At 63.9% G+C, this 57,133-nt stretch carries 49 protein-coding genes (1 of these 49 running past the window's edge); 34 read left to right on the forward strand and 15 right to left on the reverse strand.

The annotated features are described in order from the left end of the window. The 7 genes from E5221_RS05925 to E5221_RS05955 form a co-directional block, all read left to right on the forward strand. Nucleotides 1-351: the 3' portion of an acyl-CoA thioesterase gene (locus E5221_RS05925; RefSeq protein WP_023660491.1), read on the forward strand. Its footprint begins 57 nt before the window's first position; 351 of the gene's 408 nt are visible here — the last part of the coding sequence; its start codon lies off the left edge, out of view; it ends in the stop codon at nt 349-351. 170 nt (nt 352-521) lie between these two features. After that, complete coding sequence (gene xerD / locus E5221_RS05930) at nt 522-1,418, forward strand: site-specific tyrosine recombinase XerD (protein WP_013971192.1); 897 nt, start codon at nt 522-524, stop codon at nt 1,416-1,418. 153 nt (nt 1,419-1,571) lie between these two features. After that, nucleotides 1,572-2,315 carry a DsbC family protein gene (locus tag E5221_RS05935; RefSeq protein ID WP_003259432.1) on the forward strand — a complete coding sequence of 248 codons (744 nt, stop codon included), beginning with the start codon at nt 1,572-1,574 and terminating at the stop codon, nt 2,313-2,315. Nucleotides 2,316-2,398: 83 nt separating this feature from the next. Continuing rightward, the gene (locus tag E5221_RS05940) at nt 2,399-3,703 is read left to right on the forward strand and encodes a homoserine dehydrogenase (protein ID WP_003259434.1); all 1,305 of its coding nucleotides are present in this window, start codon (nt 2,399-2,401) and stop codon (nt 3,701-3,703) included. A 58-nt stretch (nt 3,704-3,761) separates the two neighbouring features. Beyond that, complete coding sequence (thrC, locus tag E5221_RS05945; protein ID WP_010952565.1) at nt 3,762-5,171, forward strand: threonine synthase; 1,410 nt, start codon at nt 3,762-3,764, stop codon at nt 5,169-5,171. 221 nt (nt 5,172-5,392) lie between these two features. Continuing rightward, a complete protein-coding gene (locus tag E5221_RS05950) occupies nt 5,393-5,812 on the forward strand; it encodes a response regulator (protein WP_039612791.1) in 420 nt (139 codons plus the stop codon). Nucleotides 5,813-5,891: 79 nt separating this feature from the next. Next, nucleotides 5,892-6,173 carry a DUF3509 domain-containing protein gene (locus E5221_RS05955; RefSeq protein WP_182329118.1) on the forward strand — a complete coding sequence of 94 codons (282 nt, stop codon included), beginning with the start codon at nt 5,892-5,894 and terminating at the stop codon, nt 6,171-6,173. A gap of 287 nt (nt 6,174-6,460) precedes the next feature. Here E5221_RS05955 and E5221_RS05960 read toward each other — a convergent pair whose 3' ends face one another. Further along, on the reverse strand, nt 6,461-7,336 hold the full coding sequence (locus E5221_RS05960) for a TIGR02285 family protein (protein WP_247846998.1): 876 nt from the start codon (nt 7,334-7,336) through the stop codon (nt 6,461-6,463). Nucleotides 7,337-7,356: 20 nt separating this feature from the next. After that, nucleotides 7,357-8,556: a CaiB/BaiF CoA-transferase family protein gene (locus tag E5221_RS05965; protein ID WP_039612793.1), complete on the reverse strand. Its 1,200-nt coding sequence runs from the start codon at nt 8,554-8,556 to the stop codon at nt 7,357-7,359. Nucleotides 8,557-8,689: 133 nt separating this feature from the next. Here E5221_RS05965 and E5221_RS05970 point away from each other — a divergent pair, with 133 nt between their 5' ends. Together E5221_RS05970 and recJ are read left to right on the forward strand one after the other, a co-directional pair. Further along, nucleotides 8,690-9,232: a YaeQ family protein gene (locus E5221_RS05970; RefSeq protein ID WP_013971198.1), complete on the forward strand. Its 543-nt coding sequence runs from the start codon at nt 8,690-8,692 to the stop codon at nt 9,230-9,232. A gap of 8 nt (nt 9,233-9,240) precedes the next feature. Beyond that, nucleotides 9,241-10,950 (forward strand): single-stranded-DNA-specific exonuclease RecJ, encoded by a 1,710-nt coding sequence (recJ, locus tag E5221_RS05975; protein WP_013971199.1) that lies wholly within the window; start codon nt 9,241-9,243, stop codon nt 10,948-10,950. 1,012 nt (nt 10,951-11,962) lie between these two features. Here the strand turns inward: recJ and E5221_RS05980 are convergent. After that, complete coding sequence (locus tag E5221_RS05980; RefSeq protein ID WP_247846999.1) at nt 11,963-12,226, reverse strand: DUF3077 domain-containing protein; 264 nt, start codon at nt 12,224-12,226, stop codon at nt 11,963-11,965. A gap of 547 nt (nt 12,227-12,773) precedes the next feature. On the opposite strand from E5221_RS05980, the gene E5221_RS05985 reads away from it, so the two are divergent. Next, nucleotides 12,774-13,880 carry an NADH:flavin oxidoreductase/NADH oxidase gene (locus E5221_RS05985; RefSeq protein WP_247847000.1) on the forward strand — a complete coding sequence of 369 codons (1,107 nt, stop codon included), beginning with the start codon at nt 12,774-12,776 and terminating at the stop codon, nt 13,878-13,880. 126 nt (nt 13,881-14,006) lie between these two features. Here E5221_RS05985 and E5221_RS05990 read toward each other — a convergent pair whose 3' ends face one another. The 5 genes from E5221_RS05990 to ydcS form a co-directional block, all read right to left on the reverse strand. Beyond that, a complete protein-coding gene (locus E5221_RS05990) occupies nt 14,007-15,431 on the reverse strand; it encodes a gamma-aminobutyraldehyde dehydrogenase (protein ID WP_247847001.1) in 1,425 nt (474 codons plus the stop codon). Nucleotides 15,432-15,448: 17 nt separating this feature from the next. Further along, nucleotides 15,449-16,255, reverse strand: a complete 807-nt coding sequence (locus E5221_RS05995) for an ABC transporter permease (RefSeq protein ID WP_061551006.1) — start codon at nt 16,253-16,255, stop codon at nt 15,449-15,451. Then, the gene (locus tag E5221_RS06000; RefSeq protein WP_182329122.1) at nt 16,245-17,156 is read right to left on the reverse strand and encodes an ABC transporter permease; all 912 of its coding nucleotides are present in this window, start codon (nt 17,154-17,156) and stop codon (nt 16,245-16,247) included. The genes E5221_RS05995 and E5221_RS06000 overlap by 11 nt, the downstream gene beginning before the upstream one ends. Before the next feature lies 1 nt (nt 17,157). Then, nucleotides 17,158-18,189: an ABC transporter ATP-binding protein gene (locus E5221_RS06005; protein WP_182329123.1), complete on the reverse strand. Its 1,032-nt coding sequence runs from the start codon at nt 18,187-18,189 to the stop codon at nt 17,158-17,160. 150 nt (nt 18,190-18,339) lie between these two features. Continuing rightward, nucleotides 18,340-19,491: a putative ABC transporter substrate-binding protein YdcS gene (gene ydcS / locus E5221_RS06010; protein WP_061551003.1), complete on the reverse strand. Its 1,152-nt coding sequence runs from the start codon at nt 19,489-19,491 to the stop codon at nt 18,340-18,342. Between the two features lie 216 nt (nt 19,492-19,707). Between ydcS and E5221_RS06015 the strand changes: the two genes are divergently transcribed. The 15 genes from E5221_RS06015 (at nt 19,708) to E5221_RS06085 (ending at nt 36,100) form a co-directional block, all read left to right on the forward strand. Next, complete coding sequence (locus tag E5221_RS06015) at nt 19,708-20,400, forward strand: tellurite resistance TerB family protein (protein ID WP_247847003.1); 693 nt, start codon at nt 19,708-19,710, stop codon at nt 20,398-20,400. Nucleotides 20,401-20,600: 200 nt separating this feature from the next. Beyond that, on the forward strand, nt 20,601-22,223 hold the full coding sequence (locus E5221_RS06020; protein WP_061551001.1) for a methyl-accepting chemotaxis protein: 1,623 nt from the start codon (nt 20,601-20,603) through the stop codon (nt 22,221-22,223). Nucleotides 22,224-22,228: 5 nt separating this feature from the next. Continuing rightward, nucleotides 22,229-22,735 carry a chemotaxis protein CheW gene (locus E5221_RS06025; RefSeq protein WP_015269156.1) on the forward strand — a complete coding sequence of 169 codons (507 nt, stop codon included), beginning with the start codon at nt 22,229-22,231 and terminating at the stop codon, nt 22,733-22,735. After that, nucleotides 22,732-24,006: a CheR family methyltransferase gene (locus E5221_RS06030; RefSeq protein ID WP_182329126.1), complete on the forward strand. Its 1,275-nt coding sequence runs from the start codon at nt 22,732-22,734 to the stop codon at nt 24,004-24,006. The genes E5221_RS06025 and E5221_RS06030 overlap by 4 nt, the downstream gene beginning before the upstream one ends. Next, complete coding sequence (locus E5221_RS06035; protein ID WP_013971213.1) at nt 24,003-24,665, forward strand: chemotaxis protein CheW; 663 nt, start codon at nt 24,003-24,005, stop codon at nt 24,663-24,665. The genes E5221_RS06030 and E5221_RS06035 overlap by 4 nt, the downstream gene beginning before the upstream one ends. Beyond that, nucleotides 24,662-26,965, forward strand: a complete 2,304-nt coding sequence (locus tag E5221_RS06040) for a hybrid sensor histidine kinase/response regulator (RefSeq protein ID WP_182329127.1) — start codon at nt 24,662-24,664, stop codon at nt 26,963-26,965. The genes E5221_RS06035 and E5221_RS06040 overlap by 4 nt, the downstream gene beginning before the upstream one ends. Further along, nucleotides 26,962-27,975 (forward strand): Wsp signal transduction system protein-glutamate methylesterase WspF, encoded by a 1,014-nt coding sequence (gene wspF, locus E5221_RS06045; protein WP_013971215.1) that lies wholly within the window; start codon nt 26,962-26,964, stop codon nt 27,973-27,975. The genes E5221_RS06040 and wspF overlap by 4 nt, the downstream gene beginning before the upstream one ends. A gap of 51 nt (nt 27,976-28,026) precedes the next feature. Continuing rightward, a complete protein-coding gene (gene wspR / locus E5221_RS06050; RefSeq protein WP_003258607.1) occupies nt 28,027-29,031 on the forward strand; it encodes a Wsp signal transduction system regulator diguanylate cyclase WspR in 1,005 nt (334 codons plus the stop codon). Nucleotides 29,032-29,247: 216 nt separating this feature from the next. After that, nucleotides 29,248-30,343 (forward strand): peptide chain release factor 2 gene (prfB, locus tag E5221_RS06055; protein WP_108480361.1). Its coding sequence is split into 2 segments (ribosomal slippage): nt 29,248-29,319 and nt 29,321-30,343, totalling 1,095 coding nucleotides; the frame shifts between segments, so codons are not numbered across the junction. A 92-nt stretch (nt 30,344-30,435) separates the two neighbouring features. Further along, nucleotides 30,436-31,938, forward strand: a complete 1,503-nt coding sequence (gene lysS, locus E5221_RS06060) for a lysine--tRNA ligase (RefSeq protein WP_013971217.1) — start codon at nt 30,436-30,438, stop codon at nt 31,936-31,938. A 205-nt stretch (nt 31,939-32,143) separates the two neighbouring features. After that, nucleotides 32,144-32,848 (forward strand): TetR family transcriptional regulator, encoded by a 705-nt coding sequence (locus E5221_RS06065; protein ID WP_061550997.1) that lies wholly within the window; start codon nt 32,144-32,146, stop codon nt 32,846-32,848. A gap of 29 nt (nt 32,849-32,877) precedes the next feature. Continuing rightward, nucleotides 32,878-33,426 carry a hypothetical protein gene (locus E5221_RS06070; protein ID WP_003258915.1) on the forward strand — a complete coding sequence of 183 codons (549 nt, stop codon included), beginning with the start codon at nt 32,878-32,880 and terminating at the stop codon, nt 33,424-33,426. Nucleotides 33,427-33,604: 178 nt separating this feature from the next. Beyond that, nucleotides 33,605-34,882 carry a flavohemoglobin expression-modulating QEGLA motif protein gene (locus E5221_RS06075; protein WP_013971219.1) on the forward strand — a complete coding sequence of 426 codons (1,278 nt, stop codon included), beginning with the start codon at nt 33,605-33,607 and terminating at the stop codon, nt 34,880-34,882. Next, complete coding sequence (locus tag E5221_RS06080; RefSeq protein ID WP_247847005.1) at nt 34,854-35,777, forward strand: alpha/beta hydrolase; 924 nt, start codon at nt 34,854-34,856, stop codon at nt 35,775-35,777. Before E5221_RS06075 ends, E5221_RS06080 begins: the two co-directional genes overlap by 29 nt. Further along, nucleotides 35,774-36,100, forward strand: coding sequence for a hypothetical protein (locus tag E5221_RS06085; protein ID WP_061550996.1), 327 nt, complete (start codon nt 35,774-35,776; stop codon nt 36,098-36,100). The genes E5221_RS06080 and E5221_RS06085 overlap by 4 nt, the downstream gene beginning before the upstream one ends. Before the next feature lie 161 nt (nt 36,101-36,261). Here the strand turns inward: E5221_RS06085 and E5221_RS06090 are convergent, their stop codons facing one another. The 3 genes from E5221_RS06090 to E5221_RS06100 form a co-directional block, all read right to left on the reverse strand. After that, a complete protein-coding gene (locus tag E5221_RS06090) occupies nt 36,262-37,053 on the reverse strand; it encodes an OmpA family protein (protein WP_015269164.1) in 792 nt (263 codons plus the stop codon). A gap of 50 nt (nt 37,054-37,103) precedes the next feature. Next, on the reverse strand, nt 37,104-37,517 hold the full coding sequence (locus E5221_RS06095; RefSeq protein WP_003258911.1) for a DUF4398 domain-containing protein: 414 nt from the start codon (nt 37,515-37,517) through the stop codon (nt 37,104-37,106). A gap of 451 nt (nt 37,518-37,968) precedes the next feature. Continuing rightward, nucleotides 37,969-38,310 (reverse strand): pilin assembly protein, encoded by a 342-nt coding sequence (locus E5221_RS06100; protein ID WP_025337943.1) that lies wholly within the window; start codon nt 38,308-38,310, stop codon nt 37,969-37,971. A gap of 200 nt (nt 38,311-38,510) precedes the next feature. Between E5221_RS06100 and ppc the strand changes: the two genes are divergently transcribed. The 7 genes from ppc (at nt 38,511) to E5221_RS06135 (ending at nt 45,869) form a co-directional block, all read left to right on the forward strand. After that, nucleotides 38,511-41,138, forward strand: a complete 2,628-nt coding sequence (ppc, locus tag E5221_RS06105; RefSeq protein ID WP_039612810.1) for a phosphoenolpyruvate carboxylase — start codon at nt 38,511-38,513, stop codon at nt 41,136-41,138. Nucleotides 41,139-41,395: 257 nt separating this feature from the next. Then, a complete protein-coding gene (adk, locus tag E5221_RS06110; RefSeq protein ID WP_003259830.1) occupies nt 41,396-42,046 on the forward strand; it encodes an adenylate kinase in 651 nt (216 codons plus the stop codon). A 305-nt stretch (nt 42,047-42,351) separates the two neighbouring features. After that, a complete protein-coding gene (gene tsaB, locus E5221_RS06115; protein WP_061550995.1) occupies nt 42,352-43,026 on the forward strand; it encodes a tRNA (adenosine(37)-N6)-threonylcarbamoyltransferase complex dimerization subunit type 1 TsaB in 675 nt (224 codons plus the stop codon). Between the two features lie 131 nt (nt 43,027-43,157). Next, nucleotides 43,158-43,448 carry a hypothetical protein gene (locus E5221_RS06120; protein WP_003259832.1) on the forward strand — a complete coding sequence of 97 codons (291 nt, stop codon included), beginning with the start codon at nt 43,158-43,160 and terminating at the stop codon, nt 43,446-43,448. A gap of 3 nt (nt 43,449-43,451) precedes the next feature. Continuing rightward, a complete protein-coding gene (locus E5221_RS06125) occupies nt 43,452-44,321 on the forward strand; it encodes a DUF72 domain-containing protein (protein WP_182329128.1) in 870 nt (289 codons plus the stop codon). Between the two features lie 28 nt (nt 44,322-44,349). Beyond that, on the forward strand, nt 44,350-45,180 hold the full coding sequence (locus tag E5221_RS06130; protein WP_039612812.1) for an isocitrate lyase/phosphoenolpyruvate mutase family protein: 831 nt from the start codon (nt 44,350-44,352) through the stop codon (nt 45,178-45,180). Continuing rightward, complete coding sequence (locus E5221_RS06135; RefSeq protein ID WP_182329129.1) at nt 45,180-45,869, forward strand: extensin family protein; 690 nt, start codon at nt 45,180-45,182, stop codon at nt 45,867-45,869. Before E5221_RS06130 ends, E5221_RS06135 begins: the two co-directional genes overlap by 1 nt. 12 nt (nt 45,870-45,881) lie before the next feature. On the opposite strand, the gene E5221_RS06140 is transcribed toward E5221_RS06135, so the two are convergent. Continuing rightward, a complete protein-coding gene (locus E5221_RS06140; protein ID WP_039612814.1) occupies nt 45,882-46,502 on the reverse strand; it encodes a hypothetical protein in 621 nt (206 codons plus the stop codon). 103 nt (nt 46,503-46,605) lie between these two features. Here E5221_RS06140 and E5221_RS06145 point away from each other — a divergent pair, with 103 nt between their 5' ends. After that, nucleotides 46,606-47,382, forward strand: coding sequence for a class I SAM-dependent methyltransferase (locus tag E5221_RS06145; protein ID WP_024086389.1), 777 nt, complete (start codon nt 46,606-46,608; stop codon nt 47,380-47,382). Here the strand turns inward: E5221_RS06145 and E5221_RS06150 are convergent. Both E5221_RS06150 and E5221_RS06155 read right to left on the reverse strand, forming a co-directional pair. Beyond that, nucleotides 47,379-48,284, reverse strand: a complete 906-nt coding sequence (locus E5221_RS06150) for an RHS repeat-associated core domain-containing protein (protein WP_247847006.1) — start codon at nt 48,282-48,284, stop codon at nt 47,379-47,381. The genes E5221_RS06145 and E5221_RS06150 overlap by 4 nt on opposite strands. 302 nt (nt 48,285-48,586) lie before the next feature. After that, nucleotides 48,587-49,228 carry a TetR/AcrR family transcriptional regulator gene (locus E5221_RS06155; RefSeq protein ID WP_247847008.1) on the reverse strand — a complete coding sequence of 214 codons (642 nt, stop codon included), beginning with the start codon at nt 49,226-49,228 and terminating at the stop codon, nt 48,587-48,589. Nucleotides 49,229-49,590: 362 nt separating this feature from the next. On the opposite strand from E5221_RS06155, the gene E5221_RS06160 reads away from it, so the two are divergent. Next, a complete protein-coding gene (locus tag E5221_RS06160; protein ID WP_152619858.1) occupies nt 49,591-50,310 on the forward strand; it encodes a response regulator transcription factor in 720 nt (239 codons plus the stop codon). A gap of 334 nt (nt 50,311-50,644) precedes the next feature. Here E5221_RS06160 and E5221_RS06165 read toward each other — a convergent pair whose 3' ends face one another. Further along, complete coding sequence (locus E5221_RS06165; RefSeq protein WP_247847009.1) at nt 50,645-57,064, reverse strand: DUF5801 repeats-in-toxin domain-containing protein; 6,420 nt, start codon at nt 57,062-57,064, stop codon at nt 50,645-50,647. Nucleotides 57,065-57,133 lie beyond the last annotated feature (69 nt).

A 57,133-nucleotide genomic window follows, 5' to 3' on the forward strand; every position in this document is an offset into this window, starting at 1 on the left:
ACCAAGGCGGTGTTCCCCAACACCACCAACCACCACAACACCCTGTTCGGCGGCACCGCCCTGGCCTGGATGGACGAAGTGTCGTTCATTGCTGCCACGCGCTTCTGCCGCCTGCCACTGGTGACCGTGTCCACTGACCGCATCGACTTCAAGCACCCGATACCGGCGGGCTCGATCGTCGAGTTGGTGGGGACGGTCATCAAGGTGGGTAATACCAGTTTGCAGGTGCAGGTGGATGTGTTCGTCGAGAACATGTACCTGGATGGGCGCGAGCGAGCGATTCACGGGGTGTTCAGCTTCGTCGCCATCGACGAGGACAAGCGGCCGGTGCCGGTTTTGCCCCAGGCCTGAGTTCTCCTGCACTGGCCCTTTCGCGGCTAAAGCCGCTCCCACAGGGATCGCACATACCTCAAGGGCGGTGATATCTCTGTGGGAGCGGCTTTAGCCGCGAAGAGGCCAGTACAGACAACAATTATGCTGCTGTGAAACACTAAGCCACCTCCAACACCCAGCAGCCCCGAATGCCCGCCCTAGACCACCCCCTGATCGACCAGTTCCTCGACGCCCTGTGGCTTGAAAAGGGCCTGTCCGACAACACCCGCATGTCCTACCGCAGCGACCTGGCCCTGTTCAACGGTTGGCTGCAGGAACACGGCGTCAGCTTGCCCGACGCCGGCCGCGACCTGATTATCGACCACCTGGCCTGGCGCCTCGACCAAGGCTACAAGCCGCGCTCCACGGCACGCTTCCTGTCCGGCCTGCGCGGTTTCTTCCGCTACCTGCTGCGGGAAAAGCTGGTGGCCATCGACCCGACCCTGCAAGTCGACATGCCGCAACTGGGCAAGCCGCTGCCCAAGTCGTTGTCCGAAGCCGACGTCGAAGCCTTGCTGCAGGCCCCGGACCTGGGCGAAGCCATTGGCCAGCGTGACCGCGCCATGCTCGAAGTGCTTTACGCCTGCGGCCTGCGGGTCACCGAACTGGTCAGCCTGGCCCTCGACCAGGTCAACCTGCGCCAAGGCGTGCTGCGGGTGATGGGCAAGGGCAGCAAGGAGCGCCTGGTGCCCATGGGCGAAGAGGCGGTGCTTTGGTTGCAGCGCTACCTGCGCGATGGCCGCGCCGAACTGCTCAATGGCCGCCCCAGCGATGTCTTGTTCCCCAGCCAGCGTGGCGAGCAGATGACCCGCCAGACCTTCTGGCATCGCATCAAGCACCATGCCCGGGTCGCCGGTATCGACAAACCGCTGTCGCCGCATACCCTGCGCCATGCCTTCGCTACTCATCTGCTCAACCATGGTGCCGACCTGCGCGTGGTGCAGATGCTGCTGGGCCACAGTGACCTTTCGACCACGCAGATCTACACCCATGTCGCCAAGGCCCGCCTGCAGCAATTGCATGCCCAGCACCACCCGCGTGGATGAATGTTTTTCATGTTCCGCCGACCGGTCCTTGCAAGGCCCTTCACCGGCGGTGTGATGTGGTAGGCTTGAGCGGTTTGCACCAAGGGCCGCACGGTCACCGCGTATTTTCCGCAGGTGGCGCCCTCCGGCCCCTGTCCGCCTTCAGGAGTTCCCATGCGCGTGACCCAGTTTTTCGCCGCCGCCGCGTTGGCGCTGGCCAGTACCTTTGCCGCTGCCGCGGCAACCGATAGCAATGCTGCTGCCGAGCAGGCCATCCGTAAGTCATTGCAGAACCTCGAGCTGGAAGTGCCCGTCGAAAGCGTGGCCAGCAGCCCGGTCAGCGGCCTCTATGAAGTCAAGCTGCAGGGCGGCCGCGTGCTGTATGCCAGCGGCGACGGCCAGTTCGTGATGCAGGGCTACCTGTTCCAGATCCAGGACGGCAAGCCGGTCAACCTCACCGAGAAGACCGAGCGCCTGGGCATTGCCAAGCTCATCAACGGCATTCCAGCCGCCGAGATGGTGGTTTATCCTGCCAAGGGCGAGACCAAGTCGCACATCACCGTGTTCACCGACACCACCTGCCCGTACTGCCACAAGCTGCACGCCGAGGTGCCCGAGCTCAACCGCCGCGGTATCGAAGTGCGCTATGTCGCCTTCCCGCGTCAGGGCCTCGGTTCGTCGGGTGACCAGCAGTTGCAGGCTGTCTGGTGTTCCAGCGACCGCCGTGCGGCGATGGACAAGATGGTCGAGGGTGAGGAAATCAAGGCCGCCAAGTGCGCCAACCCGGTCAGCAAGCAGTTCCAGCTGGGCCAGTCGATCGGCGTCAATGGCACGCCGGCGATCGTCCTTGAAAGCGGCCAGGTCATTCCGGGCTACCAGCCGGCACCGCAGGTCGCCAAGCTGGCACTGGCCAAGTAATCCAATTCAGTACGCCGTCGTCATGGGGTGACGGCATGTTTCACGGTCGGCATAGGTGCCGGCCGTTCAATGGGGAGTTCACAGTGAAACCGGTCAAAGTAGGCATCTGTGGGTTGGGGACCGTCGGTGGCGGAACCTTCAATGTACTTCAGCGCAACGCCGAGGAGATCGCCCGCCGTGCCGGGCGCGGTATTGAAGTGGCACAGATTGCCATGCGCTCGCAGAACCCGAACTGCCAGATTACCGGTACCCCCATTACCGCTGATGTGTTCGAAGTTGCGAGCAACCCGGAGATCGACATTGTCATCGAGCTGATCGGTGGCTACACCGTGGCCCGCGAACTGGTGCTCAAGGCCATCGAGAACGGCAAGCACGTGGTCACCGCCAACAAGGCGCTGATTGCCGTGCACGGCAACGAAATCTTCGCCAAGGCCCGCGAGAAGGGCGTGATCGTCGCCTTCGAAGCGGCCGTGGCCGGTGGCATCCCGGTGATCAAGGCCATCCGCGAAGGCCTGTCGGCCAACCACATCAACTGGCTGGCCGGCATCATCAACGGCACCGGCAACTTCATCCTCACCGAAATGCGTGAGAAGGGCCGCGCCTTCCCGGACGTGCTGGCCGAAGCCCAGGCGCTGGGTTACGCCGAAGCCGACCCGACCTTCGACGTTGAAGGTATCGATGCCGCGCACAAGTTGACCATCCTGGCCTCGATCGCTTTCGGCATCCCGCTGCAATTCGACAAGGCTTACACCGAAGGCATCACCCAGCTGACCACTGCTGACGTGAACTATGCCGAGGCCCTGGGCTACCGCATCAAGCACCTGGGCGTGGCCCGCCGCACTGCCGAAGGTATCGAGCTGCGCGTACACCCGACGCTGATCCCGGCCGACCGCCTGATCGCCAACGTCAACGGCGTGATGAACGCTGTCATGGTCAACGGCGACGCCGCCGGTTCCACGCTGTACTACGGCGCCGGTGCCGGCATGGAGCCTACCGCTTCGTCGGTAGTCGGCGATCTGGTGGATGTGGTCCGTGCCATGACCTCCGACCCGGAAAACCGCGTGCCGCACCTGGCCTTCCAGCCGGATTCGCTGTCGGCCCACCCGATCCTGCCGATCGAAGCCTGCGAAAGTGCCTACTACCTGCGCATCCAGGCCAAGGATCACCCTGGCGTACTGGCCCAGGTGGCCAGCATCCTCTCGGAGCGTGGCATCAACATCGAGTCGATCATGCAGAAGGAAGCCGAGGAACAGGACGGCCTGGTGCCGATGATCCTGCTGACCCATCGCGTGGTCGAGCAGCGCATCAACGACGCCATCGTCGCCCTGGAAGCCCTGCAGGACGTCATCGGCAAGGTCGTGCGCATTCGCGTCGAGCAGCTCAACTAACAATAGTGCCGTGGGGCCGCCAGCGCGGCCCCGGCCCCAGTATCGAAGGTTTGCACCCATGCGCTATATCAGTACCCGCGGCCAGGCTCCGGCCCTCAATTTCGAAGACGTCCTGCTGGCTGGCCTGGCCAGCGACGGCGGCCTGTACGTCCCGGAAAACCTGCCACGCTTCACCCAGGAAGAAATCGCCTCGTGGGCTGGCCTGCCGTACCACGAACTTGCTTTCCGGGTGATGCGCCCGTTCGTCGAAGGCAGCATCGCCGACGCCGACTTCAAGAAGATCCTCGAGGAAACCTACGGCGAGTTCGCCCACGCTGCGGTTGCCCCGCTGCGTCAGTTGAACAGCAACGAGTGGGTGCTGGAGCTGTTCCACGGCCCGACCCTGGCGTTCAAGGACTTCGCCCTGCAACTGCTCGGCCGCCTGCTGGACCACGTGCTGGCCAAGCGCAACGAGCGCGTGGTGATCATCGGCGCCACCAGCGGTGACACCGGTTCCGCCGCCATCGAAGGCTGCCGCCGTTGCGACAACGTCGACATCTTCATCCTGCACCCGCACCAGCGCGTGTCGGAAGTGCAGCGCCGGCAGATGACCACCATCTTCGGCGACAACATCCACAACATCGCCATCGAAGGCAACTTCGACGACTGCCAGGAAATGGTCAAGGCCAGCTTCGCCGACCAGTCGTTCCTCAAGGGCACCCGCCTGGTTGCGGTCAACTCGATCAACTGGGCGCGGATCATGGCCCAGATCGTCTACTACTTCCACGCTGCCCTGCAGCTGGGTGGCCCGGCGCGTTCCGTGGCGTTCTCGGTGCCGACCGGCAACTTCGGCGACATCTTCGCCGGCTACCTGGCACGTAACATGGGCCTGCCGGTCAGCCAGCTGATCGTCGCCACCAACCGCAACGACATCCTGCACCGCTTCATGAGCGGCAACCAGTACGTCAAGGAAACCCTGCACGCGACCCTGTCGCCGTCGATGGACATCATGGTCTCGTCCAACTTCGAGCGCCTGCTGTTCGACCTGCACGGCCGCAACGGCGGCGCCATTGCCGAGCTGATGGCCAACTTCAAGCAAGGTGGCGGCTTCAGCGTCGAGCAAGACCGCTGGACCGAAGCGCGCAAGCTGTTCGACTCGCTGGCAGTGAGCGACGAGCAGACCTGCGAAACCATCGCCGAAGTGTTCGCCGCTACCGGCGAAGTGCTCGACCCGCACACCGCTATCGGCGTCAAGGCTGCCCGCGAGTGCCGCCGCAGCCTGGACACGCCGATGGTGGTGCTGGGCACCGCGCACCCGGTCAAGTTCCCGGAAGCGGTGGAGAAGGCTGGTGTTGGCAAGGCGCTGGAGCTGCCGGCGCACCTCAGCGACCTGTTCAGCCGTGAAGAGCGTTGCACGGTGCTGGCCAATGACCTGAAGGCCGTGCAGGGCTTTGTCAGCCAGCATGGTAACCGCGGCAAGCCTTTGTAAGCATCGGGGCCGCACTGCGGCCCATCGCCGGCAAGCCAGCGCCCACCCCGACCGCATAGACCCAAGGTCATGTGCAATCCCTGTGGGAGCTGGCTTGCCGGCGATGGGCTGCGGAGCAGCCCTAATTATCCGAATTTTCCCACTGCTCCATCAGAAACATCCTATTCAGGCCGCCCAGCGGCAACGCCTAAATTAGCCGGTCCTCCCATCAGGAGCGGCTCATGCACCAGCCCTACGTGTTGATCCACCAGGCTCGCCCATCCCATCAGATCCTCCTGCACCAGGCCCTCAACGCTCAGGGCATGTTCCATGTGCGCATCAGCGAAACCAGTGCAGACCTCGACGCCTGCCTGAACGCCGATCACCGCCCCGATCTGCTGATCCTTGACCACGCCATGCCAACCCGGGCCGGCCTTGCCTTGCTCGAACAGCAGCACCGAACCCGCGCTTTGCTGTTCGTCGGCCAGGCTACCCCCAAGCGCCGCAACCTTGCCCAAGAGGCCAGAAACCGGGGCCTGTGGGTGCTCGCCGAACTGTCCTGGCCACTGTCGATGCCATGCCTGCAGCGCGCTCTGCAGGCACTGCAGGTGCGCCCGTGGCGGCGTATTCAAACTGTCACGTCCGCCCCGCATGCTCACTGAAGCAGCCGCGGTGTAACGAACTTTCCGCTGCGTCTGTTGGTCAGTTCCTCTATATCCCACCACGCAGCGAGTGATCCGGATGGAAAGAATCTGCAGACTGCTCAACGAAGCCCTGACCCCCTATCAGGCCCACCTCGGCGTCGCCGATGCCCAGGGTAATCGCCAACTGACCGTTCATGACCGCCTCGCCGGCATCACCTTGCGGCGCACGGTGAGCGAACGCCAGTTGCAGGAACAACGCCTGTTGGTCGACCTGGTGGATGGCCTTCACCGTGACCTGCAGATCGCCGAAGGGCGTTTGCAGCCCTGTGTGATCGCGGCATTGCAGCAGCGTCAGCAACCCCATGGAACCTTTGCCTGAGTGGTTTATCAGACACTGTAGGGGCAGCCGGGCCAGTGCTTTGCTCCGGCGCTGGCAAGGTTGTCACGGGAAGCCCCCAAGGGCTTTCGCTTGGCCCCGGGCGTGTTTCCCCAGCGCCCGGGGTTTCTTTTTTTGGGGGGGGCAGGCACATATCCTTGTAGGAGCGGCCTTGTGTCGCGATGGGCCGCGAAGCGGCCCCGGCAATCTTTGCGGCGAAGCTGAAAATGTGGGGCCGCTACGCGCCCCATCGCGACACAAGGCCGCTCCTACAGGGGCCGATCGGGCAGCTAGTGGTCTTCGAAGAAGCGCTTGCTCTCTTCCAGATAGTCTTCCTGCAACGCCGGGTCCAGCCAGCGTGCATACAACCCCGGCAACACATCCCGGCGCAAGGCAGGCAGCAGGTGGTCGATGTGCGCAATCGCTTCACGCCCAAGCTCGCTGTTCGAACAACCTACATGCAGAAACTGGTAGCGGTTCACCCCTTGCACAGGATGAAACCGGTAGTCAGCCAGTGCCCCGCCTTGCTGCTCCACCAGGTAGCGCACTTCGGGCCAGTAACCGAGTACCATGCGCAGGCGCCCGAGCTGTTGCATCTGTAGCAGGTTGGCGGTGGCGTCGTTGCCGTAGTGGCGGCTGAGCGCGGTGTCGGGCAACTGGCGCAGGATGGCGTCGATCTGCGTGCCATAGCTGCGCTCGGCGACAACACCCAGCTTCAGTGGGGTCTTGCTCAGCAGGTTGAGCAGGTCTACCTCCTGGCCGTCGAGGTAAGGCGCCACCAGCGCCTCGCTTTCCTTGCGCAGCACCAGGCCGCCACTGAGCACGCCCAGGGAGGGCACGGAAAACCTCACATATTCAGCGCGTTCCGGCGTCCACAGCAGGGTCGGGTCGCAGGTGAAGCTATTCGGGTCCTGCAGCATCTGGATGCCGCGGGCGCGGTTGACCCGCAGGATGCTGTGGTCGTACTCGGGCATCTGCCTGATCAGCAGGGGCAGCAACTGGTCGATCACCCCTTGGCCTTTTTCCGGCCCTTCCAGAATGGTAAACGGCGGCAGGTCGCGCACCAGCCAGAAGAGGCGCTCCTTGGCGCTGGCAGGCTGCAACAGCAATGCGGGCAGCAGCCCGCACAGCAGGGCCAGGTGGCGTAGGCAACGGGCAGCGCGCATGGACCAGGGCCGCGCCAGTGTCAGACCGTGCCTGCTGCGCGCAGGTTGGCGATGGCCGCCGCGTCGTAGCCCAGGGTGCCGAGCAGTGCCTCGGTGTGTTCGCCCAGCGCCGGGCCTACCCACTCGGTGGAGCCGGGGGTGTCCGACAGCTTGGGCACGATCCCCGGCATGCGGAATGGCTTGCCGTCCGGCAGCTTGGCCTGCAGGAACATTTCGCGTGCCAGGTACTGCGGGTCATTGAACATGTCCTCGGCCGAATAGATGCGGCTGGCCGGCACTTCGGCGGTGTTCAGCACCTGTATCAGCTGCTCCAGCGGCAGGCTGTTGGCCCAGCGGTCGATTACCCCGTACAGCTCGTCACGGCGCAGGTCGCGGCCATCGTTGGTGGCCAGGGTCGGGTCGTCGGCCAGGTCGGTGCGGCCAATGGCCTGCATGAAGCGCTTGAAGATCGCATCGCCGTTGGCGCCGATCTGTACATGCTTGCCGTCAGCGCTGGTGTGAATGGAGGAGGGCGTGATGCCTGGCATGATGTTGCCGGTGCGTTCGCGGATAAAGCCGAACACGTCGAACTCCGGGACCATGCTTTCCATCATGGCGAAGATCGCTTCGTACAGGGCCACGTCCACCACCTGGCCCTGGCCGCCGTTGACTTCCCGGTGTCGCAGCGCCATCAGTGCACCGATCACCCCCCACAAGGCAGCAATCGAGTCACCGATGGAAATGCCCGTGCGCACCGGTGGGCGGTCGTCGAAGCCGGTGATGTAGCGCAGGCCGCCCATCGACTCGCCCACGGCGCCGAAGCCCGGCTGGTCCTTCATCGGCCCGGTCTGGCCGAAGCCCGACAGGCGCACCATTACCAGGCGCGGGTTGAGCGCGTGCAGCACGTCCCAGCCCAGGCCGAGTTTTTCCAGCACACCCGGTCGGAAGTTCTCGATCAGGATGTCGGCCTCGGCCAGCAGGCGCTTGAGAATCTCGCGGCCCTCTGGGTGTTTGAGGTTGAGGGTGAGCGACTGCTTGTTGCGGGCCTGCACGAACCACCACAGCGAGGTGCCCTCGTACAGCTTGCGCCATTTGCGCAACGGGTCGCCGCCATCGGGCGATTCGACCTTGATCACCTCGGCGCCGAATTCGGCACAGATGCGCGAGGCGAACGGGCCAGCGATGAGGGTGCCGAGTTCGACAACCTTGAGACCGGCGAGGGGTTTGCTGGGCGTAGTCATGGGGCATCCGTGGCAGCTGGGCAGATGCGTGGTTTTATCATAGGTCCGAAGCGGCAGATACTGCTGCGGGGCAACGAAGGGCAGTATCGGTTAGACTGTGTCACTTTTTCTCTGCGCAAGAAGCCCGTCGACCATGGCCCAGCCGTCCACCACCTACAAATTCGAACTGAACCTGACCGACCTCGACCGCGGCGTGTACGAAAACGTCCGTCAGACCATTGCCCGCCACCCTTCGGAAACCGAAGAACGCATGGCCGTACGCCTGCTGGCCTACGCCCTCTGGTACAACGAAAACCTGTCGTTCGGCCGTGGCCTGTCCGACGTGGACGAGGCGGCGCTGTGGGAAAAGAGCCTGGACGATCGCATCCTGCACTGGATCGAAGTGGGCCAGCCGGACGCCGACCGACTGACCTGGTGCTCGCGCCGCACCGAGCGTACCAGCCTGCTGGCCTACGGCAGCCTGCGCGTATGGCAGAACAAGGTGGTAGACGCGGTCAAGGGGCTGAAGAACCTGAGCATCGCCGCTGTGCCGCAGGAGGTGCTGGAAACCCTCGCCACCGACATGCCCCGCACCATCAAGTGGGACGTGATGATCAGTGAAGGCACCTTGTTCGTCACCGACGACCGTGGCCAGCACGAAGTGCAGCTGGAGTGGCTGCTTGGTGAGCGCGGCTGAAGCACCCCATGCGTATCGAACCTCGCCCGCTGCCGCCGACCCTGCCATTCCTGGGTAACCTGCCACCCTTGCTGACCCGCCTGTACGCCGCGCGCGGCGTGCAGAGCGAGGCCGAGCTGGACAAAAGCCTCGCGCGCCTGCTGCCGTACCAGCAGCTCAAGGGCATCGAGGCTGGCGTGGATCTGCTGGTCGAGGCTATCGACCAGCGCCAGCGCATCCTCATCGTCGGCGACTTCGATGCCGACGGCGCCACTGCCAGTACTGTCGGCGTGCTGGGCCTGCGCCTGCTGGGCGCGGCCCATGTCGACTACCTTGTGCCCAACCGCTTCGAATACGGTTACGGCCTGACCCCGGAAATCGTCGAGGTGGCGCTGCAACGCCAGCCGCAGCTGCTGATCACCGTGGACAATGGGATTTCCAGCGTCGACGGTGTGGCTGCCGCCAAGGCCGCCGGGCTCAAGGTGCTGGTCACCGACCACCACCTGCCGGGCGCGGAGTTACCCGACGCTGACGCCATCATCAACCCCAACCAGCCGGGCTGCAGTTTCCCGAGCAAGGCGCTGGCCGGGGTAGGGGTGATCTTCTACGTGCTGATGGCCCTGCGTGCGCGCCTGCGCAGCCTGGGGCGCTACGAAACGCAGCCGCAGCCGAACATCGGCGAATTGCTCGACCTGGTTGCCCTGGGCAGCGTCGCCGACGTGGTGCCATTGGATGCCAACAACCGCATCCTGGTGCACCAGGGCCTCGAGCGCATTCGCGCCGGCCGTGCCCGGCCGGGGCTCAAGGCCATTCTTGAAGTGGCCCGTCGCGATCACCGGCGCATCACCTCGACCGACCTCGGCTTCATCCTTGGCCCGCGGCTGAACGCTGCCGGGCGCCTGGACGACATGAGCCTGGGCATCGAATGCCTGCTGTGTGAAGACGCGGCCCTGGCCCAGGACATGGCCCAGCAGCTGGACGACCTGAACCAGGACCGCAAGTCCATCGAACAGGGCATGCAGCGCGAGGCCCTGGCCCAGCTCAAGGACCTGCCTGTCGAGTCGATGCCATATGGCCTGTGTCTGTTCGATGCCGACTGGCACCAGGGGGTAATCGGTATTCTGGCTTCGCGCCTGAAGGAGCGTTACCACCGGCCGACCATCGCTTTTGCCGACGCTGGCGAGGGCATGCTCAAAGGGTCGGCGCGTTCGGTGCCGGGGTTCCATATTCGCGATGCGCTGGATGCGGTGGCGGCGCGCCACCCGCACCTGATCAGCAAATTCGGCGGCCACGCGATGGCGGCGGGGTTGTCGTTGCCCGAGGCCAATTTCCCGGCATTTGCCGAGGCGTTCGATGAAGAAGTGCGACGCCAGCTGCGCGAAGAGGACCTGACCGGTCGGCTGTTGTCCGACGGCAGCCTGGCGGTGGAGGAGTTCCACCTCGACCTGGCCAAGGCCCTGCGCCATGCCGGGCCCTGGGGGCAGCACTTCCCCGAGCCGCTGTTCCATGGCGTGTTCCAGCTGGTGGAGCAACGCGTGGTGGGCGAGCGGCACCTGAAGGTGGTGCTCAAGAGCGAGTGCGGCTCGGTGCGGCTGGACGGCATTGCCTTTGGCATTGACCGCGAAGTGTGGCCGAACCCGACGGTGCGTTGGGTCGAGTTGGCGTACAAGCTGGATGTGAACGAGTTCCGTGGCAATGAAAGTGTGCAGTTGATGATTGCCCACATGGAGCCGCGTTGAGGGTAGATACCGCCGCTGCTGACGGCCTGGCGCAGGCCCGTTGTGGGAGCGGGTTCACCCGCGAACACCGGCGAAGCCGGTGCCATCCACTGCGTCGCCTGCTTCGCGGGTAAACCCGCTCCCACAGGGCCTGCGGCGGGCTTGAGACTTGCGCTGTACCTGTGGGAGCTGGCTTGCCGGCGATCACCGGCGAAGCCGGTGCCATCCACCGCGTCGCTGCTTCGCGGGCATGCCCGCTCCCACAGGGCCTGCACCGGGCTCAAGGCTTGCGCTGTACCTGTGGGAGCGGGTTCACCCGCGAACACCGGCGAAGCCGGTGCCATCCACCGCGTCGCCTGCTTCGGGGGTAAACCCGCTCCCACAGGGCCTGCGGCGGGCTTGAGACTTGTGCTGTACCTGTGGGAGCTGGCTTGCCGGCGATCACCGGCGAAGCCGGTGGCATCCACCGCGTCGCTGCTTCGCGGGCATGCCCGCTCCCACAGGGCCTGCACCGGGCTCAAGGCTTGCGCTGTACCTGTGGGAGCGGGTTCACCCGCGAACACCGGCGCAGCCGGTGCCATCCACCGAGTCGCCTGCTTCGCGGGTAAACCCGCTCCCACAGGGCCTGCGGCGGGCTTGAGACTTGCGCTGTACCTGTGGGAGCTGGCTTGCCGGCGATCACCGGCGAAGCCGGTGGCATCCACCGAGTCGCTGCTTCGCGGGCATGCCCGCTCCCACAGGGCCTGCGGCGGGCTTGAGACTTGCGCTGTACCTGTGGGAGCTGGCTTGCCGGCGATCACCGGCGAAGCCGGTGCCATCCACCGCGTCGCTGCTTCGCGGGCATGCCCGCTCCCACAGGGCCTGCACCGGGCTCAAGGCTTGCGCTGTACCTGTGGGAGCGGGTTCACCCGCGAGCACCGGCGAAGCCGGTGCCATGCACCAAGTCGCATTCTTCGCGGGTAAACCCGCTCCCACAAGGCTCTGCGGCGGGCTGGCTAATGTGCTCCATGTGCGATCGATGATCACATCAAACTCAGCGCGCCATACCTAACTCGGCATCATCCATCAGTGCCTTGGCCATCGCACTGAGATAGTGCGCAGCCCAGATCATCATGGGTTTCTCATCCATTAGCCCGACGATGGTCAACTCCCGCACATAGCCCATCAATTCCGAAGCCTGATTACGGGCGTCTCGGCACGGAATGCCCGCTTCGATGCGAAATAATGGGTGAGTCTGGTTTTCACCCTGAAAGAAAGTGGTCTTGCCGACGGTGAACTGGGTGTCTTCTGTGGTCATGTTTCTAGCAATTCCTTGAAGGTTAAAGGAGTTGCCACCGCCGTTTCCACACGAAGGGCGGCAACTGTATGCAGGGTGGAAAACCGGCCTTCAAGGAACCCGGTAGGCCAAACGGCCTCCCGCACACAGCTGCCATTACGACAGGAACTTGAAGGTTGACCGAGTTTCCACACCCGCATCGCTGGATTTCAGCGACCCAGAAAGCCTAAGTGGCAGTGTTTCCAGGAACAATCAGACGCCCGTCGACAGAACATGTAGGGTATTTCCTCAGGTCAGGTATCACCAGATCCAACTCGTAGGGGATATCTGAAATGCCTGTCAGAGTGCTTGCCTGTAGCGGAGCTCAGGGCTGCCAGGTACCTGCCTTGAGAGCGATCTCATAGGCGACATCACCCTCGATCCAAACCCCCGCACCCCACGCGAAATCCCATGGAACCTCCCCCCCAACCATTCTGGTCTAGTCTGAAGTTATGACCGGACCTGGGCCAGGGACGTGCAATTGAGTGTCCGGGCCGGATCACCATTGGAGTCCTTGGGAGGTGCCCTCATGAGCCTGCTGCTCGAGCCTTACACCCTGCGTCAGCTGACCCTGCCCAACCGCATCGCCGTTTCGCCGATGTGCCAGTATTCCGCCGTCGATGGCCTGGCCAACGATTGGCACCTTGTCCATTTAGGCAGCCGCGCCGTGGGCGGCGCTGGCCTGGTAATCACTGAAGCCGTGGCGGTGACCGCCGATGGCCGAATCACCGCTGAAGACCTTGGCCTGTGGGACGACGCTCAGATCGCCCCGCTGCAACGCATCACCCGTTTCATCACCGCCCAGGGGAGCGTGCCCGGCATCCAGCTGGCTCACGCCGGGCGCAAGGCCAGCACCTATCGCCCATGGCTGGGCAAGCAAGGCAGCGTCAAGCTCGAGGAGGGCGGCTGGCAGCCGGTGGGCCCGTCGAAAATCGCCTTCGACCCGCAACACACGACGCCGCACGAGTTGAACCACAATGAGATTCAGGCTGTGATCGCCGCCTTTGTCGCCTCTACCGAGCGCGCCCTGAAGGCCGGTTTCAAGGTGGTCGAAATCCATGCCGCCCACGGCTACCTGTTGCACCAGTTCCTGTCGCCGCTGAGCAACCAGCGTCGCGACGAATACGGCAGTTGCTTCGAAAACCGCATCCGCCTGACCCTGCAGGTGGTCGAGGCTGTGCGCGATGTCTGGCCTGAAGAGTTACCGCTGTTCGTGCGGGTGTCGGCGACCGACTGGGTCGAGGACGGCTGGAACCCGGATGAAACCGTCGAACTGGCCCGCCGCCTGCGTGGTTTGGGCGTCGACCTGATCGACGTGTCCTCCGGCGGCACCTCGGTCAACGCCGAAATCCCCACCGGCCCGGGCTACCAGACGCGCTTCGCCGAGCGTGTGCGCAAGGAATCGGAAATCGCCACCGGCACCGTGGGCATGATCACCGAACCGGCCCAGGCCGAGCACATTCTGCGCACTGGCCAGGCCGACATCATCTTCCTCGCCCGCGAACTGCTGCGCGACCCGTACTGGCCGCTGCACGCCGACGACGACCTGGGCGGCAACAAAGCTACCTGGCCTGCGCAGTACCAGCGCGCCACCAGCCGGGCCAACCCGATTCACGAGTCGGACCTGCGGGACTAGGTTCTACCTGCACAGGCCTCTTCGCGGGCTTGCCCGCTCCCACAGGTACATCACAAACCTCAAGGGCTGTGATGTACCTGTGGGAGCGGGCAAGCCCGCGAAGAGGCCAGTAGATTCAACCTTGGACTAGTGCTTGATCATCACATGCCGCACAAAGGTGTAGTCCTCCAGCCCATACATCGACATGTCCTTGCCATACCCCGAATGCTTCTGCCCGCCATGGGGCATTTCGCTGACCAGCATGAAGTGGGTGTTCACCCAGGTGCAGCCATACTGCAGGCGCGCCGCCAGGCGGTGGGCGCGGCCGGTGTCGCGGGTCCATACCGATGAAGCCAGGCCGTAGTTGGAGTCGTTGGCCCATTCCAGCGCCTGAGCTTCGTCGTTGAAGCGGGTCACCGACACTACCGGGCCGAACACTTCGTTACGCACGATTTCGTCATCCTGCAGCGCATCGGCCAGCACAGTCGGCTCGAAGAAGAAACCGTCGCCATCAATCGCCTTGCCGCCCGTAACGAGGCGAATGTGCGGCTGGGCAACCGCGCGTTGCACCAGGCCCGCGACCTTGTCGCGGTGCTGGGCACTGATCAGTGGCCCCAGTTCGGTGTCCTCGGCTTCCTGCAGGCCCGGTTTGAGGCTGGCCACCGCGGCCCCCAGGCGTTCGACGAAACGCTCGTAGATGCCATCCTGCACGTACAGCCGACAGGCGGCGGTGCAGTCCTGGCCGGCGTTGTAGAAGCCGAAGGTACGGATGCCGTCGATGGCGGCATCGATGTCGGCATCGTCGAACACCAGCACCGGGGCCTTGCCGCCCAGTTCCATGTGCATGCGTTTCACGCTGTCGGCGGTGGCGCTGATGATGTGCGCACCGGTGGGGATCGAGCCGGTCAGCGACACCATGCGCACCTTGGGGTGGTTGACCAGCGGGTTGCCGACCGTCTGGCCACGGCCGAAGATTATGTTCAGCACCCCCGGTGGCAGCAGGTCCCGGGTCAGTTCGCCAAGGCGCAGGGCGGTCAGCGGGGTCAGCTCGGAGGGCTTGATCACCACCGTGTTGCCGGCAGCCAGGGCCGGGGCGATCTTCCACGCCAGCATCATCAACGGGTAGTTCCACGGCGCGATCGAGGCCACCACGCCCAGCGGGTCGCGGCGGATCATCGAAGTATGCCCCGGCAGGTACTCGCCGGCTGCCGAGCCGCCCAGGCAGCGCGCCGCACCGGCGAAGTAGCGGAACACGTCGGCAATTGCCGGGATCTCGTCATTCAGCGCGGCGCTCAGCGGCTTGCCGCAGTTCTGCGATTCCAGTCGAGCCAGTTCATCGCCATGGGCTTCGATAGCGTCGGCCAGTGCCAGCAAGGCTTGCGAGCGCTCCTTTGGGCTGGTTTGCGACCAGCTGTCGAAGGCCTGGTCGGCGGCGCGCACGGCGCTGTCCACCTGGGCCTCGCTGGCTTCGTTGATCTGCGCCAGGGCACTGCCCAGCGCCGGGTTGAGCACGGTCCAGGCCGGGCCTTCGCCAGCGACCAGTTGGCCATTGATCAGCATCTGCGTTTGCATCGGGGACTCCTCCAGGGTCATTTGCCGCTGCCCGCGACGCTTTCACCGCCACGGGTCAGGTAATAGGCGCCAAGGATCGGCAGCATGGTCACCAGCATCACCAGCATGGCGACCACGTTGGTCACCGGCACGTCGCGCGGGCGGCTGAGCTGGTTGAGCAGCCAGATCGGCAGGGTGCGTTCGTGGCCGGCAGTGAAGGTGGTGACGATGATTTCGTCGAACGACAGGGCAAAGGCCAGCATGCCACCGGCCAGCAGCGCCGAACCGAGGTTGGGCAGGATGATGTAGCGGAAGGTTTGCCAACCGTCGGCACCGAGGTCCATCGAAGCTTCGATCAGGCTCTGCGAAGTGCGCCGCAGGCGGGCGATCACGTTGTTGTAGACGATAACCACACAGAACGTGGCGTGGCCGACCACGATGGTGAACACGCCGGGCTCGATCCCCAGGCTCTTGAACGCCGAGAGCAGGGCGATGCCGGTAATGATGCCAGGCAGGGCAATAGGCAGTATCAGCATCAGCGAAATGCTCTCCTTGCCGAAAAAGCTGCGCCTGTACAGCGCCGCCGAGGCCAGCGTGCCGAGCACCAGGGCGATCAGCGTGGCCAGGCAGGCCACCTGCAGCGACAGCTTTATCGCTTCCAGCACATCGGGCCGGGCAAAGGCCACGGCGAACCACTTCAGGGTAAAGCCCTTGGGCGGGAAGCTGAACGCCGCGTCTTCGGTGTTGAAGGCATACAGGAAGATGATCAGGATCGGGAAGTGCAGGAACAGTAACCCGCCCCAAGCCGCCATGCGCAGCCCGGTCGAGGCTTTTTCAGAGTGCATCGAAGGCCCCCAGTCGCTTGACGATGGACAGGTACACCGCGATCAGCACGATCGGCACCAGGGTGAACGCGGCGGCCATCGGCATGTTGCCGATCGCCCCTTGCTGGGCATAGACCATGCTGCCGATGAAATAGCCGGGCGGGCCGATCAGCTGCGGCACGATGAAGTCGCCCAGGGTCAGCGAGAAGGTGAAGATCGAACCGGCGGCAATGCCCGGAATCGACAGCGGCAGGATCACCTGCACGAAGGTTTGTCCGGGCCGGGCGCCGAGGTCTGCAGAGGCTTGCAGCAGCGACGGCGGCAAGCGTTCCAGCGAGGCCTGGATCGGCAGGATCATGAACGGCAGCCAGATGTACACGAACACCATGAAGCGCCCCAGGTGCGAAGTCGACAGCGTGCTGCCGCCCACGCCCGGCACCGTCAGCACCATTTGCAGCAGGGCATCCAGGTGCAGCTGCTGGACGAACCACTGGGCCACGCCGCCCTTTGCCAGCAGCAGGGTCCAGGCGTAGGTCTTGACGATGTAGCTGGCCCACATCGGCATCATCACTGCGATGTAGAAAAATGCCTTGGTCTTGCCGCTGGTGTAGCGCGCCATGTAGTAGGCGATGGGGAAGGCCAGCACCGCGCTGGCCAGCGACACCGCCAGCGCCATGCCCAGGGTGCGCAGGATGATGTCGAAGTTCGACGGGTTGAACAGCGCGGCGAAATTGCCCAGGGTCAGGTCCGGGGTCACCGCCATGGTGAAGTCGTCGAAGGTATAGAAGCCTTGCCACAGCAGGTTCAGCAGCGAGCCCAGGTAGATCGCGCCGAACCAGGTCAGCGGTGGGATCAGCAGCAGGGCCAGGTACAGGTTGGGGCGCCGGTACAGCAGGTTGGACAGGCCGCGCAGCGTGCTCATGTCAGCGGCCCTCCGTTTCCTGCAGCACCGTCATGGCTTCGCGGGGCCAGTGCGCCTGTACTCGTTGCCCGGGTTGCCAGGCCTGTGCCTGCGCCTGCCAGCGGTCGTTGGCCTGGCTCACCGCCAGCAACTGGCCGCTGTCCAGTTGCAGCTCGTAGCGGGTGGCACTGCCCTGGTACTGGATATCGCGCAGCTGGCCGCTGACCTGGACGTGCTGGCCGGCTGTGGCCGGGTCGCCGAGGCGGATGTATTCGGGGCGGATGGAGAAGGGCGCCGGGCTGCCATTGAGCGCCATGGCCAGTTCGCCACGCAGCACATTGGAGGTGCCGACGAATTCCGCCACGAAGGTGGTGGCCGGCTGCATGTACAGGTTGCGCGGGGTGTCGACCTGCTCGATACGGCCGCGGTTGAATACTGCGACGCGATCGGACATCGACAGCGCCTCGGTCTGGTCGTGGGTGACGAAGATGAAGGTGATGCCCAGCTGGCGCTGCAGCTTTTTCAGCTCGCCCTGCATCTGTTCGCGCAACTTCAGGTCCAGCGCGCCAAGCGGCTCGTCCAGCAGCAGTACCCGTGGCCGATTGACCAGCGCGCGGGCCAGGGCCACGCGCTGGCGTTGGCCGCCGGACAACTGCGCCGGCTTGCGCGCGCCGTAGCCGGCCAGGGCCACCATCGCCAGGGCTTCTTCGGCACGGCTGTGGCGTTCGGCCTTGGCCACGCCTTTTACCTTCAGGCCGTAGGCGATGTTGTCCAGTACGTTCATGTGCGGGAACAGGGCGTAGTCCTGGAATACGGTGTTGACGTCGCGCTGGTAGGGCGGTACGCCCGTAGCCTCGACACCGTGGATGCGGATCGAACCGCTGGTGGGTTGCTCGAAGCCGGCGATCAGGCGCAGGCAGGTGGTCTTGCCCGAGCCAGAGGGGCCGAGCATGGAGAAGAATTCGCCATCGATGATGTCGATGCTGACCTGGTCGACGGCCTTGACCTCGCCGAAGGTGCGGGAAACCTGGGTGAACTGGACGGCTAGGGGCATGCGTGTGCTCCGGACAACTGGCTTACTCCTGTGCCTGCCTCTTCGCGGGTGAACCCGCTCCTACAGGTTCATCACCGCCTGTAAGGGTGGTGCTCTACCTGTGGGAGCGGGTTCACCCGCGAAGAGGCAGGCACAGGCATTCAGGCAACCTCAGCGCCCGCCCATGATCGCAATGTAATCCTGGGTCCAGCGGCTATAAGGCACGAACTTGCCGCCCTGGGCCTGCGGGGTTTTCCAGAAGGCGATCTTGTCGAAGTTGTCGAAACCGTTGGTCTTGCAGCCCTCGGCCCCCAACAGCTCGTTGCCGGTGCAGGCCGCCGGCACCGCCGGCAACGAACCGAACCAGGCCGCCACGTCACCCTGTACCTTCGGTTGCAGCGACCAGTCCATCCATTTGTAGGCACAGTTGAGGTGCTTGGCCTCGCTGTGCAGCATGGTGGTGTCGGCCCAGCCGGTCGCGCCTTCTTTGGGAATGGTCGAGGCCACGGGCTGCTTTTCGGCTTTGAGGCCATTGACCATGTAGCCCCAGGAGCTGGAGGCAACCACGCCTTCGTTCTTCACGTCGCTCATCTGCACCGTGGCATCATGCCAATAGCGGTGGATCAGCGGTTGTTGCTGGCGCAGCAGTTCCAGCACGGCCTTGTATTGTGTTTCGCTCAGCTCGTACGGGTCCTGGATGCCCAGTTCCGGTTTGGCCGTCTTCAGGTACAACGCCGCATCGGCGATGTAGATCGGCCCATCGTAGGCCTGCACGCGGCCCTTGTTCGGCTTGCCGTCGGGCAGGTTCTGCGGCTCGAACAGCACACCCCAGGTGGTGGGCGCCTGCTTGAACACGTCGGTGTTGTACAGCAGCACGTTCGGGCCCCATTGGTACGGGGTGCCGTAGACCCGCTTGTCGACCACGTACCAGCCACCGTTCTGCAGCCGTGGGTCGATGTTCTTCCAGTTGGGGATCAAGTCGGTGTTGATCGGCTGTACCCGCTTGCCCGCGATCAGCCGCAGCGAGGCATCGCCCGAGGCGGTGACCAGGTCGTAGCCGCCCTTGGTCATCAGGCTGACCATCTCGTCGGAGGTGGCGGCGGTCTTGACGCTGACCTTGCAGCCGGTTTCCTTCTCGAAGCCGGTCACCCAGTCGTAGGCCTTGTCGCTTTCACCGCGCTCGATGTAGCCGGGCCAGGCGACGATGTCCAGGCGGCCCTCGCCGGGCCCCAGGGCCTTGGGCGGTTCGGCAGCCTGCAGGCTGGCGCTGGCCAGCACGGCGCAGGCGGTTGCGCCGAGCAATGCGGTCTTGTGCACTGACATGGTGTTCCCTCTTCTTGGAGATTTTGGTCGGGGCAGTCATCAAGCAAGCCGTGAAGCGATCGTCATGAACGTGGTGCGGTTAGCGCGGTATTGGCGATATCGAGTCTAGTTGGCTTTTTGCCAGCCAATGCAACATCCGGAAGCAAATCCCCCCATGGCGATCTGGCGGGCAGGGCTTAACCTGACGGCTCCCTTGGCCAACGTGGAGACCGTTTGATGAATACCCGGGGATTGCTCGACCAGTTGCTCAAGTCCGGCCAGGACTTGCTCGCCAGCCAGGCCGGCAAGGGCAGCGCTGGCAAGCCAGGCGCCAGTGCCGGCGGCCTTGGCAGCCTGCTTTCCGGTGCCGGTGGCGGCGCCCTGGCGGCGGGCGCCATGGGTTTGCTGCTGGGCAACAAGAAGGCCCGCAAATATGGCGGCAAGGCCCTCACCTATGGCGGCCTGGCCGCGCTCGGCGTGCTGGCCTACAAGGCCTACGGCAACTGGCAGGCGCGCCAGCAGGTGGCCGCCACCGAGCCACAGACCGTCGACCGCCTGCCGCCGGCCCAGGCCGAACTGCACAGCCAGGCGGTGCTGCGGGCGCTGGTGGCGGCGGCCAAGTCAGATGGCCATATCGATGAACGCGAGCGTGCGCTGATCGAGGGTGAATTCACCCGCCTGGACAACGACCGCGAGTTGCAGCACTGGCTGCATGCCGAACTGAACAAGCCGCTGGACCCGGCCGAAGTGGCCCGTGCCGCGCAAACGCCGGAAATGGCCGCCGAGATGTACCTGGCCAGCGTGATGATGGTCGACCAGGAAAACTTCATGGAGCGCGCCTACCTGGAAGAACTGGCCCGCCAGCTGCGCCTGGACCCGGCCCTGCGCCAGGAGCTGGAAAGCCAGGCAAGGCAGGCGGTAGTGCAGTAGCAGCGCTTGTCACGACATTTTCAGCGTCTGTGAGATCGAGCGCCGCCCGCGCGGCGCTCGATCTCACAGGCGCTGAAAATATCGCGACAAGCACCCGGTACCTTTTACTCCATTCCCACATTTCAGCCGCATGAGCACTGGGCGCCTGGGCTATACTTCGGCGATTTTTCCCGCTCGTTGTGAATTCCTGAGGGCTGAATGTGAAGAACTGGACCTTGCGCCAACGGATCCTGGCAAGTTTCGCCGTGATCATCGCCATCATGCTGCTGATGATCGTGGCCGCCTACTCGCGGTTGGTGACCATCGCATCCGCCGAACAGGCAGTGGGGACCGACAGCATTCCCGGCCTCTACTACAGCTCGATGATCCGCAGTGCCTGGGTCGACGGTTACGTGGCTAGCCAGCAGTTGGTAGGCCTGTCCAACCAGCGTGAATTCACCTCGGCCGATGCGGAACTGTTCAAGAGCTTCCAGGACCGCCTGAAAGAGCACATGGCCAGCTACCAGAGCACCATTCAGGATGATGACGACCAGGCGCGGTTCGACGCCTTCATCCAGATGGAGGTTGCCTACCTCAAGATCATCGAGCAGGTGCTGGAAGCCTACCGAAAGCACGACTATGCCGAAGCCCAGCGGTTGATCACCGATGTGCTGACCCCGGCCTGGGTAGAAGGCCGCAAGCTTCTGAACGAAGTGATCGAGCACAACCGTGCCGCTGCTGACGCCGACACCAACGAGATTGTCGGTGCCGTGAGTACCGCCAAGGGCAGCATGATGGTTTCGCTGCTGCTGGCGATCATCGCCGCCGGTATCTGCGGCCTGTTGCTGATGCGCGCCATCACCGCGCCCATGCAACGCATTGTCCATGCCCTCGACAAACTGCGCTCCGGCGACCTGAGCATGCGCCTGAGCCTGGACCGCAAGGACGAGTTCGGCGCCATTGAAAGCGGCTTCAACGAAATGGCCGAGGCCCTGGCCAACCTGGTGGCCCAGGCCCAGCGTTCGTCGGTGCAGGTGACCACCTCGGTGACCGAAATCGCCGCAACCTCCAAGCAACAGCAGGCCACCGCCACCGAAACGGCTGCCACCACCACCGAAATCGGCGCCACCTCGCGGGAAATCGCCGCCACCTCGCGTGACCTGGTGCGTACCATGACCGAAGTCACCTCGGCCGCCGACCAGGCCTCCAGCCTGGCCGGCTCCGGCCAACAGGGCCTGGCACGCATGGAAGAAACCATGCACCAGGTGATGGGCGCCGCCGACCTGGTCAACGCCAAGCTGGGCATCCTCAACGAAAAGGCCAGCAACATCACCCAGATGGTGGTGACCATCGTCAAGGTTGCCGACCAGACCAACCTGCTGTCACTCAATGCTGCCATCGAAGCGGAAAAGGCCGGCGAGTACGGCCGCGGCTTTGCCGTGGTGGCCACCGAAGTGCGCCGCCTGGCCGACCAGACCGCCGTTGCCACCTACGACATCGAGCAGATGGTGCGCGAGATCCAGTCGGCGGTGTCGGCCGGGGTCATGGGCATGGACAAGTTTTCCGAAGAAGTGCGCCGCGGCATGTTCGAGGTGCAGCAGGTGGGCGAACAGCTCAGCCAGATCATCCACCAGGTGCAGGCCCTGGCGCCGCGCGTGCTGATGGTCAACGAAGGCATGCAGGCCCAGGCCACCGGTGCCGAGCAGATCAACCAGGCGCTGGCCCAGCTCAGCGATGCCAGCACCCAGACCGTCGAGTCGCTGCGCCAGGCCAGTTTCGCCATCGATGAGCTGAGCCAGGTGGCCGCAGGCCTGCGTGGCGGCGTATCGCGCTTCAAAGTCTGACCGCGATGAACGACTTGCAATCGCGCGCCGCGCGGACGGGCAACGCGAAGGGGGCGTTGTACCTGCAGTTTCGCATTCGGGAGCAACGCTTTGCCCTGAGCGTGCACGAGGTGATCGAGGTGCTGCCGCGCCAGCCGTTGAAACCGATCGCCAAGGCACCTGCCTGGGTCGCAGGTATCCTTGCGCACCGAGGCCTGTTGGTACCAGTGGTCGACCTGGCGGCATTGAGCTTCGGCCAACCGGCAGCGCAGCGCACCAGTACCCGCCTGGTTCTGGTGCACTACCGAGTCGGCCTGCAGCTTGGCCTGATACTGGAGCAGGCCACCGAAACCCTGCGTTGCCACCCCGACGAGTTCCAGCCGTATGGCGTGGACAGCGGCGAGGCCCCGTATCTGGGCCCGGTGCGTCAGGATGAGCAGGGCTTGTTGCAGCGCATCGAAGTCAACGACCTGCTCCCCGATGCCGTGCACGAGTTGCTGTATGCGGGTGATCCGACAGGGATGCCGACATGAACGAACAGCATTTTTTCCGCTATTTGCGCGAGCGCATTGGCCTGGACGTGGAGTCGGTGGGCGCGCCCATGGTCGAGCGTGCGCTGCGCCAGCGTTGCGTGGCCGTGGACGCCGCGGACCTGGATGATTACTGGCTGCATCTGCAGCAGTCGACGGATGAGCAACAGGCGCTGATCGAAGCGGTCATCGTCCCGGAAACCTGGTTCTTCCGTTACCCCGAATCCTTCACCGCCTTGGCCAGCCTGGCGCACAAGCGCCTGGCCGAGCTGGCCGGGGCGCGTCCGCTGCGCTTGCTCAGCCTGCCTTGCTCGACCGGCGAGGAGCCCTATTCGCTGGCCATGGCCTTGCTCGATGCCGGTATCGCGCCGGGGGCGTTCATGATCGACGGCATGGACATCAGCCCCAGTTCCGTGGCCAAGGCCGGGCAGGCCGTGTACGGGCGCAATGCCTTCCGTGGCAGTAACCTGGGCTTTCGCGAGCGTTACTTCGATGCGCTCGACGAAGGCCACCTCCTGCATGAGCGGGTGCGTGACCAAGTCAGCCTACAGGTGGGCAACGTACTCGACCCGGCCCTGGCCAGCCGCGATGGCCTGTACGACTTCGTGTTCTGCCGCAACCTGCTGATCTATTTCGACGTGCCGACCCAGCAACGGGTGTTTGAGGTGCTCAAGCGCTTGCTGCATCCACAGGGCGTGCTGTTCATCGGCCCCGCCGAAGGCAGCTTGCTGGCGCGGTTGGGCATGCGCCCGCTGGGGATTGCCCAGTCGTTCGCCTACGTGCGCCAGGAGGGCGGTAGCGCTGCGCTGGCTACGCCCCCGGTCCAGCCCTTGCGTCGCACGTCGCCAGCACCTGCCAAGCCAGGCTCTCCGTCACCGAGCGCAGCGTTGCCGCGCCCATTGCGGGTGCTCCCCTTTGCCGCCAAGCCAGCACCAGCGCGCGAGCACAAACGCGAGGATGCAACTGAGTTGCTGGCCAGCATTGCCCGGCTTGCCAACGCCGGTGCCAGCGAGCAGGCCCGTGCCGAATGCCAGCGCTACCTGGGCCAGTTCGCGCCTTCGGCGCAGGTTTACTACTGGCTGGGGCTGCTCAGCGACACCGAAGGCGATGCGCAGCAGGCTCTGACCCACTATCGCAAAGCCCTGTACCTGGAACCGCAGCACTCCGAGGCGCTGGTACACCTGGCTGCCTTGCTGGCAGCCCAGGGTGACCTGGCCGGTGCCCGGCGCCTCCAGGAGCGCGCCGCGCGGGTTGGCCGGGAGTCTGAACGATGAAGGAATCCGCGATGCAATTGCTCGCCGAGGCTGACACGCACGTCGATGACTGCTGGAACCGCATCGGCGTGCACGGCGACAAGCAGTGCCCATTGCTGGAGCGTCATGTTCACTGTCGCAACTGCGAGGTATATGCCGCAGCGGCCACACGCCTGCTCGACCGCTACGCACTTATGCAGGACCACCAGGCCGCCGTGGCTGCGCCGGTGGAGGAAAACACTGGCCGCTCCATGCTGCTGTTCCGCCTTGGCGAAGAATGGTTGGCGCTGCCCACCGCCTGCCTGGCCGAAATTGCCCCGCTGCAGGCGGTGCATTCGCTGCCGCACCAGCGCTCGCGGGTGCTGCAGGGGGTAGCCAACGTACGTGGTGCGCTGGTGCCGTGCCTGTCACTGGCTGACTTGCTGGGTGTGCAGGCCAGCGCTGCCGAGCAACGTGGCGGCCGGGCGATGCCACGCATGCTGATCCTGGCCGCGGAGGGCGGGCCGGTGGTGATGGCGGTCGAGGAAATCGACGGCATTCACCGGCTCGACCCGCTTCTGCTGAACAGCGGGCAGGACGCCTCCCACTTCACCGCAGCGGTCCTGCAATGGCGTGGCCGCAGCGTGCGGGTGCTGGACGATCAACATTTACTGTCTGCCGTGCAGCGGAGCCTGTCATGACCCCAGAGCAAATGCGCGACGCATCGTTGCTCGAACTGTTCAGCCTGGAGGCCGAGGCGCAGACCCAGGTGCTCAGTGCCGGCCTGATGGCGCTGGAGCGTAATCCCACGCAGGCTGACCAGCTTGAGGCTTGCATGCGCGCGGCCCACTCGCTGAAGGGCGCGGCGCGGATCGTCGGAGTGGACGCTGGCGTCAGCGTCGCCCATGTCATGGAGGACTGCCTGGTGGCCGCCCAGGAGGGTCGCCTGCGGCTGAGCGCCGAGCATATCGATGCCCTGTTGCAGGGCACCGACCTGTTGATGCGCATCGCCACGCCTGGCGATGCCGGGGCACAGGCGACCCTGCCGGTGTTCCTTGCGCAAATGGCCAACCTGCTCGACCCGGGGGCGGCAGCCTTGCCCCCCGCGCCGCCAGCCGTGCCAGCGCTGCCGGAAACGCCGGCGCAAACCGTGCAAGCCGAACCTTTGCCGCTGCCCGTCGAACCCTTGGAGCCTGAGCCCGAGCCCGAGCTGGCCCCGCGTCGCAAGGCCGGCAAGCGCACCGGCGAAGGTACGGAGCGGGTGCTGCGGGTCACCGCCGATCGCCTCAACAGCCTGCTCGACCTGTCCAGCAAGTCGCTGGTGGAAACCCAGCGGCTCAAGCCTTACCTGGCCACCCTGCAGCGCCTCAAGCGCATGCACGGCCAGGGCATGCAAGCGCTTGATGGCCTGCGCATGCAACTGGAGGACAGTGGCCAGAGCAGCGAGGTGCTCGAAGCCCTGGCACAGACCCAGCGCCTGCTGGCAGAAACCCAGCAGATCCTGCAGCAGCAGGCTGCCGACCTGGACGAGTTCGGCTGGCAGGCCAGCCAGCGCGCACAACTGCTCTACGACACCGCGCTGGCCTGCCGGATGCGGCCGTTTGCCGATGTGCTGACCGGCCAGAGCCGCATGGTGCGCGACCTTGGCCGTTCGCTGGGCAAACCGGTGCGGCTGCTGGTGGAAGGGGAAAAGACCCAGGTCGACCGTGATGTGCTGGAAAAGCTCGAGGCACCGTTGACCCACCTGTTGCGCAACGCGGTCGACCACGGCATCGAGCTGCCCGAGCGGCGCCTGCTGGCGGGCAAGGCGGAGGAGGGCGTGATCCGCCTGCGGGCCTCGCACCAGGCCGGTATGCTCAGCCTTGAACTGATCGACGACGGTGCCGGCATCGACCTCGAACGCCTGCGCAGCAGCATTGTCGAGCGCGCCCTGTCGCCCGCTGACACGGTGGCGCGCATGAGCGAGGAAGAGTTGCTGACATTCCTGTTCCTGCCCGGTTTCAGCCTGCGCGACAAAGTCACCGAGGTGTCCGGGCGCGGTGTCGGCCTGGATGCGGTGCAGCACATGATCCGGGAGCTGCGCGGTTCGATAGAGCTGACCCAGCTGGCCGGGCAGGGCTGCCGTTTCCATTTGCAGGTGCCACTGACCTTGTCGGTTGTGCGCAGCCTGGTGGTCGAGGTGGGTGGCGAGGCCTATGCCTTCCCGCTCGCTCATATCGAACGCACGCTCGAAGTAAGTGCCGAAGAGATCGTGCAGATCGACGGGCGCCAGCATTTCTGGCACGAAGGCCGACACATAGGCCTGGTCGCGGCCAGCCAACTGCTCAATCGCCCGGCCGGGCAAACGCAGCAGAGCAACCTGCGCGTGGTGGTGATCCGCGAGCGCGAGCAGCTGTACGGGGTGGCCGTGGAGCGACTGGTGGGCGAGCGGGTGCTGGTGGTGATGCCGCTCGACCCACGGCTGGGCAAGGTGCAGGACATCTCTTCCGGCGCCCTGCTCGACGATGGCTCGGTGGTGCTGATCGTCGATGTGGAGGACCTGCTGCGTTCGGTGGAGAAGCTGCTCAGCACCGGCAGCCTGGAACGCATCGACCGCGGCAGCAGCGGCACCCGTGGCGTGGCGCGCCAGCGCATCCTGGTGGTCGATGATTCGCTGACCGTGCGTGAACTGCAGCGCAAGCTGCTCGGCAACCGTGGCTACGACGTGGCCGTTGCGGTGGATGGCATGGACGGCTGGAACGCCTTGCGTGGCGAGGACTTCGACCTGCTGATCACCGACATCGACATGCCACGCATGGACGGCATCGAGCTGGTCACCCTGGTACGCCGCGACCAGCGCCTGCAATCGCTGCCGGTGATGGTGGTGTCCTACAAGGACCGTGAGGAAGACCGACGGCGGGGCCTGGATGCCGGCGCCGACTACTATTTGGCAAAGGCCAGTTTCCATGACGATGCGTTGCTGGATGCTGTGGTTGAGCTGATCGGAGGTGCTCAGGGATGAAGATCGCCATCGTCAACGACATGCCCATGGCCGTCGAGGCGCTGCGCCGGGCGGTTGCCCTCGAACCGGCGCACCAGGTGGTGTGGGTGGCCAGTAATGGCGCCGAGGCGGTGCAGCGCTGCACCGAGCAGCAGCCAGACCTGATCCTCATGGACCTGATCATGCCGGTCATGGATGGCGTCGAGGCCACCAGGCGGATCATGGCCGAAACCCCTTGCGCCATCGTCATCGTCACGGTCGATCGCAAGCAGAACGTGCATCGGGTATTCGAGGCCATGGGCCACGGCGCCCTCGACGTGGTCGACACGCCGGCGCTGGGGGCGGGCGATCCGCGTGAAGCGGCAGCGCCACTGCTGCGCAAGATCCTCAACATAAGCTGGTTGATTGGTCAGCAGCGCGCACCGGCCGCACGCCCGGTCGCCGCACCCGTGCGGGCGGCGTCACAGCACCGCGGGCTGGTTGCGATCGGTTCGTCCGCTGGCGGCCCGGCAGCCCTCGAAGTACTGCTCAAGGGCCTGCCGGCGGCGTTTCCGGCGGCCATCGTGCTGGTCCAGCATGTGGACCAGGTATTTGCCGCGGGCATGGCAGAATGGCTCAGCAGCGCCGCCGGCTTGCCGGTGCGCCTGGCCCGTGAGGGCGAGCCACCACAGCCGGGGCAGGTATTGCTGGCCGGCACCAATCACCACATCCGCCTGCTACAGAACGGCCAACTGGCCTACACTGCCGAACCTGTCAATGAAATTTACCGGCCCTCGATCGATGTGTTCTTCGAGAGTGTGGCGCGCTATTGGACCGGCGATGCGGTGGGTGTGTTGCTTACCGGCATGGGCCGCGATGGTGCCCAGGGCCTGAAGCTGATGCGCCAGCAGGGTTTCCTGACCATTGCCCAGGACCAGGCCAGCAGTGCGGTGTACGGGATGCCCAAGGCCGCTGCGGCCATCGATGCCGCAGTGGAGATCCGCCCGCTGGAACGCATAGCCGGGCGCTTGATGGAATTTTTCGCAAAATGACGAAGTGTATTGAATCACGCCGCCAGGCCGGCAGTGATCGGGTGAACAGGTATGAATGATTTACCGATCGAAGGTTTCACGACCCCCAACGAGAACTCGGCGATGGTGCTGCTGGTCGACGACCAGGCCATGATCGGCGAGGCGGTGCGGCGTGGCCTGGCCAACGAAGAGAACATCGACTTCCACTTCTGCGCCGATCCGCACCAGGCAGTGGCCCAGGCCGTGCGAATCAAGCCTACGGTGATCCTCCAGGACCTGATCATGCCTGGCCTGGACGGGCTGACCCTGGTGCGTGAATACCGCAACAACCCGGCTACCCAGGATATCCCGATCATCGTCCTGTCGACCAAGGAGGACCCGCTGGTCAAGAGCGCAGCCTTTGCTGCCGGGGCCAACGATTACCTGGTCAAGCTGCCGGATACCATCGAGCTGGTGGCGCGCATCCGCTATCACTCGCGTTCCTACCTTACCCTGTTGCAGCGCGACGAGGCCTACCGTGCTTTGCGCGTCAGCCAGCAGCAACTGCTCGATACCAACCTGATGCTGCAGCGGCTGATGAATTCCGATGGCCTGACCGGGTTGTCCAACCGCCGCCACTTCGACGAGTACCTGGAACTGGAATGGCGCCGGGCCATGCGTGAGCAGCAGCAGTTGTCGCTGCTGATGATCGACGTGGATTACTTCAAGGCCTACAACGACAGCTTTGGCCACCTGGCCGGTGACGAGGCCTTGCGCCAGGTGGCCGAGGCGATCCGCGGCTCGTGCTCGCGGCCGACCGACCTGCCGGCGCGCTATGGCGGCGAGGAATTCGTCCTGGTATTGCCCAACACCTCGCCGGGTGGGGCACGCCTGGTGGCCGAGAAGCTGCGTCAGACCGTGCTCGGCCTGGGCATCCCGCACACCGCGCCGGTGCCCGACTCGTATCTGACCGTGAGCATTGGCCTGGCCACCCAGACTCCGTCCATCGGCAGCCATAGCCGGCAACTGATCTCGGCTGCGGACAAAGGCCTGTACCAGGCCAAGAATGGCGGGCGCAACCAGGTTGGCATCGCCTGACAGGGCCTCATCGCCGGCAAGCCAGCTCCCTCAGGTACAGCGCATGCCTGAGCACTGCGCTGTACCTGTGGGAGCTGGCTTGCCGGCGATGAGGCCGGGGCAGGCGTTCACCTCTTTCTGCCGACACCACTTCTACCGCCCGGCGGGTCTGCCGCCCTGCGGCGGACTCGGTTATACTCGCAGGCTTTTCACCGAATTCGTGCGAGTAGCCAGCCCATGGAAATCCAACCGATCCTGAACACCATCAAGGACCTCACCGAGCGCTCCCAGTCCATTCGGGGGTATCTTTGACTACGATCACAAGCATGACCGCCTGATCGAAGTCAACCGCGAGCTGGAAGACCCCAACGTCTGGAACAAGCCCGAGTACGCCCAGGCCCTGGGCCGCGAGCGTGCCATGCTGGCACAGGTTGTCGAGACCCTGGACAAGCTGTCCGGCGGCCTGGCGGACTGCCAGGACCTGCTCGACATGGCCGTCGAGGAAAATGACGAAGGCGCCGTCGGCGACGTCGTGACCGAGCTGGAAGGCCTGGAAGAAAAACTGGCCCAACTCGAGTTCCGTCGCATGTTCAGCGGCGAAATGGACATGAACAACGCCTACCTGGATATCCAGGCCGGCTCCGGTGGTACCGAGGCGCAGGACTGGGCCAACATCCTGCTGCGCATGTACCTGCGCTGGGCCGACAAGCGTGGTTTCGATGCCACCATCATCGAGCTTTCCGAAGGTGAAGTCGCCGGCATCAAGGGCGCCACCGTGCATATCAAGGGCGAGTACGCCTTCGGCTGGCTGCGCACCGAGATCGGCGTGCACCGCCTGGTGCGCAAGAGCCCGTTCGACTCCGGTGCCCGTCGCCACACCTCGTTCTCGGCGGTGTTCGTGTCGCCCGAGATCGACGACAAGGTCGAGATCGAGATCAACCCGGCCGACCTGCGTATCGACACCTATCGTTCCTCCGGTGCCGGTGGTCAGCACGTGAACACCACCGACTCGGCGGTGCGTATTACCCACGTACCGACCAACACCGTGGTGGCCTGCCAGAACGAACGCTCCCAGCACGCCAACAAGGACACCGCCATGAAAATGCTGCGGGCCAAGTTGTACGAACTGGAAATGCAGAAGCGCAACGCCGCCTCGCAGGCGCTGGAAGATAGCAAGTCGGACATCGGCTGGGGCCACCAGATCCGCTCCTACGTGCTGGATGACTCGCGTATCAAGGACCTGCGTACTGGTGTAGAGCGCAGCGACTGCCAGAAGGTATTGGACGGCGACCTCGACCAGTACCTGGAAGCGAGCCTCAAGCAAGGGCTGTAAATCGCACACAACCGCCGCGGTACCTGGCATGGGCCGGTACCGCGTGCCCTGCCCGAAAGGGGCACCGAACACCTGATGGAAAGAATGACGAAATGAGCGACCTCAAGACCGAAGCGCAAGACCTGCAACAGGAAGAAAACGCCCTGATCGCCCTGCGCAAGGAAAAGCTTGCCGCCGAGCGCGCCAAGGGCAATGCCTTCCCCAATGACTTCCGTCGCGACAGCTACTGCAACGACCTGCAGAAGCAGTATGCGGACAAGACCAAGGAAGAACTGGAAGCTGCAGCGATTCCGGTCAAGGTTGCCGGCCGCATCATGCTCAACCGCGGCTCGTTCATGGTCATTCAGGACATGACCGGCCGTATCCAGGTCTACGTCAACCGCAAGACCCTGCCGGAAGAAACCCTGGCCGCGGTCAAGACCTGGGACCTGGGCGACATCATCAGCGCCGAAGGTACCCTGGCCCGTTCCGGCAAGGGTGACCTGTACGTCGAAATGACCAACGTGCGCCTGCTGACCAAGTCGCTGCGCCCGCTGCCCGACAAGCACCACGGCCTGACCGACACCGAGCAGCGCTACCGCCAGCGTTACGTCGACCTGATGGTCAATGAAGAAACCCGCCACACCTTCCGTGTGCGTTCGCAGGTGATCTCGCACATCCGCAAGTTCCTCATCGAGCGCGACTTCCTCGAAGTCGAGACGCCGATGCTGCAAACCATCCCGGGCGGTGCCGCAGCCAAGCCGTTCGAAACCCACCACAACGCCCTGGACATGGCCATGTTCCTGCGCATCGCGCCGGAGCTGTACCTCAAGCGCCTGGTGGTTGGTGGCTTCGAGAAGGTGTTCGAGATCAACCGCAACTTCCGTAACGAAGGCGTTTCGACTCGTCACAACCCTGAATTCACCATGCTCGAGTTCTACCAGGCCTACGCCGACTACCGCGACAACATGGACCTCACCGAGGAACTGTTCCGCGAGCTGGCGCAGCTGGTACTGGGCACTACCGACGTGCCGTACGGCGACAAGGTGTTCCACTTCGGCGAGCCGTTCGCCCGCCTGTCGGTATTCGACTCGATCCTCAAGTACAACCCGGAGCTGACCGCTGCCGACCTGCAGGACGTCGACCGCGCCCGCGACATCGCCAAAAAGGCCGGTGCCAAGGTGCTGGGCCACGAGGGCCTGGGCAAGCTGCAGGTGATGATTTTCGAAGAGCTGGTCGAGCACAAACTGGAGCAGCCGCACTTCATCACCGAGTACCCGTTCGAAGTATCGCCGCTGGCCCGTCGCAACGACGACAACCCGGCTGTTACCGACCGTTTCGAACTGTTCATCGGTGGCCGCGAGATCGCCAACGCCTACTCCGAGCTCAACGATGCCGAAGACCAGGCCGAGCGCTTCCTGGCCCAGGTGGCCGAGAAGGATGCCGGTGACGACGAAGCCATGCACTACGACGCCGACTTCGTTCGCGCACTGGAGTACGGCATGCCGCCGACTGCAGGTGAAGGTATCGGTATCGACCGCCTGGTGATGCTGCTGACCAACTCGCCGTCGATCCGCGACGTGATCCTGTTCCCGCACATGCGTCCGCAGGCCTGAGTGAATTGAACGAGCCGCCTTTCGAGGCGGCTTTTTCTTGCCTGAAGCTTTATGTTGTCAGTACCGGCCTCTTCGCGGCTAAAGCCGCTCCCACAGGGATCCCACTACCCTCAGGCTGGTGCGGTCCCTGTGGGAGCGGCTTTAGCCGCGAAGAGGCCGGCACTGACGAAACACTGTCCATGAGGTACCCCCTGTGACACCCGCAATGCCTCACCAGGGCGCCGCCGGCATCGCCACCGCCGTCGCCGAAAGCGTGCAATACCAAGGCCGCAAGACTGCCCGCCAGGGCAGCGAGCAGCGTCGCCAACTTATCCTCGACGCCGCCATGCGCATCGTCGTGCGCGATGGCGTACGCGGTGTGCGCCATCGCGCCGTCGCCGCCGAGGCCGGTGTGCCATTGTCGGCCACCACCTACTACTTCAAGGATATCGAGGACCTGCTCACCGATACCTTTGCCCAGTACGTCGAACGCAGCGCCGCCTACATGGCCAAGCTGTGGGCCAATACCGAGGTGGTGTTGCGCCAGTTGCTGGCCCAGGGTGACGGCAGCCCGCAGGCGCGGGCACGTCTGGCTGACGAGGTAGCACGCATGACTGCCGACTACGTGCAGCGACAGTTGCTGACCCGCCGTGATTTTCTGATGGCCGAGCAGGCCTTCCGCCAGGAGGCGCTGCTGTGCCCGCGCCTGGCTCAACTGGTGTGCGCCCATGAACAGATCCTGCTGCATGGCACCCGCCAATTGCTGCAGGTGGTGGGCTCGCAGCAACCGGAACAGGACGCCCAAATGTTGACGGCGATTATCGAGCAGATGGAATATCAGGGCCTGCTCAAGGATGCGAACGCGCAAGCCGATGGGCAGATGCTCGCTATGCTTAGCCGATACCTGCAGCTGGTGCTGGCATCGGCCTGAGCCGAGACCGACTTTTCAAGGAGAACCTGATGAAAGCCTGGCGTGTGGTGTTGTTGACTTTGTCATTCCTGCTGCTGGGCGGTTGTCTGGTGACCTTCCACGAGCCGTTGCCGAGCAACCAGGCGGCGCCCAAGGCCCTGCTCGGCAAGTGGAGCAGCAAGGACGCCTGGGGCGAGCCGCTGAAGCTGGTGATCAGCCGTAGCGGCGGTGATGCCTACAAGGCGGTGGCCACGGCCAAGGGCAAGGCCCCTGAGGAATACGTGTTCACCGTGTCGCGCCACGGTAACCGCTGGTACCTGTCGGCTGGCGTGCCGAAGCGCCTGGGTGGCAACTTCCTGATCGGCGGTTTCGATATCGTCGATGGCAAGGAACTGGTGGTCTACAACCTGGATGTCGAGCAGGTGCAGCAGGCGGTGGACAAGAAGGAGCTGACCGGGCGCAGCACCGAAGTGCCGGAAGACAACGGCGACGGCGTGCTGATCGACAGCCCGTCGGCGCGGGTGCTGGCGTACCTGGACGACCCGGCCAACTCCGACCTGTTCGTTGAAGTGGCACGGTTCCAGCGCTCCGGCAAGTAATTACCTGTGCCGGCCCAGGTCCCCTGTAGGAGCAGCCTTGTGCTGCGAAGAGGCTAGTACGGCGAACCATTTCAGTTGCCGCTAATGACCTCTTCGCAGCACAAGGCTGCTCCTACAGGAACCGAGGCCGGTACAGGCAAAGCAAGGCTTGGCACTTTGTTCCAATAAGGAGTCCCCGGTGGACGAATACCAGCAAACCATCCGTGCCCTGTCCGACCGCATCGTTGCGGCACAGACCCCGATCCGGGTTCTGGACGCGGTGAAGTGGGACGACAACATCCGCCAGGGTTTCCTCAAGGCCAAGGGCAAGGAGCCGCCGGCTGTCGACCGTGCCTACTACCAGTCGCGCCCGCTGGCGTTCGATTCCAGCGCGGTCAAGGCCGAGTTTCAGGGCATCGAGCGCGACATCATTCGCCAGCTCGGCCAGTTCAACCCGGTCGGGCAGATCATGAAGCGCATGTGCCGCGAATACCGCATGGTGGTGCGCATGCTCGAAGCGCGTGGCACCGAGGATTTCGGGCTGATCTCCCAGGAACTGTACGGCGCTGCCTCGGATGCCTTCCACGCTGGTGATCCGACCTTGGCCGACCTCGGCCTGATGCTGTCGGACTACCTGAACAACATCGATGGCCGTGGCGACCTCAAGGACGAACCGAAGAACCTCACCGCCAAGGAGGCCGTGGAAATCCTCCAGCACCGGTTGAACAAGGTATTCGGCGAGGCCGAGGAGACCATCCGTGTGTTCGAGTCCGACGGTATCGTTGCCGATGCCGCGGCCGGGGCCGACTACATCAAGGTGCGTGCCGACGCCATGTTCAACTCCCGTGACGTGCGCGCCCTGGAGGTGCACGAAGGGCTGGTGCATGTCGGCACCACGCTCAACGGCCTGAACCAGCCGATCTGTACCTTCCTGGCCAAGGGCCCGCCCTCGTCGACGGTCACCCAGGAAGGCCTGGCCATCCTCATGGAGGTGATCGCCTTCGCCTCCTACCCCAGCCGCCTGCGCAAGCTCACCAACCGCACCCGCGCCATCCACATGGTCGAGGAGGGTGCCGATTTCATGCAGATCTACAACTTCTTCCGCGAGCAGGGGTTCGAGATGGCGCAGAGCTACAGCAACGCCAGCCGGGTGTTCCGCGGGTCGGTGCCCAATGGCCTGCCATTTACCAAGGACTTGTCCTACCTCAAAGGCTTCATCATGGTTTACAACTACATTCAGTTGGCCGTGAAGAAGGGCAAGCTTGAACAGATCCCGTTGCTGTTCTGTGGCAAGACCACCCTGGAAGACATGCGTACCCTGCGACAGCTGGTCGAGGAAGGCCTGGTCGAGCCGCCCAAGTACCTGCCCGAGCAGTTCCGCGACCTCAATGCGCTGTCGGCCTGGATGTGCTTCTCCAACTTCCTCAACCACCTGAGCCTGGACCGTATTGAAGCCGATTACGCGAACATTCTCTGAGTGCTGCCGCCTGCTGGCCCTGGGTTTGATCCTGCTGGGCCTGGGCGGTTGCAGCAGCCTGCTGTTCTATCCCGAGCGCGGCCAGCCGTTCACGCCCGAGCGGGCCAGGCTCGAGTACCGCGATGTCACCTTGATCACTGCTGATGGCATCCGCCTGCACGGCTGGTGGTTGCCGGCCAAGACCGGGGTCGAGGTCAAGGGCACGGTGCTGCACCTGCATGGCAATGGCGGCAACCTGCCTGGGCACCTGGGCGGCAGCTACTGGCTGCCGGAGCAGGGCTACCAGGTGTTGATGATCGATTACCGCGGCTATGGCCTGTCCCAGGGCGAGCCGAGCCTGCCCGAGGTGTACCAGGACATCGCCGCGGCCATGGCCTGGCTGGAGCAGGCGCCCGAAGTCAAGGGCAAGCCGCTGGTGCTGCTGGGGCAGAGCCTTGGCGGGGCCATGGCCATTCACTACCTGGCGGCCCACCCGGAGCAGCGCCAGCGTTTCAGTGCTTTGGTATTCGACGGTGTGCCGGCCAGTTACCGTGCGGTCGGGCGCTTTGCCCTCAGCACCTCGTGGATGACCTGGCCGCTGCAGGTGCCGCTGTCGTGGCTGGTGCCGGACGGTGACAGCGCGATCCGCTCGATCGAGCAGCTGAGCAGCCCGCCCAAGCTGTTCTTCCACAGCATCGACGATACCCTGGTGCCGATGGACAACGGCATCCGCCTGTACCAGCACGCGCCAGCGCCGCGGGTGCTGCAACTGACCCGTGGTGGCCACGTGCAGACCTTCGCCGACCCGACCTGGCGCCAGGTTATGCTGCGTTTTCTTGACGACCCCAGCCATTTCAACGGCCTGCGGCGGCTGGCCGAAGTGCCCAATTACCCTGACGAGAAGAACAAGCAATGAGTGAAGAACGCAACGCCATCCCGCTGATCCTGACCGGTATCGGCAGCATCATCGTGACGGTGGGGGCCTTGTGGTACTACGGTTACCTGCATTTCGCCAAGCCCGAAGATGCCCTGTTGCTGCAGGACTTCACCATGCTCAAGACCATCCCCGGCGAGGACTACAAGGTCTCGCTGGACCCGGCACCACAAATGGCCCAGTGCGTCGACGGCGTGTTGGTGCTGTTCGATACCCAGCAGAAAGGCCTGACAGGGGTGCTGGTGGACAACCGCAAGCGCGCGGTGCGTTGCATGGGCGAGGAAACCCCGCAGCAGGTGCAGTGAGCCATCATCTCTGCTGCCTGTGCTGGCCCTTTCGCGGCTGAAGCCGCTCCTACAGGGACCGCGCCAGTCCCTGTGGGAGCGGCTTCAGCCGCGAAAGGGTCGGAACAGGCAAAAGAAAGCCCCGCTTCGATCGCGGGGCTTGTCAGTTCAGCTAGCCAGCCTTACTGCTGTACCTGGCTCACAGAGCGAGGTGCCACCGGTTGGTTGTCGTTGGAGATGGTCACCTCCACCCGGCGGTTCTGCGCACGCCCCGAATTGCTCGAGTTGTCCGCGACGGGGTACTCCTTGCCATAGCCCTGGGCGACGATGCGCGCCGGGTCGACGCCGGCACGTACCAGTGCCATGCGTACGCTGTTGGCGCGGCGCTCCGACAGGCCCTGGTTGTAGTTGGCCGAGCCGACGCTGTCGGTGTAACCCTCGACGATCACCTTGCGTTCCGGGTTTTCCTGGAGGAATTGCGCCAGCTTGGTGACGTTCGGGTAGGCGTTGCTCTTGAGTTCGGCCTTGTTGAAGTCGAACAGCACGTCTCCGAAGGTGACCAGCGTGCCGCGGTCGGTCTGCTTGGCGTTGAGGCTGTCCTGCAGCTTGGCGATCTGTGCGTCGCGTGCGTCAAGCTTGGCCTGGGCGCGCTGGGCCGAAGCGTTCTTCAGTTCGCTTTCGGCAGTGCGCAGGGCGATGGTCTGCTTGGCCACTTCGACGCGCTGGTTGGTCAGGTAGGCCAATTGGTCGACCTTCTTCTCGTCTTCACGGTCCATGTAGGCCTTGTCGGCCTTGTTCAGCCAGTCCTGGGCGTCCTTGGTCTCCAGCGCCGCAACCTTGCTCGATTGCGGGTCGCTCTGCAGCGAGGAGAAGTTGGTGCGGGCCGATTCGAGGTTGGCGTTAGGGTCGTGCGAGCAGGCGGCAAGGCCGACGCTCAGGGCCAGCAGGGCGGGAATCATGACGTAGTTGCGCATAGTGTTCATCCTTTGATCGTGTGCGAAGACCGAGGTGGGCAGGGCAGGGCTCACTGAGCGCTGCGCAGGCCTTCCTCACGTACGTCCTGAACGCCCTGGCGGGCATCCTGCACGGCCTTCTGGGCCTTGGCCGCCTGGGCTTTGCGTTCGGCGAGGCGGGCGTCCCATTCGGCCTGTTCGGCCAGGCGCCTGGCGTCGTCGTACTTCTTGTCATGCATGGCGATCTCGGCCTGCTTGAACTTGTCCTGGGCCGCTTTCATTTCCACGGCGGCGAACTCGGTGCCGCCAGCGCTGACGGCCGAGTTCACGGCGGACTGGGTGACTGCATACTGCTCGGTGGGCGGGTTGCCCGCACAGCCGGCCAGGACCAGGCTGCTGCCCAAGGCCAGCGCTGCCAGCTTGAACCCGCGCACATGAGTGGATGAGGGTTTGTAGATGCGGGTGTTCTTGGTGGTCAGTTCCATTGGATTACTCCTGTTTACGACGTTGTCCGTAGCAGTCCATCGCTCGTTCCCTGACACGTGCGCGCGCTTCAGCTCAACGGTGCACAACGGCAGGTGTGCAGGGTTTTAGCGTGATGGCTATTGGCTGTGACTGACGCGTTTTTCGGATAGTTCAGAAAAATTTGATCATGTTTGGGGTTTGTGGCGCCTGGGAGATCGAGCGCCGCCCGCGCGGCGCTTCGCAGCGCAAGGCTGCTCCTACATCTGTTTCGGGCCAGTCACGCCTGTGCCAGTGCACGCGACCACCTTGTTCGTACAACGCGATATCGAGCCATGCGCCAAAGCATTCGCGCACAAACCTCACAGGAATAATTGGCCCGAAATAGATGTAGGAGCAGCCTTGCGCTGCGAAGCGCCGCGCGGGCGGCGCTCGATCTCCCGGGCGCCGCAAAACTCATGACCTACACCTTAGCTATTCGCTATCGGCCCCTGGGTTGCTCAGGGCGTGCAGATGCTGTCGCGACAGTGACAGAAAGCGCGGAGTAGGGCCGATGTCCTCGTACAGCGGGTCGCCTTCCTCGTCGGTGGCAATGACCTGGCGGCCTTGCACATAGGGGAAGCTGGCTTCCAGTTCCTCGAGGGCTGCCGCGACCAGCTCACCGAGCAGTTCCTCGGCGGTGCGCTTGGGGTACATGTCGATCAGCGCGGCCAGTCGCGCTTCGGACTCAAGGTCCAGATGCAGGACATGGCCCGTGGGGCTGAGGGTGCCGGCGGCATTCTGTTCCCAGTGCTGGGCGAGTTCACGGATTTTCATGCTGACCTCTGTTGACGCCTGAAAGGGCTGCAATGCATGGGATTGTCGTGCTTTCACTTTAGTTTGCTTTGGCCGATCACGGCTTGCCATCGGCGCCTGGCTGTGGGCACTCTTGGAGCGAATACCGCGCTCCCACAGGGGATCGCGTAAAGGCTGAAAAAGGGATGCAATGCGCCAGAGCCGCGCCGGAGAGAGGGCCAATGACCGATATCGATGTGCGTTTGCGTGAAGATGTCCATGTGTTGGGTGAACTGCTTGGCGATACCATTCGCCTGCAGCATGGCGAGGCGTTCCTGCAGAAGATCGAGGACATCCGTCACAGTGCCAAGGCCGACCGCCGTAGCGCCGGCGAGCAACTGAGCTCGACCCTGGCGGACCTGGCCGATGAAGACTTGCTGCCCGTGGCCAGGGCCTTCAACCAGTTCCTCAACCTGGCCAACATGGCCGAGCAGTACCAGTTGATCCGCCGCCGCGACGCCGACCAGCCCGAGCCGTTCGAGGCCCGGGTGCTGCCCGAGCTGCTGGCGCGCCTGAAGCAGGCCGGGCACAGCAATGATGCCCTGGCCCGGCAATTGGCCAAGCTCGACATCCAACTGGTGCTCACTGCGCACCCCACCGAAGTGGCTCGCCGCACCCTGATCCAGAAGTACGACGCCATCGCCGGCCAACTGGCTGCCCAGGACCACCGCGACCTGACCCCGGGGGAACGCCAGCAGGTGCGCGAGCGCCTGCGCCGGCTGATCGCCGAGGCCTGGCACACCGAAGAAATCCGCCGCACCCGACCGACGCCGGTAGATGAAGCCAAGTGGGGCTTCGCGGTGATCGAGCATTCGCTGTGGCACGCCATCCCCAGCCACTTGCGCAAGGTCGACAAGGCCCTGCTGGAGGCTACCGGCCTGCGCCTGCCGCTGGAGGCGGCGCCGATCCGCTTCGCCTCGTGGATGGGCGGTGACCGTGATGGCAACCCCAACGTGACCGCAGCGGTCACCCGCGAAGTCCTCCTGCTGGCGCGCTGGATGGCTGCCGACCTGTTCCTGCGCGACATCGATGCGCTGGCTTCCGAGTTGTCCATGCAGCAGGCCGACGATGCGCTGCGCGAGCAGGTCGGCGACAGTGCCGAACCCTACCGCTCCCTGCTCAAGCAACTGCGCGATCGCCTGCGAGCAACGCGCGCGTGGGCGCATTCGGCATTGACCAGCAGCCAGCCGGCCAGCGCCGAGGTGCTGGTGGACAACCGCGACCTGATCGCGCCGCTGGAGCTGTGCTACCAGTCCCTGCACGCCTGCGGCATGGGTGTGATCGCCGAAGGCCCGTTGCTCGACTGCCTGCGCCGCGCCGTGACCTTTGGCCTGTTCCTGGGCCGCCTGGACGTGCGCCAGGACGCCGCTCGCCACCGTGATGCGTTGAGCGAGATTACCGACTACCTGGGCCTGGGGCGTTATGCCGACTGGGATGAAGAGCAGCGCATCGAGTTCCTCCAGGCCGAGCTGAAAAACCGCCGGCCACTGCTGCCCGCGCACTTCAAGCCGCAGGCCGATACCGCCGAGGTACTGGCCACCTGCCGGGAAATTGCCGCTGCGCCGGCCGCCTCGCTGGGCTCTTACGTCATCTCGATGGCCGGTGCTGCCTCGGATGTGCTGGCGGTGCAGTTGCTGCTCAAGGAGGCCGGCCTGACTCGGCCCATGCGCGTGGTGCCGCTGTTCGAGACCCTGGCCGACCTCGACAATGCCGGCCCGGTGATGCAGCGCCTGCTCGGCCTGCCAGGCTACCGCGCGAACCTGCGCGGCCCGCAGGAAGTGATGATCGGCTATTCCGACTCGGCCAAGGACGCTGGTACCACGGCTGCGGCCTGGGCGCAGTACCGGGCCCAGGAAAACCTGGTGCGTATCTGCGCCGAGCACCAGGTCGAGTTGCTGCTGTTCCACGGCCGTGGCGGCACGGTAGGCCGCGGCGGTGGCCCGGCCCACGCGGCGATCCTGTCGCAGCCACCCGGTTCGGTGGCGGGGCGCTTCCGCACCACCGAGCAGGGCGAGATGATTCGCTTCAAGTTCGGCTTGCCGGGCATCGCCGAGCAGAACCTGAACCTGTACCTGGCCGCCGTGCTCGAAGCCACCTTGTTGCCACCGCCACCACCACAGCCGGCCTGGCGCGAGGTGATGGACCAACTGGCCGCCGATGGCGTCAAGGCCTACCGCGGCGTGGTGCGGGAGAACCCCGATTTTGTCGAGTACTTCCGCCAGTCCACCCCGGAGCAGGAACTGGGGCGCCTGCCGCTGGGCAGCCGCCCGGCCAAGCGCCGCGCCGGTGGCATCGAAAGCCTGCGGGCCATCCCGTGGATCTTCGGCTGGACCCAGACCCGCCTGATGCTGCCAGCCTGGCTTGGTTGGGAAACGGCATTGAACAATGCACTGGCGCGTGGCCAGGGTGAACTGCTGGCACAGATGCGCGAGCAATGGCCGTTCTTCCGCACCCGCATCGACATGCTCGAGATGGTGTTGGCCAAGGCCGATGCGCAGATCGCCGAGGCCTACGACGAACGTCTAGTGCAACCGCACCTGCTGCCTTTGGGTGCGCACCTGCGCGACCTATTGTCGCAGTCCTGCCAGGTGGTACTGGGCCTTACCGGGCAGCCGGTGCTACTGGCGCACAGCCCCGAGACGCTGGAATTCATCAGCCTGCGCAATACCTACCTGGACCCGTTGCACCGCCTGCAGGCCGAGTTGCTGGCCCGCTCGCGCAGCCGCGAAGCCGCTCTGGACAGCCCGTTGGAGCAGGCCTTGCTGGTGACTGTGGCGGGTATTGCAGCCGGCCTGCGCAATACCGGCTGAAGGTAGGCCCGGGGAGCACCGGGCAGGTGCAGTGCGGGGGATGCAAGTGGGCGAAGAGGGTGGTTGCGCCGGGCGCAACCGCCTGCCAGGCCAGCCGTAGGTGGCGCAATCCTGCAACTTTGGGACGCTTGTCTGGCTGCCGGGCGCTGTGTATCTTGAGCAGCCTTCTGACCGATTTATGGTCATACCCGATTTTCCGGACTTGGCCCTGGTCGCCGAATCCATTGAATTTCATAACAAAATTTGAGGAGCACGAGATGCGCGTAATTCTGCTGGGAGCTCCCGGGGCCGGTAAAGGTACTCAGGCAAAGTTCATCACCGAAAAGTTCGGTATACCCCAGATTTCCACCGGTGACATGCTGCGTGCCGCCGTCAAGGCTGGTACCCCGCTGGGCCTGGAACTGAAGAAAGTCATGGATGCCGGCCAGCTGGTCTCCGACGAGTTGATCATCAGCCTGGTCAAGGAGCGCATCGCCCAGCCTGATTGCGCCAAGGGCTGCCTGTTCGACGGCTTCCCACGCACCATCCCGCAAGCCGAAGCCATGGTCGCTGCCGGTGTCGACATCGACGCCGTGGTCGAAATCGCCGTGGACGACGAGGAAATCGTCGGCCGCATGGCTGGCCGCCGCGTGCACCTGGCTTCGGGCCGCACCTACCACATTCAGTACAACCCGCCGAAAGTGGAAGGCAAGGACGACGAGACTGGTGAAGACCTGATCCAGCGTGATGACGACAAGGAAGAGACCGTTCGCCATCGCCTGTCGGTTTACCACAGCCAGACCAAGCCGCTGGTGGACTTCTACCAGAAGCTGTCGGCCGCCAATGCCGGCAAGCCGAAGTACAGCCACATCGAAGGCGTCGGCTCGGTCGAAGCCATCACCGCCAAGGTCCTGGCAGCCCTGAGCTGATCCAGCACCCGACGCACCTCGACAACGGCCCGCTTGCGGGCCGTTGTCGTTTGTGGCCCTGTTGCCAAATGCGATCCCTGTAGGAGCGGCCTTGTGTCGCGATGGGGCGCGCAGCGGCCCCAAAAACTCAGCTTCGCCGCGAAAATTGCAGGGGCCGCTTTGCGGCCCATCGCGACACAAGGCCGCTCCTACAGGGACCGCGCCAGCCGAGCGGGCAATGGCCGTACAGCTGCCCCTTCGGGACACAACGCCGCCGCTGCTCTATACTGCCGCTCTTTTCCCCCTAGTACCTGGATACCCGTTCGATGACCACCCTCCTGGCCCTGGATACCGCCACCGAAGCCTGTTCCGTCGCACTTTTGCATGACGGCAAGGTAACCAGCCATTACGAGGTGATCCCGCGCATGCATGCCCAGAAGCTGCTGCCGATGATCAAGCAGCTGCTGGCCGAGTCCGGCGTGGCGCTGAATGCGCTGGATGCCATCGCCTTTGGCCGTGGGCCGGGCGCTTTCACCGGCGTGCGCATTGCCATCGGGGTGGTCCAGGGCCTGGCCTTCGCACTGGAACGCCCGGTTTTGCCGGTGTCCAACCTGGCCGCGCTGGCCCAGGGCGCGTTGCGTGAACACGGTGTACAGCAAGTGGCGGCCGCCATTGATGCGCGCATGGATGAAGTGTATTGGGGCTGCTATCAGGCCACCGAAGGTGAAATGCGCCTGGTCGGCCAGGAGGCAGTGCTGCCGCCCGAGCAGGTGGCGCTGCCGGTGGGCAGCGCTGGCGAGTGGTTCGGCGCCGGTACCGGTTGGGGTTATGCCGAGCGCCTGGCGGTGCAGGTGGCCGCCAGCAATGCCAGTGCCTTGCCCAACGCCCTGGACATCCTCAGCCTGGCCAGCTTTGCCTGGGCGCGTGGCGAGGCGATCGTTGCCGAACAGGCGCAACCGGTCTACCTGCGCGATAATGTAGCGACACCCAAGAAGCGCTGAGTGTTGTTCGTCGGTTATCGCCGATGACACTAAAACCTTTTGCGCGATCTGTGGTCCAGTTATCACTCGAGCATTAGCGATGGAACCCTGATGCTGCTAAATTGCCATCATTGGTTCTGAGTGCTCATGCCATGCGTATCGACGGTTTCTCATCGCAGTCCTATCCGATCAAGCGCACGCCGCGCAAGGCAGCTGTGCGTGACGAGGCCATCGATGATGCCGAGGTGATCGAGGAGGTCGAGACCGCCCCTCAGGAAACCACCGCTCGCCGTCGCAGTGGTGGCCTGCCAGCGCGCCAGCAGGACATGATCTTCCCCCGCGCCCGTGACCGCCGCACCGCTACCGCATTGGCCAGCTACCTGAGCACTGCCGGTTTTACCGACTGGGACATGGAAGTACTGGGGCTCGACCTGTACATTTAGTGGATGAGTCCATCACCACTGCCTTATTTTCTCGGTTGCCCGTCATGGAGCGAAAACGCCTGGCGCGACTACCTGTATCCCGCCGACGCCAACAGCGGTGAAATGCTCGGCTACTACAGCCAGGTGTTCAACGCCGTCGAGGGCAACACCACTTTCTACGCACGCCCCGCACCCGGCACCATTGCGCGCTGGGCGCAGATCATGCCCGAACACTTCCGCTTCACTGCCAAGTTCCCCCGGGACATCAGCCATGAAGGCGACCTGCGCGATCAGCTGGAACCGGCCTTTGACTTCACCCGCCTGATGGCCCCGCTGGGACAGCGCGTAGCGCCGTACTGGCTGCAGTTGCCGGCCCAGTTCAGCCCAGCACGGCTGGGCGAGCTTTGCCACTTCCTTGACGAAGTCGGAGTGCCGGTGGCCGTGGAGGTGCGTAACCAGGCTTTCTTCGCCAAGGGTGAAGAAGAGCGGTTGCTCAACCGCCTGCTGCATGAGCGCGGTGTGGAGCGTATCTGCCTGGACCCGCGCGCCTTGTTCAGTTGCACCTCTCGTGACCCTGCCGTGCTGCATGCGCAGGCTAAGAAGCCCAAGGTACCGCCTCGCCCGGCAGCCTTCAGCCAGCACCCGCAGGTGCGCTTCATCGGCCACCCGCAGCTGGAGGCCAACGAGGCCTTCCTTACCCCCTGGGTGGACAAGGTCGCCGCCTGGATCGAGGAAGGCCGCAACCCATACATCTTCCTGCACACCTCGGACAACCGCCTGGCCGCGGCGCTGGCCCAGCGCTTTCATCAACGCCTGATGCAGCGCCTGCCGGGCCTTGCCGCGTTGCCGGAATTGTCGCGCACCCCCGAGGTCGAACAACTGGGGCTACTCTGACCTTTCCCTGACTGCCGGAGGTTGAACCATGGATGTGCAAACCCTGCGAGCCGAAGCCTTCAAGGCCCTGCACGAGCGCGACAGCGCCTTCGTCATCCCCAACCCGTGGGATGCCGGCTCGGCCAAGTTGCTGGCCAGCCTGGGCTTCGAGGCGCTGGCCACCACCAGTGCAGGCTTGGCTTTCAGCCTGGGCCGTCCGGACGCCGAAGGCGCCTTGAGCCTGGACGATACCCTTGATAATGCCGGGGAGATCGTCGATGCCACCCCGCTGCCGGTGGCCGCTGACCTGGAGAACGGCTTTGGTGACCTGCCCGAAGATTGTGCCCAGACCATCCTGCGCGCTGCCGAGGCTGGCCTGGTAGGCGGTTCCATCGAAGATGCCAGTGGCCGCAGTGAAGCGCCCATCTACGACTTCGGGCTGGCCGTGGAGCGCATTCGTGCAGCTGTGCAGGCAGCGCGTAGCCTGTCGTTCCCGTTCACCCTGTGCGCCCGGGCAGAGAACCTGCTGCACGGGCGCATGGACCTGGACGACACCATCCTGCGCCTGCAGGCCTATGCCGAGGCCGGTGCTGATGTGCTGTACGCGCCAGGGCTGCGCACTGTCGAGGAAATCCGCGCGGTGGTGCAGGCCCTCGCGCCGCGGCCGGTGAATGTGCTGATGGGCATGGCGGGCGTGCCGCTGAGCGTCAACCAGTTGCAGGACCTGGGTGTACGCCGCATCAGCGTCGGCTCGTCGCTTGCCCGTGCCGCGTTGGGGGCCTTCCACCGGGCCGCGCTGGAGATTCGCGATGAGGGCACCTTCGGCTACGGTGAGCAGGCGCTGCCATTCGCCCAACTCAACGACCTGTTCCGCCGTTGATGAGGGCCGTGCTGGCGTTGCTGGCCGGCCTGTCGTTGCTTGCGGGGCTGGCTTGGCACCTGGGTTGGCGGCTGCCCGCCGCGTGGAACCCGTGGGCGCCGCTGGACGTACGTCAGCCCCCCAACCTGCTGACCCCCTACAAGCTGTCCCGCCTTCGTGATGACCCGACGCTGTGTCGCCTGGCACTTCAAACCAGCCAGCTGCGCTACCGGGCACAGGCCGACAGTTCGGCTACTGCCAACTGCCCATTGCGGAATGTATGGCGTATCGACGGTGGTCAGGCGCGGCTCGGCGGCAGCTTCCTGGCCAGTTGTCCGTTGGCAGTGGCATATGCACTGTTCGAAAACCATGGGCTGCAGCCTGTGGCGCAACGGGTGTTGGGGCAGCCGGTGGCTCAGGTCGACCACCTGGGCAGTTTTGCCTGCCGCAATGTCTACCACCGCAAGCAGGGCCGGCTGAGCCAGCACGCCACGGCCGATGCCCTGGACATCAGTGGCTTTCGCCTGCGGGACGGCCAGCGCATCGTCCTTGCGCGGGACTGGCAGGCGGGCGGGCAGAAAGCGGAATTCCTTCGTCAGGTGCAGCGGGCGGCCTGTGACAGCTTCAGCACGGTACTTGGGCCGGACTACAACGCTGCACACTACAACCACTTTCATGTGGACATGGGCCGCTGGCAGATCTGTCGCTGAGCGTGGGCGCGTTCAGGCGTGGGCGCGCACGTTGTTAAGCACCACCGGGCGTGCCCAGTGGATGTCGAACTCCAGGTCGTTCTGTTGCTTGGCCAGGGTGGCGTCATCGAACGGTTCGGGCGCCGGGTCCAGCAGGTTGGTCTCGAACTCGGCGATCGGCAGGAACAGCGAGCGCGGAGCAGGGCCGGGGCCGGGCTCGGCAATCGGGTGACCTTGGCTCATCACCACCGGGCGTAGCCAGCTGTTGCTGATATCGAGCTGGCGCTGCTGCTCGATCAGCTCGACTGCGCTGAACGGCTCGGGGGCGGGCGGCAGCAGGTTGGCTTCGAGTTCTGCCTTGGGCAGGAACAGTGGCTCGGGCGGTGCCACGATGGTGTCATGCACCGGGCAGGCACGCTGGGCGTCGATCAGGGCTAGCGCCCGGGCGCCGCCGATCGGCTCGCCACTGCTCTGGTCGTATTGCACGAACGACTGGCTGACGCTGTCTACGGGCTCTTCCTGCTGCTCGGCCATGGCCCGGGCAAAGAAATCCTGCCACAGGTGGCTGACGCCCCCGAGTGCCTGAGTGTTGTGCTGACTGTAGTTGCCGACAGGCGACAGGTAGGTCAAGCCGATGGGAAGAGTATCTGACATGGCAGTCGCGCGCGTTGTGCTCTGGCAGAATAGCGGGATATTGCCTGTATCGGCCGAAGTAGCCGATACATTAAGGGCTGGGTTTAATTTCTAGGTGTGAATGATGGAAGAGCAGGGCACAGGTATCCGGGTCGAGGCGCTGTCGGCTGAATTCGAGGCGCAAGCCGCTGCGTGGGCACAGCGCCTGGAGTTGCCGCTGCAGGACGATGCTGCCGGGTTTGCCGTACAGGTGGGCGTCGATGGCTTGCAGATCCAGCAATTGGGCCCGCAGGCACCGGGGCCGGTGCGGGTGGACTTTGTCGAAGGCCAGGCCGCGCACCGGCGCCTGTTCGGTGGTGGCAACGGGCAGATGATCGCCAAGGCGGTGGGCATTGCCCAGGGCGTGCGTCCGCAGGTGCTGGATGCCACTGCCGGGCTGGGCAAGGACGCGTTCGTGCTGGCCAGCCTGGGCTGCCAGATGACCCTGATCGAACGCCAGCCGCTGATTGCCGCGCTGCTGGAGGACGGCCTGGCGCGGGCCCGTGCGGATGAAGAGGTGGGGCCGATCGTGGGGCGCATGCGCCTGCTGACCGGCAACGCCATCGAGCGCATGCGCGCCTGGGAAGGCGAGGCGCCCCAAGTGATCTACCTCGACCCGATGTTCCCGCACCGGGACAAGAGTGCGCTGGTGAAGAAGGAAATGCGTGTGTTCCGCCCGTTGGTCGGTGATGACCTGGATGCCCCGGCCCTGCTCGAAGCCGCCTTGGCGCTGGCCAGCCACCGGGTGGTGGTGAAGCGGCCGCGCAAGGCGCCGATCATCGACGGGCCGAAGCCGAGCCATAGCCTGGAGGGCAAGTCGAGCCGGTATGATATTTATCCGAAGAAAGCGTTAAAGGCTTAGCCATTACGCAGGCGGCGCAAGCGTACCTGCATATCCTCCATTAGCAGACCCTCCGGTATCATATTGATAAGCGATTGTGGTGTCGGAGGGGCTAGTAGCTCTTCAGCAAGTTTGCCGGTTGTATTTTTCGGGGCGTTGTCAATAAGTTCTTTAATAATGTCTGGATTATATCGGTTGTGCTCGTCGAGCACTAGATTGTCCAGTTTTCTGCGTTGTCCTTGGAGAATATCATTTTTGGCGATGGTATTGTTTACTGTGCTCTGCTCGCCGTTTGAAATAGCCCAGTTCAGCTCATCTATCACTTGCTTTTCGCGTTTTGCGATTGATTTTTTTAAAGCCTTGTATTCGTTTTTAGAAAGTGTAGGGTTTCTTTCCTCCAATCGTGGCGCAAGCTTTTCGTATGAATATCCACCACGTTTCCATTTGAAAATGGATCTGAAAGATTTACCACTAGGGTCTACTCTGTTTATGGGGTCGTTGGCGCAGTAGGCATAGGCATTGATACCACCTCTATCAAACGGCGACAAACTGTCCGGGCTGTGGAAACGCATTATTCCAGGGTTGAAAAGGCGGTGGCCATTACCTAGTAAGTAACCTATTCCAGAAGCCAACAAACTCTGGCCCGTGAAGCGGGATAACAATGAGCTGCCAAGTGAGTAACTGTCTTTGCCAAAGGGGCTGTAGGCAATGGTGGTCTGGCCTTGCGAATTGATTGCGACTGTTGAATCTTGTGCATCGGTGGCCAGTAGTCGTTTTTGCGCAGTTTTACTATTCGTTTCGCACAGGTTCTGGTGGTTGGCGCTGACCACTGTGTGGTGAGCACCGCTCGTATGCAATACCGAGAGTTTGCTGCCCTTGTAAAAGAGCTTGAGTGCTTGCAATCGCATGGTGGTGACGCTCATGTGCAGGGTGTGCATGCGAGCCTGTCACGAAGATGCCTGATTGGATACTGGCAAAACTGTCAGGTAAGTGTGCTGGTTTCCAGCACGGTGATTGACGGACGCGTTCCTGCAGGCACTATGCCGCCTTTGAAGGCCGCGCTGGGCCTGTGGGAGCGTTTTACCCGCGAAGAAGCTGACGTGGTGGATGGCACCGGCTTTGCCGGTGTTCGCGGCTAAAGCCGCTCCCACAGGGACCGCGACAGCTTTCGAGGGTGTGCAAGAAAGTTACGCCTGCAAAAAGACCGCGTTTGCCAGCAGATGCCTCAGGCCTGGTAAGCTCGCAAGAATACCCCCACCACCTCGCGCACATGCGCTTCCGCCTCGTCACCTTCCAGCGGCCCGGCACACCCCAGCAGCAACCGATAATCCGGCGCGCCCTTGACCAGGCAGAAGAAGTGTTCGGCAGCTCGCAGCGGGTTGTCGATGCGCAGCAGCCCGCGCTCGTGCGCCCCGCGCAGCAAAGCTTCCATCCCCGCCAGCACGCGCTTGGGCCCGGCTTCGTAGAAGTATTCGCCAAAGCTCGGGTCGAGGCTGCCCTGGGCCATGATCAGGCGGCTCAGTTTGACCGCTTCATCGCTGCTGATCAGCGCCTGGAAACCACGGGCAATGGTCAGCAGTACCTCTTCTACCGGCACACCGTCGGGGTACTCGAACAGCAGGTCGGGCAACTGGATCTGGCAGGTTGCCATGACCGCCGAGCCGAAAAGCGTCTGCTTGTCGGTGAAGTGGCTGTATACGGTGAGCTTTGAAACACCTGCCGCCGCAGCGACCGCATCCATGCTGGTGTTGGCGTAGCCGAGGCTGAGGAAAAGGGCTTTGGCTGCTTCGAGAATTGCCTCGCGTTTGGCCAGGTCCTTGGGCCGGCCCGGGCCGATGGGTGCGTCGTTGGACATTGTGGTCTGCATCTGGTTGAAGAAACACCATCTTAACGGTTCAGGCGCCATCCGGCTAAAGCCTGCGGGGAAAACCTGTGTGGCGGTAAATTGACGAGATAATTTTAACGTGTGTAACTTCGCGCCACTCGTCGATTAGTTGACTTTTCGTCGAATGCAGAAGTGCCCTCATGGGGGCGCCCGATGAGCCCAAGCCATTGATTTTCAGCGGCGGGACGGGGTGAACATGGCTCCCATCCACATGGGTCTTGAGGTGCTGCCTGCCGGCGCGAGGGACTGGCAGCAGGCAAGGTTCGCCTAGACTCCACCGAAGGGTCTGTAGGAAAAGGCTTACAAGGGGAGGACATGGAACGTTTTTCATGGGAGGCAAGCAGATGATGCCGGACCATATAAAGATGATACGTGTGATGCTGATCGATTGTCGGCCTCTGGTGCTCCTGGGGCTTCACGATCTGATAAATGCCAGAAAGCCCCGTATGGAAGTGAGTGGTCAGGCCACCACCTATACCCATGCGCTGGAACTTGCCGACCAGTTGCGGCCCGATGTCATTTTCTTCAGCTTTTTTCCAGATGCGCTGGACCCGCTCGAGGTAGTTGCCGAACTCGCGCGCTCTGGCGACATGAAAGTGCTGGTACTCAAAGGGGTGTATGAGGCCGCCCCCGTTGCACAGGCCATTGAGGCGGGCGCGCTTGGCATCGTGCTGGCCGAGGATTCAACGGAGTCGATTATCCAGGCCATCATCAAAGTCCACCATTGCGACATCGGGCTGGACAGGGCCTGGGTCAGTGGGCTTTCCGGTTATGCCTCGGCCAGGCATATACCGTTCAGGTGTAATCCGGCGCAGGCGAAACATGCACGGCTGACGTTGCGCGAGCGGGAACTCGTTCGCGCCATCGTTGGCGATCCGTCTGCCAAGTACCTGTGCATCGCCGGGCGCTTGGGCATCAGCGAACACACCGTGCACAATCACCTCAGCAGCATCTATCAGAAGCTCAACCTCACCAACCGCATCGACTTGCTGATGTATGCGGTGCGGCACGGACTCACCGGTGGCGAAGAGCCGCCTGCGTCCAAATCGGGAGAGATGGACTGAATGCCCATTGGCCAGGGCCTTTGGGGGCGAAGCTCCTTTTGGGCTGCGCTGTCGCGCAGATAACAACTATCGCTCGTTTGAGCGTCCTTTGTAGGAGCAGCCTTGTGCTGCGAAGAGGCCGGTACAAGCAATAGACAGGCTTTGTCAGTACCGGCCTCTTCGCAGCACAAGGCTGCTCCTACAGAACCTCGCCGAACCAATGAGTCATGTTTTGTTAAATGAGCCGGCCTGCCGGCGATGGGCCGCAAAGCGGCTCCACTTCGCTTAACTGACTGGCATTGCGCTTCGAGGGTGGTTTCCAGGCCACCCTCGCAGGTTTCACGTACGCAGTGTTTCAGGCGCTGCCGTTGAAGATGTCGCTGTTGAAGATATCGACCCCGACCAGGGTGATGGTCGTCGTCTGCCCGCCGGATTCGGCAATGGTCACGATGCTGTCTGCGCCATTGTTGTCGATCGGCTGGACGACGGCATTTGGATCGCCATTGAGCACCAGTGTGTCTCGTTGCCCCGCGCCAGCATCGAACCCGCTGACCTGGTAGAGGAGCTGATCGGTCGACAGGTCGACGTTGAAGGCATCGCGCTGGCCAGTCGTGCCAACCAGGGTGAAGTCGAACGGTGCGTTTTCGGGTTCGTTGGCGAACAGATTGGCGTCGAACGTGCTACTCGCGGAGTCGCCATCTTTGTCCGTCAGCGTCGCACTGAACTGCAATTTGACGTCGCTGGCCAGGTTCTCGGTTTCCTTGATGAACTCGATCACCGGGATCTTGATGTCGCCTCGCGCCATCGTCAGTTGCACTGCGTCAATCAGTGACGAACCTTCCTTCTGGATCAGGAACGACACCTGACCGCCAGCCTCTGGTGTCAGGGTATTCACCTCGGTCAGGTTCGATGTCGTCCCATTCGCGTAGTAGATCCGGTAGTACAGGTCCTCGGTCGCGGTGTTGTAGCCCCCTACGGAGTTGTCGATGAAGACCTTCATGCCCGTCAGCAGCGTCTCCGGGTTGATCACGAAGCTCTCATCGGCGGCGCTGATCGCCGCCAGGTTGTCGCCCTGGAACAGGTTGTTGGCGACGCCGATACCGGACGTGCTGACGTTCATCGACGCGGGGTCGATATACGACGGCAGGGGATTGGTCTGCAGCGAGGCTTCGGTCGGGTCGGGGGCCCCGAGGCCTATGCCGGTGAAGATGTCTGCCGTCGAGGCGAGTGCTTTGGCGGAGAAGAACACGATCTCCTCGGATGCCGATGGAATGGTCGGGTCATTCGTTTTAGGGATCAGCAAGGTGCGCACAGGGTCCGGGCCGCCGGCATCGAGCGAGCCGTCGGCACTGCTGAGCGTGGTGATCGAACTGAAGCCTTGCACCAGATCCAGTGTATAGCTGCCATTGGCAAAGGCCGTCAGCGTGTAGTCGATCGTGGTGTTGGCCGTTGTGGCGTTATTGTCGAAGTCCCCGGTCAAGGTGCCAGTGAAGTGGAACGCACCATTGGCGTCGGGTGAAGGCGACGTCTCGGTGAGTGTGCCGGTGCCGGTCGTGGTGGTGTTGTCTGGCCTGACCAAAGTGAATTGGCCGCCCACCAGCGAAATGTCCAGACCGGTAGCCCCCAGGCCGTCGGCGCCGATCGTACTGTCCCAGAACCCATATTGCGGCAGGATACTTCCGGTCCCGATCAGGTTGCCGAAGGCAAGTGTTGGTCCATCATCGTGGAACACCAGGTTCTGGCCGATGTTGAGTGTGGCCTGGGCGCTGTCGCCGTCCTTGTCGGTCTTGGTCGCGGTCAAGGTCACCAGGTTGTCGGAGGTCAGGGTCTTCGAGTCATCGGGATCGCTGATGTTGGGGTGCACGATGGCGCGGAGCTGGTCGAGGGTAACGGAACCGTTGCTGGCGACGCTGACGGTGAACACCAGTAGGTTGCCGACAGCCGTGCGGCCCTCCACCACGGTGCCGTTGAGCGACAGGTTGACGACCTCGCCGGTGGCCGTGTCGATCAGGCCGGAGGCGCCGGCCACCACACCCAGGGCGTAGGTGAGCGTACCGGCGCCGTCGGCGCCGAAGGCCGAGGTGAAGTTGGCGGCGAAGCTTTGCGTGGCATTGGTCGTCAGGTCCGTTTCATCGACGGTCAGGACCGGTTCCGTGCCGGTGGTGCTGATGCTTGGGCCGTCATCCTTGAACACCAGGTTCTGGCCGATGTTGAGGGTGGCCTGGGCGCTGTCGCCGTCCTTGTCGGTCTTGGTCGCGGTTAAGGTCACCAGGTTGTCGGAGGTCAGGGTCTTCGAGTCATCGGGATCGCTGATGTTGGGGTGCACGATGGCGCGGAGCTGGTCGAGGGTAACGGAACCGTTGCTGGCGACGCTGACGGTGAACACCAGTAGGTTGCCGACAGCCGTGCGGCCCTCCACCACGGTGCCATTGAGCGACAGGTTGACTGCCGAACCGGTGGCCGTGTCGATCAGGCCGGAGGCGCCGGCCACCACGCCGAGGGCGTAGGTGAGCGTACCGGCGCCGTCGGCGCCGAAGGCCGAGGTGAAGTTGGCGGCGAAGCTTTGCGTGGCGTTGGTCGTCAGGTCCGTTTCATCGACGGTCAGGACCGGTTCCGTGCCGGTGGTGCTGATGCTTGGGCCGTCATCCTTGAACACCAGGTTCTGCCCGATGTTGAGTGTGGCCTGGGCGCTGTCGCCGTCCTTGTCGGTCTTGGTCGCGGTCAAGGTCACCAGGTTGTCGGAGGTCAGGGTCTTCGAGTCATCGGGGTCGCTGGTATTGGGGTGCACGATGGCACGGAGCTGGTCGAGGGTGACGGAACCGTTGCTGGCGACGCTGACGGTGAACACCAGTAGGTTGCCGGTGGCCGTGCGGCCTTCCACCACGGTGCCGTTGAGCGACAGGTTGACTGCCTCGCCAGTGGCCGTGTCGACCAGGCCGGATGCGCCGGCCACCACGCCGAGTGCGTAGGTGAGCGTACCGGCACCGTCGGCACCGAAGGCCGAGGTGAAGTTGGCGGCGAAGCTTTGCGTGGCGTTGGTCGTCAGGTCCGTTTCATCGACGGTCAGGACCGGTTCCGTGCCGGTAGTGCTGATGCTTGGGCCGTCATCCTTGAACACCAGGTTCTGCCCGATGTTGAGGGTGGCCTGGGCGCTGTCGCCGTCCTTGTCGGTCTTGGTCGCGGTCAATGTCACCAGATTGTCGGAGGTCAGGGTCTTCGAGTCATCGGGGTCGCTGGTATTGGGGTGCACGATGGCACGGAGCTGGTCGAGGGTGACGGAACCGTTGCTGGCGACGCTGACGGTGAACACCAGTAGGTTGCCGGTGGCCGTGCGGCCCTCCACCACGGTGCCGTTGAGTGACAGGTTGACGGCCTCGCCGGTGGCCGTGTCGGTCAGGCCGGATGCGCCGGCCACCACGCCGAGTGCGTAGGTGAGCGTACCGGCACCGTCGGCACCGAAGGCCGAGGTGAAGTTGGCGGCGAAGCTTTGCGTGGCGTTGGTCGTCAGGTCCGTTTCATCGACGGTCAGGACCGGTTCCGTGCCGGTGGTGCTGATGCTTGGGCCGTCATCCTTGAACACCAGGTTCTGCCCGATGTTCAGGGTAGCCTGGGCGCTGTCGCCGTCCTTGTCGGTCTTGGTCGCGGTCAATGTCACCAGGTTGTCGGAGGTCAGGGTCTTCGAGTCATCGGGGTCGCTGGTATTGGGGTGCACGATGGCACGGAGCTGGTCGAGGGTGACGGAACCGTTGCTGGCGACGCTGACGGTGAACACCAGTAGGTTGCCGGTGGCCGTGCGGCCCTCCACCACGGTGCCGTTGAGTGACAGGTTGACGGCCTCGCCGGTGGCCGTGTCGATCAGGCCGGAGGCGCCTGCCACCACACCAAGGGCGTAGGTGAGCGTACCGGCGCCGTCGGCGCCGAAGGCCGAGGTGAAGTTGGCGGCGAAGCTTTGCGTGGCGTTGGTCGTCAGGTCCGTTTCATCGACGGTCAGGACCGGTTCCGTGCCGGTGGTGCTGATGCTCGGGCCGTCATCCTTGAACACCAGGTTCTGGCCGATGTTGAGTGTGGCCTGGGCGCTGTCGCCGTCCTTGTCGGTCTTGGTCGCGGTCAATGTCACCAGGTTGTCGGAGGTCAGGGTCTTCGAGTCATCGGGGTTGCTAGTGTCGGGATGGACGATGGCGCGGAGCTGGTCGAGGGTGACGGAACCGTTGCTGGCGACGCTGACGGTGAACACCAGTAGGTTGCCGGTGGCCGTGCGGCCCTCCACCACGGTGCCGTTGAGTGACAGGTTGACGGCCTCGCCGGTGGCCGTGTCGGTCAGGCCGGATGCGCCGGCCACCACGCCGAGTGCGTAGGTGAGCGTACCGGCACCGTCGGCACCGAAGGCCGAGGTGAAGTTGGCGGCGAAGCTTTGCGTGGCGTTGGTCGTCAGGTCCGTTTCATCGACGGTCAGGACCGGTTCCGTGCCGGTAGTGCTGATGCTTGGGCCGTCATCCTTGAACACCAGGTTCTGCCCGATGTTGAGGGTGGCCTGGGCGCTGTCGCCGTCCTTGTCGGTCTTGGTCGCGGTCAATGTCACCAGATTGTCGGAGGTCAGGGTCTTCGAGTCATCGGGGTCGCTGGTATTGGGGTGCACGATGGCACGGAGCTGGTCGAGGGTGACGGAACCGTTGCTGGCGACGCTGACGGTGAACACCAGTAGGTTGCCGGTGGCCGTGCGGCCTTCCACCACGGTGCCGTTGAGCGACAGGTTGACGGCCTCGCCGGTGGCCGTGTCGATCAAGCCGGAGGCGCCGGCCACCACGCCGAGGGCGTAGGTGAGCGTACCGGCACCATCGGCGCCGAAGGCCGAGGTGAAGTTGGCGGCGAAGCTTTGCGTGGCATTGGTCGTCAGGTCCGTTTCATCGACGGTCAGGACCGGTTCCGTGCCCGTGGCGCTGATACTGGGCCCATCGTCTTCGAAGCTCATTTTGGAGCCGATTTCGGCGGTTGCGGTAGAGACCTGGCGTAGCATGAAACCGCCGATATCGAAGTCGGCATGTTCATTGCCTTTGGCGTCGACGGCGGCCCCGTTCTCGACGAGTACGCGGTTGTGATCCTGTGTGGTGGTGTACTCGATCTTCTGGCCGGCTTTGATGCCGGTGAGGGTGGCGACGCCGGAAGCAAAGCTGATGACGATGCTCGGGTCATTCACCGATCCATCCGAGTTCTCGACCACTTGCCCGGTGGCGATATTGATGACGCGAACGTTGGTGATTTCCACCGACGCATCGTTGGCGTAGCCATTGACGAAATTCACGCCAGGTTCAGCTGCGGTGCTGAAGGCGCTGATCCTGACCACGGCGCTCTTGCCGCTTTGCAACTGCACTACATCGAACGTGGCCGACTTCGCATTGAAGACGGCGGTGAAGTCGACGTTAGCTTCGATATCCGCTTCGTTCTGGTCAAGGTTGGGAATGGTCACATCCTGCCGGGCGCCGGTGACGAAGGTAAAACGGATACCTTCCTGTTCCACGATCATCTGGTTGTTGGTGCCAAAGGTGGTCGGGCCGCCCGCCTGGCTGGTATTGATCGTATCGCCCGTGGTGATGTTGGCACCGCTCGACTGGTCGGCCGGGTCCTTCCCGGTGGCGATGATCGTCGGGTCGGTGATGCGCAGGATGCCACCGTCATTGACGACGGTCGGGTTCGCGGTGGTGAACATCAGGAACAGGTTCTGGCCGGAGGGGGCGTTGGCCAGGCTGAATACCAGGTCCTGACTGGTGCCGATGAACACCTTGTTCAGCAGATTGAGTGCGTCGTCGGGGTTGCTCGTGTCCGGATGCTTCAGCGGTTGGTATTCCACCGTCCAGATCTTGCCGCCGCTGACGGGCGATCCGGTTTCTTCGATATAGCCCGCGAAGATGATCGCGCCTGTTGGCCCGCCAGCCCGGCCCAGCACGATGTTGTTGTTGGTATCGGTGTAGAGCAGGATGTCGACGCCATCGAGGGTATCCAGCCCGCTGTCCAAGCCATTGAGGGGCGCGCCAAGGCTGTCGGTGAAGCTGATGTCGGTGATGCTGCCTCCCGGTACCGGGGTGATGCTGAACGCATTGCTCCCGGTATTGCCGACGGCGCCGGTATAGCCGCTCAAGGCGGCACCAGCAGGGGTACCGGCCCCCAGTGTGGTCAAGCGGGTCGAGAATGCGGAGGGCAGGGACGCCACCAGGATGTCGTTGTCGTCGGCATCCGAAGTCGGGGTTGGTGTAGCTGTGCCGTTCTGCAATGAGGCCGTTTCGTCCAGCGTCACGCTCACACCGGTCGCGGTGATGATCGGCGCGCTGTCTGTGAACGAGGCCGTGGCCCTCACATCATCGGCGCTGCCGAAGACCTGGTCGGCGCCCGCAGCTGTCGCGCTGAGCAGGAAGGTGGCGCCGGCCGAGTCGTCGGGGTTGACGTACCACGAGGTGGTGATGCTGCCGTTGACTTCGCCGTCGAGATCGCCAGCGCCGCCGTCGGTCACGTACCAAGGGGTGTGACCCTCACCGGAGCTGGTAGCGAGGACATCGTCGGGGGTGCCCCACAGCTTGTCCGCACCGGCGTCAGTGACATGGTCCACCTCGAATGCGACCGTGCTGCCAGCCGCGAAGCCGCTGGCCGTGACGATGGCGGTGCTGCCAGGGCTGTAGTCGCTCTGGTCGGTGGTAACGGTTGGTGAGGAGATCGGGGGTAGGTCATCTCCGGTGGAACTGCCGTGTTTGTCTGTTGGCGAGGCATTCTTCTTGCGGATAGTCATGGCTCTCTCCCAAGCACTGCCGGTTGTCGAGGCCTGACCACAGGCCTCTGTAATAGACCTCCACTATGG

Origin of the sequence: Pseudomonas sp. A2 (genome assembly GCF_023100865.1) — a bacterium.
Classification (GTDB): domain Bacteria; phylum Pseudomonadota; class Gammaproteobacteria; order Pseudomonadales; family Pseudomonadaceae; genus Aquipseudomonas; species Aquipseudomonas asiatica.

What these genes read in the sequence shown, in the direction of transcription:
- E5221_RS06125 (WP_182329128.1), top strand. Translation starts at nt 43,452, where the DNA reads ATGAGTCCATCACCACTGCCTTATTTTCTCGGTTGCCCGTCATGGAGC.
- E5221_RS06025 (WP_015269156.1), top strand. Translation starts at nt 22,229, where the DNA reads ATGAACGACTTGCAATCGCGCGCCGCGCGGACGGGCAACGCGAAGGGG.
- E5221_RS05985 (WP_247847000.1), top strand. Translation starts at nt 12,774, where the DNA reads ATGAGCCTGCTGCTCGAGCCTTACACCCTGCGTCAGCTGACCCTGCCC.
- E5221_RS06150 (WP_247847006.1), bottom strand. Translation starts at nt 48,284, where the DNA reads ATGAGCGTCACCACCATGCGATTGCAAGCACTCAAGCTCTTTTACAAG.
- E5221_RS06030 (WP_182329126.1), top strand. Translation starts at nt 22,732, where the DNA reads ATGAACGAACAGCATTTTTTCCGCTATTTGCGCGAGCGCATTGGCCTG.
- recJ (WP_013971199.1), top strand. Translation starts at nt 9,241, where the DNA reads ATGCGTATCGAACCTCGCCCGCTGCCGCCGACCCTGCCATTCCTGGGT.
- E5221_RS06085 (WP_061550996.1), top strand. Translation starts at nt 35,774, where the DNA reads ATGAGTGAAGAACGCAACGCCATCCCGCTGATCCTGACCGGTATCGGC.
- E5221_RS06005 (WP_182329123.1), bottom strand. Translation starts at nt 18,189, where the DNA reads ATGCCCCTAGCCGTCCAGTTCACCCAGGTTTCCCGCACCTTCGGCGAG.
- wspR (WP_003258607.1), top strand. Translation starts at nt 28,027, where the DNA reads ATGAATGATTTACCGATCGAAGGTTTCACGACCCCCAACGAGAACTCG.
- E5221_RS05935 (WP_003259432.1), top strand. Translation starts at nt 1,572, where the DNA reads ATGCGCGTGACCCAGTTTTTCGCCGCCGCCGCGTTGGCGCTGGCCAGT.
- adk (WP_003259830.1), top strand. Translation starts at nt 41,396, where the DNA reads ATGCGCGTAATTCTGCTGGGAGCTCCCGGGGCCGGTAAAGGTACTCAG.
- lysS (WP_013971217.1), top strand. Translation starts at nt 30,436, where the DNA reads ATGAGCGACCTCAAGACCGAAGCGCAAGACCTGCAACAGGAAGAAAAC.
- E5221_RS06100 (WP_025337943.1), bottom strand. Translation starts at nt 38,310, where the DNA reads ATGAAAATCCGTGAACTCGCCCAGCACTGGGAACAGAATGCCGCCGGC.
- E5221_RS06145 (WP_024086389.1), top strand. Translation starts at nt 46,606, where the DNA reads ATGGAAGAGCAGGGCACAGGTATCCGGGTCGAGGCGCTGTCGGCTGAA.
- E5221_RS06000 (WP_182329122.1), bottom strand. Translation starts at nt 17,156, where the DNA reads ATGAGCACGCTGCGCGGCCTGTCCAACCTGCTGTACCGGCGCCCCAAC.
- E5221_RS06140 (WP_039612814.1), bottom strand. Translation starts at nt 46,502, where the DNA reads ATGTCAGATACTCTTCCCATCGGCTTGACCTACCTGTCGCCTGTCGGC.
- E5221_RS06120 (WP_003259832.1), top strand. Translation starts at nt 43,158, where the DNA reads ATGCGTATCGACGGTTTCTCATCGCAGTCCTATCCGATCAAGCGCACG.
- E5221_RS06035 (WP_013971213.1), top strand. Translation starts at nt 24,003, where the DNA reads ATGAAGGAATCCGCGATGCAATTGCTCGCCGAGGCTGACACGCACGTC.
- E5221_RS06070 (WP_003258915.1), top strand. Translation starts at nt 32,878, where the DNA reads ATGAAAGCCTGGCGTGTGGTGTTGTTGACTTTGTCATTCCTGCTGCTG.
- E5221_RS05970 (WP_013971198.1), top strand. Translation starts at nt 8,690, where the DNA reads ATGGCCCAGCCGTCCACCACCTACAAATTCGAACTGAACCTGACCGAC.
- E5221_RS06015 (WP_247847003.1), top strand. Translation starts at nt 19,708, where the DNA reads ATGAATACCCGGGGATTGCTCGACCAGTTGCTCAAGTCCGGCCAGGAC.
- E5221_RS06095 (WP_003258911.1), bottom strand. Translation starts at nt 37,517, where the DNA reads ATGGAACTGACCACCAAGAACACCCGCATCTACAAACCCTCATCCACT.
- E5221_RS06135 (WP_182329129.1), top strand. Translation starts at nt 45,180, where the DNA reads ATGAGGGCCGTGCTGGCGTTGCTGGCCGGCCTGTCGTTGCTTGCGGGG.
- thrC (WP_010952565.1), top strand. Translation starts at nt 3,762, where the DNA reads ATGCGCTATATCAGTACCCGCGGCCAGGCTCCGGCCCTCAATTTCGAA.
- E5221_RS05965 (WP_039612793.1), bottom strand. Translation starts at nt 8,556, where the DNA reads ATGACTACGCCCAGCAAACCCCTCGCCGGTCTCAAGGTTGTCGAACTC.
- E5221_RS05950 (WP_039612791.1), top strand. Translation starts at nt 5,393, where the DNA reads ATGCACCAGCCCTACGTGTTGATCCACCAGGCTCGCCCATCCCATCAG.
- E5221_RS06155 (WP_247847008.1), bottom strand. Translation starts at nt 49,228, where the DNA reads ATGCAGACCACAATGTCCAACGACGCACCCATCGGCCCGGGCCGGCCC.
- xerD (WP_013971192.1), top strand. Translation starts at nt 522, where the DNA reads ATGCCCGCCCTAGACCACCCCCTGATCGACCAGTTCCTCGACGCCCTG.
- E5221_RS06130 (WP_039612812.1), top strand. Translation starts at nt 44,350, where the DNA reads ATGGATGTGCAAACCCTGCGAGCCGAAGCCTTCAAGGCCCTGCACGAG.
- ppc (WP_039612810.1), top strand. Translation starts at nt 38,511, where the DNA reads ATGACCGATATCGATGTGCGTTTGCGTGAAGATGTCCATGTGTTGGGT.
- E5221_RS06040 (WP_182329127.1), top strand. Translation starts at nt 24,662, where the DNA reads ATGACCCCAGAGCAAATGCGCGACGCATCGTTGCTCGAACTGTTCAGC.
- E5221_RS05955 (WP_182329118.1), top strand. Translation starts at nt 5,892, where the DNA reads ATGGAAAGAATCTGCAGACTGCTCAACGAAGCCCTGACCCCCTATCAG.
- E5221_RS06065 (WP_061550997.1), top strand. Translation starts at nt 32,144, where the DNA reads ATGCCTCACCAGGGCGCCGCCGGCATCGCCACCGCCGTCGCCGAAAGC.
- E5221_RS05995 (WP_061551006.1), bottom strand. Translation starts at nt 16,255, where the DNA reads ATGCACTCTGAAAAAGCCTCGACCGGGCTGCGCATGGCGGCTTGGGGC.
- E5221_RS05980 (WP_247846999.1), bottom strand. Translation starts at nt 12,226, where the DNA reads ATGACCACAGAAGACACCCAGTTCACCGTCGGCAAGACCACTTTCTTT.
- E5221_RS05990 (WP_247847001.1), bottom strand. Translation starts at nt 15,431, where the DNA reads ATGCAAACGCAGATGCTGATCAATGGCCAACTGGTCGCTGGCGAAGGC.
- ydcS (WP_061551003.1), bottom strand. Translation starts at nt 19,491, where the DNA reads ATGTCAGTGCACAAGACCGCATTGCTCGGCGCAACCGCCTGCGCCGTG.
- tsaB (WP_061550995.1), top strand. Translation starts at nt 42,352, where the DNA reads ATGACCACCCTCCTGGCCCTGGATACCGCCACCGAAGCCTGTTCCGTC.
- wspF (WP_013971215.1), top strand. Translation starts at nt 26,962, where the DNA reads ATGAAGATCGCCATCGTCAACGACATGCCCATGGCCGTCGAGGCGCTG.
- E5221_RS06090 (WP_015269164.1), bottom strand. Translation starts at nt 37,053, where the DNA reads ATGCGCAACTACGTCATGATTCCCGCCCTGCTGGCCCTGAGCGTCGGC.
- E5221_RS06160 (WP_152619858.1), top strand. Translation starts at nt 49,591, where the DNA reads ATGATGCCGGACCATATAAAGATGATACGTGTGATGCTGATCGATTGT.
- E5221_RS06165 (WP_247847009.1), bottom strand. Translation starts at nt 57,064, where the DNA reads ATGACTATCCGCAAGAAGAATGCCTCGCCAACAGACAAACACGGCAGT.
- E5221_RS05960 (WP_247846998.1), bottom strand. Translation starts at nt 7,336, where the DNA reads ATGCGCGCTGCCCGTTGCCTACGCCACCTGGCCCTGCTGTGCGGGCTG.